Annotated in this window: 54 protein-coding genes and 1 pseudogene (1 of these 55 running past the window's edge); 23 read left to right on the plus strand and 32 right to left on the minus strand. The window is 69.5% G+C overall.

From position 1 onward, the window contains the following. Positions 1 to 227: 227 nt before the first annotated feature. From AVR91_RS34950 to AVR91_RS34970, 5 genes are read right to left on the minus strand one after another with little or no spacing between them, the layout of a single operon-like run. Positions 228 to 920 carry an alpha/beta fold hydrolase gene (locus AVR91_RS34950; RefSeq protein ID WP_228709426.1) on the minus strand — a complete coding sequence of 231 codons (693 nt, stop codon included), beginning with the start codon at positions 918 to 920 and terminating at the stop codon, positions 228 to 230. A gap of 36 nt (positions 921 to 956) precedes the next feature. Further along, entirely contained in the window at positions 957 to 1,877 is a 921-nt protein-coding gene (locus AVR91_RS34955) for an ABC transporter permease (RefSeq protein ID WP_063275299.1), read from the minus strand. Continuing rightward, entirely contained in the window at positions 1,874 to 2,818 is a 945-nt protein-coding gene (locus AVR91_RS34960) for an ABC transporter permease (protein WP_016333927.1), read from the minus strand. The genes AVR91_RS34955 and AVR91_RS34960 overlap by 4 nt, the downstream gene beginning before the upstream one ends. Then, complete coding sequence (locus tag AVR91_RS34965) at positions 2,815 to 4,395, minus strand: ABC transporter substrate-binding protein (protein WP_063275298.1); 1,581 nt, start codon at positions 4,393 to 4,395, stop codon at positions 2,815 to 2,817. The genes AVR91_RS34960 and AVR91_RS34965 overlap by 4 nt, the downstream gene beginning before the upstream one ends. Further along, positions 4,392 to 6,152 carry a dipeptide ABC transporter ATP-binding protein gene (locus AVR91_RS34970; protein WP_063275297.1) on the minus strand — a complete coding sequence of 587 codons (1,761 nt, stop codon included), beginning with the start codon at positions 6,150 to 6,152 and terminating at the stop codon, positions 4,392 to 4,394. Before AVR91_RS34970 ends, AVR91_RS34965 begins: the two co-directional genes overlap by 4 nt. Before the next feature lie 234 nt (positions 6,153 to 6,386). Here AVR91_RS34970 and AVR91_RS34975 point away from each other — a divergent pair, with 234 nt between their 5' ends. Then, positions 6,387 to 7,373, plus strand: coding sequence for a methyltransferase family protein (locus AVR91_RS34975; protein WP_063275296.1), 987 nt, complete (start codon positions 6,387 to 6,389; stop codon positions 7,371 to 7,373). Next, on the plus strand, positions 7,370 to 8,305 hold the full coding sequence (locus AVR91_RS34980; RefSeq protein ID WP_063275295.1) for an alpha/beta hydrolase: 936 nt from the start codon (positions 7,370 to 7,372) through the stop codon (positions 8,303 to 8,305). The genes AVR91_RS34975 and AVR91_RS34980 overlap by 4 nt, the downstream gene beginning before the upstream one ends. Positions 8,306 to 8,528: 223 nt before the next feature. Here the strand turns inward: AVR91_RS34980 and AVR91_RS34985 are convergent, their stop codons facing one another. Genes AVR91_RS34985 through AVR91_RS35000 form a run of 4 tightly spaced genes read right to left on the minus strand, consistent with a single transcriptional unit; the run spans position 8,529 to position 13,463 of the window. After that, on the minus strand, positions 8,529 to 9,116 hold the full coding sequence (locus AVR91_RS34985) for a TetR/AcrR family transcriptional regulator (RefSeq protein ID WP_016333932.1): 588 nt from the start codon (positions 9,114 to 9,116) through the stop codon (positions 8,529 to 8,531). Positions 9,117 to 9,157: 41 nt separating this feature from the next. Beyond that, positions 9,158 to 10,792, minus strand: coding sequence for an amidohydrolase (locus AVR91_RS34990; RefSeq protein WP_063275294.1), 1,635 nt, complete (start codon positions 10,790 to 10,792; stop codon positions 9,158 to 9,160). Between the two features lie 3 nt (positions 10,793 to 10,795). Further along, the gene (locus tag AVR91_RS34995; RefSeq protein WP_063275293.1) at positions 10,796 to 11,587 is read right to left on the minus strand and encodes a molybdenum cofactor biosynthesis F family protein; all 792 of its coding nucleotides are present in this window, start codon (positions 11,585 to 11,587) and stop codon (positions 10,796 to 10,798) included. A gap of 10 nt (positions 11,588 to 11,597) precedes the next feature. Next, entirely contained in the window at positions 11,598 to 13,463 is a 1,866-nt protein-coding gene (locus tag AVR91_RS35000) for a primary-amine oxidase (protein WP_063275292.1), read from the minus strand. Between the two features lie 114 nt (positions 13,464 to 13,577). On the opposite strand from AVR91_RS35000, the gene AVR91_RS35005 reads away from it, so the two are divergent. Next, complete coding sequence (locus AVR91_RS35005) at positions 13,578 to 14,297, plus strand: SDR family NAD(P)-dependent oxidoreductase (RefSeq protein ID WP_063275291.1); 720 nt, start codon at positions 13,578 to 13,580, stop codon at positions 14,295 to 14,297. A gap of 15 nt (positions 14,298 to 14,312) precedes the next feature. After that, a complete protein-coding gene (locus AVR91_RS35010; protein ID WP_063275290.1) occupies positions 14,313 to 15,110 on the plus strand; it encodes an SDR family NAD(P)-dependent oxidoreductase in 798 nt (265 codons plus the stop codon). A 253-nt stretch (positions 15,111 to 15,363) separates the two neighbouring features. On the opposite strand, the gene AVR91_RS35015 is transcribed toward AVR91_RS35010, so the two are convergent. The 10 genes and pseudogenes from AVR91_RS35015 to AVR91_RS35055 all read right to left on the minus strand — a co-directional run bounded on the left by AVR91_RS35015 (position 15,364) and on the right by AVR91_RS35055 (position 23,703). Beyond that, a complete protein-coding gene (locus AVR91_RS35015; RefSeq protein ID WP_063275289.1) occupies positions 15,364 to 16,059 on the minus strand; it encodes an ABC transporter ATP-binding protein in 696 nt (231 codons plus the stop codon). Beyond that, positions 16,056 to 17,759 carry a branched-chain amino acid ABC transporter ATP-binding protein/permease gene (locus AVR91_RS35020; protein WP_063275288.1) on the minus strand — a complete coding sequence of 568 codons (1,704 nt, stop codon included), beginning with the start codon at positions 17,757 to 17,759 and terminating at the stop codon, positions 16,056 to 16,058. Before AVR91_RS35020 ends, AVR91_RS35015 begins: the two co-directional genes overlap by 4 nt. Further along, positions 17,746 to 18,606, minus strand: a complete 861-nt coding sequence (locus tag AVR91_RS35025) for a branched-chain amino acid ABC transporter permease (RefSeq protein WP_063275287.1) — start codon at positions 18,604 to 18,606, stop codon at positions 17,746 to 17,748. Before AVR91_RS35025 ends, AVR91_RS35020 begins: the two co-directional genes overlap by 14 nt. A 12-nt stretch (positions 18,607 to 18,618) precedes the next feature. Next, entirely contained in the window at positions 18,619 to 19,797 is a 1,179-nt protein-coding gene (locus AVR91_RS35030; protein WP_016333941.1) for an ABC transporter substrate-binding protein, read from the minus strand. Then, on the minus strand, positions 19,794 to 20,186 hold the full coding sequence (locus AVR91_RS35035) for a nuclear transport factor 2 family protein (protein WP_016333942.1): 393 nt from the start codon (positions 20,184 to 20,186) through the stop codon (positions 19,794 to 19,796). Before AVR91_RS35035 ends, AVR91_RS35030 begins: the two co-directional genes overlap by 4 nt. A gap of 9 nt (positions 20,187 to 20,195) precedes the next feature. Next, a complete protein-coding gene (locus AVR91_RS44015) occupies positions 20,196 to 20,663 on the minus strand; it encodes a MoaF C-terminal domain-containing protein (RefSeq protein WP_228709427.1) in 468 nt (155 codons plus the stop codon). A gap of 110 nt (positions 20,664 to 20,773) precedes the next feature. After that, positions 20,774 to 20,962 (minus strand): annotated as a pseudogene (locus AVR91_RS44020) (MoaF N-terminal domain-containing protein); the annotation flags it as partial. Between the two features lie 40 nt (positions 20,963 to 21,002). Beyond that, positions 21,003 to 21,983, minus strand: coding sequence for an AraC-like ligand-binding domain-containing protein (locus tag AVR91_RS35045; RefSeq protein WP_037337016.1), 981 nt, complete (start codon positions 21,981 to 21,983; stop codon positions 21,003 to 21,005). An 81-nt stretch (positions 21,984 to 22,064) separates the two neighbouring features. After that, positions 22,065 to 22,547, minus strand: a complete 483-nt coding sequence (locus AVR91_RS35050) for a hypothetical protein (RefSeq protein WP_063275286.1) — start codon at positions 22,545 to 22,547, stop codon at positions 22,065 to 22,067. Between the two features lie 10 nt (positions 22,548 to 22,557). Then, positions 22,558 to 23,703 carry a hypothetical protein gene (locus AVR91_RS35055; RefSeq protein ID WP_063275285.1) on the minus strand — a complete coding sequence of 382 codons (1,146 nt, stop codon included), beginning with the start codon at positions 23,701 to 23,703 and terminating at the stop codon, positions 22,558 to 22,560. A 39-nt stretch (positions 23,704 to 23,742) separates the two neighbouring features. On the opposite strand from AVR91_RS35055, the gene AVR91_RS35060 reads away from it, so the two are divergent. Beyond that, a complete protein-coding gene (locus AVR91_RS35060; RefSeq protein WP_063275284.1) occupies positions 23,743 to 24,387 on the plus strand; it encodes a TetR/AcrR family transcriptional regulator in 645 nt (214 codons plus the stop codon). On the opposite strand, the gene AVR91_RS35065 is transcribed toward AVR91_RS35060, so the two are convergent. Together AVR91_RS35065 and AVR91_RS35070 are read right to left on the minus strand one after the other, a co-directional pair. Further along, positions 24,315 to 25,283, minus strand: a complete 969-nt coding sequence (locus AVR91_RS35065) for an LLM class flavin-dependent oxidoreductase (RefSeq protein WP_063275283.1) — start codon at positions 25,281 to 25,283, stop codon at positions 24,315 to 24,317. The genes AVR91_RS35060 and AVR91_RS35065 overlap by 73 nt on opposite strands. Positions 25,284 to 25,710: 427 nt before the next feature. Further along, positions 25,711 to 27,027, minus strand: a complete 1,317-nt coding sequence (locus AVR91_RS35070) for a cytochrome P450 (RefSeq protein ID WP_063275282.1) — start codon at positions 27,025 to 27,027, stop codon at positions 25,711 to 25,713. A 130-nt stretch (positions 27,028 to 27,157) separates the two neighbouring features. Between AVR91_RS35070 and AVR91_RS35075 the strand changes: the two genes are divergently transcribed. Together AVR91_RS35075 and ilvD are read left to right on the plus strand one after the other, a co-directional pair. Then, complete coding sequence (locus tag AVR91_RS35075) at positions 27,158 to 28,438, plus strand: hemolysin family protein (protein WP_063275281.1); 1,281 nt, start codon at positions 27,158 to 27,160, stop codon at positions 28,436 to 28,438. Positions 28,439 to 28,501: 63 nt separating this feature from the next. Further along, positions 28,502 to 30,181, plus strand: a complete 1,680-nt coding sequence (gene ilvD, locus AVR91_RS35080) for a dihydroxy-acid dehydratase (protein ID WP_063275280.1) — start codon at positions 28,502 to 28,504, stop codon at positions 30,179 to 30,181. 107 nt (positions 30,182 to 30,288) lie between these two features. Here ilvD and AVR91_RS35085 read toward each other — a convergent pair whose 3' ends face one another. Further along, positions 30,289 to 32,097 (minus strand): DUF262 domain-containing protein, encoded by a 1,809-nt coding sequence (locus AVR91_RS35085; RefSeq protein WP_063275279.1) that lies wholly within the window; start codon positions 32,095 to 32,097, stop codon positions 30,289 to 30,291. 269 nt (positions 32,098 to 32,366) lie between these two features. On the opposite strand from AVR91_RS35085, the gene AVR91_RS35090 reads away from it, so the two are divergent. Continuing rightward, entirely contained in the window at positions 32,367 to 33,476 is a 1,110-nt protein-coding gene (locus AVR91_RS35090; protein WP_063275278.1) for a helix-turn-helix domain-containing protein, read from the plus strand. 3 nt (positions 33,477 to 33,479) lie between these two features. On the opposite strand, the gene AVR91_RS35095 is transcribed toward AVR91_RS35090, so the two are convergent. Both AVR91_RS35095 and AVR91_RS35100 read right to left on the minus strand, forming a co-directional pair. Further along, positions 33,480 to 35,792 carry a LuxR C-terminal-related transcriptional regulator gene (locus tag AVR91_RS35095; RefSeq protein ID WP_063275277.1) on the minus strand — a complete coding sequence of 771 codons (2,313 nt, stop codon included), beginning with the start codon at positions 35,790 to 35,792 and terminating at the stop codon, positions 33,480 to 33,482. A gap of 88 nt (positions 35,793 to 35,880) precedes the next feature. Beyond that, a complete protein-coding gene (locus AVR91_RS35100) occupies positions 35,881 to 36,114 on the minus strand; it encodes a hypothetical protein (RefSeq protein WP_063275276.1) in 234 nt (77 codons plus the stop codon). Positions 36,115 to 36,293: 179 nt separating this feature from the next. Between AVR91_RS35100 and AVR91_RS35105 the strand changes: the two genes are divergently transcribed. From AVR91_RS35105 to AVR91_RS35120, 4 genes are all read left to right on the plus strand, one after another. Further along, positions 36,294 to 37,472 carry a sensor histidine kinase gene (locus AVR91_RS35105; protein WP_063275275.1) on the plus strand — a complete coding sequence of 393 codons (1,179 nt, stop codon included), beginning with the start codon at positions 36,294 to 36,296 and terminating at the stop codon, positions 37,470 to 37,472. Then, complete coding sequence (locus AVR91_RS35110) at positions 37,473 to 38,144, plus strand: response regulator (protein WP_063275274.1); 672 nt, start codon at positions 37,473 to 37,475, stop codon at positions 38,142 to 38,144. Between the two features lie 88 nt (positions 38,145 to 38,232). Next, entirely contained in the window at positions 38,233 to 38,808 is a 576-nt protein-coding gene (locus AVR91_RS35115; RefSeq protein ID WP_016333956.1) for a dihydrofolate reductase family protein, read from the plus strand. 39 nt (positions 38,809 to 38,847) lie between these two features. Then, complete coding sequence (locus AVR91_RS35120; protein WP_063275273.1) at positions 38,848 to 39,681, plus strand: ABC transporter ATP-binding protein; 834 nt, start codon at positions 38,848 to 38,850, stop codon at positions 39,679 to 39,681. 7 nt (positions 39,682 to 39,688) lie between these two features. Here the strand turns inward: AVR91_RS35120 and AVR91_RS35125 are convergent, their stop codons facing one another. Continuing rightward, positions 39,689 to 40,102: an ATP-binding protein gene (locus AVR91_RS35125; RefSeq protein ID WP_063275272.1), complete on the minus strand. Its 414-nt coding sequence runs from the start codon at positions 40,100 to 40,102 to the stop codon at positions 39,689 to 39,691. Positions 40,103 to 40,303: 201 nt separating this feature from the next. On the opposite strand from AVR91_RS35125, the gene AVR91_RS35130 reads away from it, so the two are divergent. Then, positions 40,304 to 40,600, plus strand: a complete 297-nt coding sequence (locus AVR91_RS35130) for an STAS domain-containing protein (RefSeq protein ID WP_228709428.1) — start codon at positions 40,304 to 40,306, stop codon at positions 40,598 to 40,600. 3 nt (positions 40,601 to 40,603) lie between these two features. On the opposite strand, the gene AVR91_RS35135 is transcribed toward AVR91_RS35130, so the two are convergent. Together AVR91_RS35135 and AVR91_RS35140 are read right to left on the minus strand one after the other, a co-directional pair. Further along, positions 40,604 to 41,044 (minus strand): STAS domain-containing protein, encoded by a 441-nt coding sequence (locus AVR91_RS35135; RefSeq protein WP_063275270.1) that lies wholly within the window; start codon positions 41,042 to 41,044, stop codon positions 40,604 to 40,606. 219 nt (positions 41,045 to 41,263) lie between these two features. Next, positions 41,264 to 41,602: a winged helix-turn-helix transcriptional regulator gene (locus AVR91_RS35140; RefSeq protein ID WP_063275269.1), complete on the minus strand. Its 339-nt coding sequence runs from the start codon at positions 41,600 to 41,602 to the stop codon at positions 41,264 to 41,266. A gap of 68 nt (positions 41,603 to 41,670) precedes the next feature. Here AVR91_RS35140 and AVR91_RS35145 point away from each other — a divergent pair, with 68 nt between their 5' ends. Beyond that, the gene (locus tag AVR91_RS35145; protein ID WP_063275305.1) at positions 41,671 to 42,228 is read left to right on the plus strand and encodes a carboxymuconolactone decarboxylase family protein; all 558 of its coding nucleotides are present in this window, start codon (positions 41,671 to 41,673) and stop codon (positions 42,226 to 42,228) included. Here the strand turns inward: AVR91_RS35145 and AVR91_RS35150 are convergent. Both AVR91_RS35150 and AVR91_RS35155 read right to left on the minus strand, forming a co-directional pair. Next, positions 42,225 to 42,437: a hypothetical protein gene (locus tag AVR91_RS35150; protein WP_063275268.1), complete on the minus strand. Its 213-nt coding sequence runs from the start codon at positions 42,435 to 42,437 to the stop codon at positions 42,225 to 42,227. The genes AVR91_RS35145 and AVR91_RS35150 overlap by 4 nt on opposite strands. A gap of 55 nt (positions 42,438 to 42,492) precedes the next feature. After that, entirely contained in the window at positions 42,493 to 43,482 is a 990-nt protein-coding gene (locus tag AVR91_RS35155; RefSeq protein WP_063275267.1) for a LysR family transcriptional regulator, read from the minus strand. Between the two features lie 90 nt (positions 43,483 to 43,572). Here AVR91_RS35155 and AVR91_RS35160 point away from each other — a divergent pair, with 90 nt between their 5' ends. Next, complete coding sequence (locus tag AVR91_RS35160; protein WP_063275304.1) at positions 43,573 to 44,988, plus strand: aminopeptidase P family protein; 1,416 nt, start codon at positions 43,573 to 43,575, stop codon at positions 44,986 to 44,988. Positions 44,989 to 45,161: 173 nt separating this feature from the next. Here the strand turns inward: AVR91_RS35160 and AVR91_RS35165 are convergent, their stop codons facing one another. Next, a complete protein-coding gene (locus tag AVR91_RS35165) occupies positions 45,162 to 46,292 on the minus strand; it encodes a hypothetical protein (protein ID WP_063275266.1) in 1,131 nt (376 codons plus the stop codon). 226 nt (positions 46,293 to 46,518) lie between these two features. On the opposite strand from AVR91_RS35165, the gene AVR91_RS35170 reads away from it, so the two are divergent. From AVR91_RS35170 to AVR91_RS35205, 8 genes are all read left to right on the plus strand, one after another. Continuing rightward, the gene (locus AVR91_RS35170) at positions 46,519 to 47,118 is read left to right on the plus strand and encodes a helix-turn-helix domain-containing protein (protein ID WP_016333967.1); all 600 of its coding nucleotides are present in this window, start codon (positions 46,519 to 46,521) and stop codon (positions 47,116 to 47,118) included. A gap of 78 nt (positions 47,119 to 47,196) precedes the next feature. After that, positions 47,197 to 48,360, plus strand: coding sequence for an NAD(P)/FAD-dependent oxidoreductase (locus AVR91_RS35175; RefSeq protein ID WP_063275265.1), 1,164 nt, complete (start codon positions 47,197 to 47,199; stop codon positions 48,358 to 48,360). After that, positions 48,357 to 48,665: a (2Fe-2S)-binding protein gene (locus AVR91_RS35180; protein WP_063275264.1), complete on the plus strand. Its 309-nt coding sequence runs from the start codon at positions 48,357 to 48,359 to the stop codon at positions 48,663 to 48,665. The genes AVR91_RS35175 and AVR91_RS35180 overlap by 4 nt, the downstream gene beginning before the upstream one ends. Beyond that, positions 48,662 to 50,026 carry an FAD/NAD(P)-dependent oxidoreductase gene (locus AVR91_RS35185; protein ID WP_063275263.1) on the plus strand — a complete coding sequence of 455 codons (1,365 nt, stop codon included), beginning with the start codon at positions 48,662 to 48,664 and terminating at the stop codon, positions 50,024 to 50,026. The genes AVR91_RS35180 and AVR91_RS35185 overlap by 4 nt, the downstream gene beginning before the upstream one ends. After that, positions 50,023 to 50,934, plus strand: a complete 912-nt coding sequence (locus AVR91_RS35190; RefSeq protein WP_063275262.1) for a dihydrodipicolinate synthase family protein — start codon at positions 50,023 to 50,025, stop codon at positions 50,932 to 50,934. Before AVR91_RS35185 ends, AVR91_RS35190 begins: the two co-directional genes overlap by 4 nt. Next, positions 50,935 to 51,936 carry a proline racemase family protein gene (locus AVR91_RS35195; RefSeq protein ID WP_063275261.1) on the plus strand — a complete coding sequence of 334 codons (1,002 nt, stop codon included), beginning with the start codon at positions 50,935 to 50,937 and terminating at the stop codon, positions 51,934 to 51,936. A 55-nt stretch (positions 51,937 to 51,991) separates the two neighbouring features. Beyond that, complete coding sequence (locus tag AVR91_RS35200) at positions 51,992 to 53,434, plus strand: amino acid permease (protein ID WP_063275260.1); 1,443 nt, start codon at positions 51,992 to 51,994, stop codon at positions 53,432 to 53,434. After that, complete coding sequence (locus AVR91_RS35205; protein WP_063275259.1) at positions 53,431 to 54,795, plus strand: aldehyde dehydrogenase (NADP(+)); 1,365 nt, start codon at positions 53,431 to 53,433, stop codon at positions 54,793 to 54,795. The genes AVR91_RS35200 and AVR91_RS35205 overlap by 4 nt, the downstream gene beginning before the upstream one ends. Before the next feature lie 291 nt (positions 54,796 to 55,086). Here AVR91_RS35205 and AVR91_RS35210 read toward each other — a convergent pair whose 3' ends face one another. Then, on the minus strand, positions 55,087 to 56,301 hold the full coding sequence (locus AVR91_RS35210; protein WP_063275258.1) for a metal-dependent hydrolase family protein: 1,215 nt from the start codon (positions 56,299 to 56,301) through the stop codon (positions 55,087 to 55,089). Continuing rightward, positions 56,298 to 56,570 carry the 3' portion of a GAF domain-containing protein gene (locus tag AVR91_RS35215; protein WP_063275257.1) on the minus strand. It continues 168 nt past the right edge of the window, so 273 of the gene's 441 nt are visible here — the last part of the coding sequence; its start codon lies off the right edge, out of view; the stop codon is at positions 56,298 to 56,300. The genes AVR91_RS35210 and AVR91_RS35215 overlap by 4 nt, the downstream gene beginning before the upstream one ends.

Genomic DNA, 56,570 nt, shown 5'->3' on the forward strand with positions numbered 1-56,570 from the left:
GAACGGACCGTTCATGGCGTCGGTCGTGTCTCGGGAGGCGTAAAGGGGCGGGGAAGGGAGCGTCGCGAGGGGGAGACGTTGCGAAAGCCACTTTCGCAACCTTCAACGTTGCGAAAGTGGCTTTCGCAACGCGACGGGGCCGCCCGCACCACGCTCCGGATGTCATGAAAGGGTCGTTCAGGACGAATGATGTCCTGAACGACCCTTTCATGACACAAGCGCAATCCTCAGCCGAGGAAGTCGAGCACGGCCGCCTTGAACTCCGGACTCCGCAAAGCCCCACCGTGATCCCCGGGCACCCGCACGAGCGAGGATCCCGGCACCAGCTCCACCAACGTCTCGATGCCCTGGCTCACCGGATCCTCCACCCCCGCCACGAACCGGGTCGGCACCGACACCGCGCCAAGAACCGGCGCGAACGGCTCCGCACGCAGATCCTCGATGCACCGAGCGAGTGCGGCCGGATTCCGTCCCGGCGCGGTGATCATATGCGCGATCATCCCGGTCAGCGGATCCGACGGCGCCTTGCCGCCACCGGCGAAGGCCAGCGCGGCCGCCACGTCGACGGCGCCGAACGGTTCGAACGGGCTCACCCCGGCGAGCACGAGCCGCCGCACCGGGGCCTGGGCGGGCAGCTCCCAAGACAGCCGCGCGCCCAGCGAATACCCGACGACGTCCACTTCGGACAGATCGGCGACGAGCCGCGACAGTTCCGCGGTGATCGCGGCGGCACCGAGCGAACCCGTCGGGGCGGGGCTGGAGCCGTGCGCGGGAAGGTCCGGTATCACCACCTCCCGGCCCGCGGCGGTGAGCGCGGCGGGCCATCCGGTGGTGATCCAGTCGGTGTGCCCGTCGGAGGCGAATCCGTGCACCAGGAGCACCGGCGGCCCCGAGACGGTTTCGGGGGCGAATCGGCGCACGGCCAAGGAAGTAGTGGCAGACAACGGGATCCTTTCTCAGCTGCCGGAGGGACGGCGGGTGCGCAGGCGCTGCATCTCGCTCAGCGTCCGCGCGCGGGCGTCGACGGCGATCCGCAGCGACGATCCGATGAGGTTCAGCAGGAAGACGCACACCATGATCGTCACGCCGGGCGCGATCACCAGCCAGGGCGCCTGCACCAGGTACGACCGGCCTTCGGCGATCATGTTGCCCCAGGTCGGGGTCGGGGGAGCGATACCGAGGCCGAGGAAGCTCATCGCCCCGTCCACCAGCATCGCCGCCGCGGACAGGATCACCACCTGCACCAGCGCGAGCGGCAGCACGTTCGGGAACACGTGCACGACGAGGATCTTCCACCGGCTCATCCCCGAAACCCGCGCCGCGCCGATGTAGGCACGGCCGGCGATGCCGAGCACCCGGCTTCGGATGACGCGGGCGGTGAACGGCGTGAAGATCACCGTCAGCGCGATCAGCTCGGTCCAGATGCTCGCGCCGAGCGAGATCGCCAGCGCCATCGCGAGGATGATCGCCGGGAACGACATCCAGGCGTCCATCACCCGCATCAGCACCGCGTCGGCCGCCCGGAAGAACCCGCTGATCAGCCCGATCACCAGGCCGGTGAAGGCCGCGCACAGGGTGATCAGCGCGGACAGCCCGAGCGACGCCCGCCCGCCGGAGACCAGGCGGGCGAGCACGTCACGGCCGAACGAGTCCGTGCCGAGCGGATGCGCCGCCGACGGTGGCAGCAGCCGGTTCACCGGGTCGGTCGCGCTGACGCTCGGCAGGAAGAACGGCAGCACGATCACGGCCAGGACGATCACCGCAAGGATGGCCGTGGTGATCACCAGCATCCGGTTGCGGCGGAACACTTTGGCCGCGCGGCCGGACGACGGCTTCTCACGCACCGGCGACGTCTTTTCCACGAGAGCGACGCTCACGAGACACGCACCTTCGGGTCGAGCAGCGCGTACGACAGGTCCACCAGCAGGTTGACCAGCACGAACAGCACCGCGACGAACAGCGTCACGCCCTGGATCAGCGGGAAGTCGCGGGTGGACACCGCGCCCATCAGCAGATGGCCGAGCCCCGGCACGACGAAGATGGACTCGATGATCACGATGCCGCCGACCAGCATGGCGAAGTTGCTGCCCAGCTGGGTGATCAGCGGCATCAGCGCGTTCGGCAGGACGTGTTTGGTCATCACCTGCCGTTCCGACAGGCCCTTGACCCGCGCGGTGCGCAGATACGCCAGCGGCAGCTCGCCGAGCAGGCTTTCCCGCAGGGTGAGCACGAACAACGCGGTCTGCCCGATGACCAGCACGGTCAGCGGCAGCACCAGCGCGGGCACCGCCGTCGCCGGATCGGTGAAGAGGTTTTCGTAGCCGCTGGAAGGGAACCAGCGCAGCGTCACCGAGAACACGAGCACGAGCATCAGCGAGATCCAGAAGTCCGGCATCGCCATGCCCAGCGCGGACAGCCGGTCCAGCGCCCGCGCCACCGGGTTGCGCGGCGACACCGCCTGCCACGAGGTGATCGCGACCGAGAGGAAGAAGCTGATCACCGTCGAGAGCACGGCCAGCGTCAACGTCGGCAGGATGTGGTCGGCGACAACGCCGAGCACCGGCGCGTGATAGGTGATCGACGTGCCGAAGTCGCCGTGCAGCACGTTCCCGGCCCACGTCAGGTACTGCTCCCACAGCGGGCCGTTCAGCCCCATGCTCTCCCGCAGCGCGTCCACATCGGATGGTCGCGCGGTCGGGCCGAGGATGGCCTGCGCCGGATCGCCGGGGATCAGCCGGATGACGAAGAACATCATCGTCCCGACGATCACCAGGATGATCAGCAGATCGCGCAGCCTGCGCAGCAGCAGACCGGTCATGACGCCAGCCAGGTGTTCCAGAAGACGCGGTAGAAGTCGCCGTAACCCTTGAGCTTGGGGGAGTAGGCCGCGTACAGCTTCGACTGGCTCAGCGTGATCACCGAAAGCTGCTTCCAGGTGAACGCCTGCAGCTTGTCCACCACCGCCTTCGCCTGCTCAGGAGTGGTCGAGGCGTTGAACTCCGCCATGAGTCCATCCAGCTCGGGCGAGGTCGAACCGTTCAGCGTGCCCAGGGTGAGCGCGGGCATCTGCGCGGGCGAGGTCAGCGCCGAATCGAAGAACAGGGTGGTGATGTCCCAGCCACCCGGCTCCTTGGTCAGCGTGCCGAGCATGGTGGCGAAGTCGAAGGTGTCGATCTTGGTGTTGATGCCGATCTTCGACAGGCTGTCCTGGATCAGCACGGCCCACTTGCCGAACTCCGGGTACGAGTTCGTGGTGACGATGCGGATGGTCGCGCCGGCGGTGATCCCCGCCGCGGCCAGCAGCTGCTTCGCCTTCTCCGGGTCGTGCGCCTTGTAGACCTCTTCGCCCGCGGTGGAATAGAACTGCTTGTTGTCCGGCGAGGCGAAGGCGCCGGTCTCGACGGTGAGATCCTTGCTGCCACCGGTGGCCGCGTTGATCGCGGGCTTGTCCAGCAGCAGGTTCAGCGCTTCGCGGGCACGGGGGTCGGCGAACTTCGAACCGGTGTTGAAGTTCGGGATCACCACGTTGTCGTTGCCGCCGGGCAGGTTGTGCACGACCACGGCCGGGTTGTTGCGCAGCGGCTCGTACTGGTCGTTCGTGGGCATGATGTGGTCCCACTGGCCGGTCTGAAGGCCGTTGATCAGCGCGTCCTGATCGGAGACCACCTTGTAGGTCACGGTGTCGAGGTACGCGTGCTTGGCGCCCGCCTGCCCGCCCCAGTCCTCTTCGGACCGCGACTTGTAGCCGGTGTACCGCTCCAGCACCAGTTCACGGCCGATGTCCCAGCTCTTCAGCTTGTACGGCCCGGTCCCGATCGCCTTGTCCTGGGCGAAGCCGGTCGGTGCGACACCGGTGAGGTTCTTCGCCTCGTAGATCTCCGTGCCCGCGCCGGCGAGTTCGTTGATCAGCGGGTAGCGCGGCTTCTTGAGCTTGATGGTCACCGTCGCCGGATCGGTCGGGGTGATCGCGTCGATGTCCGGCGTGACCAGCTGACCGGTGCGGTGTACCTGCTGCCACCGCTTCAGGCTCGCGACGACGTCCTCGGACGTCAGCGGGTTGCCGTCGTGGAAGGTGACGCCCTGGCGGAGCTTGAAGGTGTAGGTGAGGCGGTCCGGGCTGGTGGTGTAGTCCTCGACCAGCATGGGCCGGGCGGTGAAGCCGCGGTCCACCTCGAACAGCTTCTCGTACATCATGTTGCCGATATGCGCGGTCACCTGGCCGGGGTTCGCGACCATGTCGAGCGACTGCGGATCGGTGGGCACGGCGACGTTCAGGTTTCCGCCGGGCTTCGGGGGCCCGTCCGCCGCGCCACCACCGGCCTGCCCTCCCATACACGAGCTGAGCAGCAGGACGGTCGCCAGGCCGAGGGCGGCCGAGGTCAGGGTTCGTCTCATGGGTTCCGCACTCCAGTGTGGGGGTGGGCGGGCAGTTCTGGATTCGCCGCGAGGAGACGGCGGGTGTACTCGTGCCGGGGGTGGAGCCGGATCTCGTCCGGTTCGCCGATCTCGATCAGTCCGCCCCGGTACATCACGCCGACCCGGTCGGCGACCGACAGCACCAGGCTGAGGTTGTGCGTGATGAACAGGAAGCTGAGCGCGCGGGTGCGCCGCAGGTCCAGCAATAGGTTCATCACCTGGCCCTGCACCGAGACGTCGAGCGCGGAGGTCGGCTCGTCGGCGACGATGAGGTCGGGTTCGGCCGCGATCGCGCGGGCGATCGAGACGCGCTGCCGTTGCCCGCCGGAGAGCTGCGAAGGCAGTTTCTTCGCGGTGTCGGTGGGAAGCCCGACCTCGTCGATGAGTTCGGTGACGCGGCGGTCGAGTTCCGCGCCGCGGAGGCCGGTGAGTTCCCGCAGCGGCTCGGCGATGATCCTTGCGGCGGTGTGCCGGGGATCGAGCGAGCTCTGCGGATCCTGGAAGATGAGCTGCGCGCGGCGGCGGAACGCGCGCTCGTCGCCTTCGAGACCGGACGGCGTACACCGGTGTTCACCGAAGGCGATGCTGCCTTCGGTCGGGCTTTCCAGCGCGCTCACCAGGCGGCCGAGCGTGGTCTTGCCCGAACCGGATTCCCCGACCAGGCCGAAGAACTCACCCGGCGCGATCTCCAGCGAGACGTCCTTGACCGCGTGCACCTCGGGCTCTCGGCTCAGCGAGAACCGGCCGCGCCGTCCGTACACTTTGGACACCGAGTCGATGACGAGCGCGGTGCCGTCGTTCGTCTCCCTGGTCTGCGGAAGGCTCAACGACCTGGTTTCGGTCGCGACCGCCGATTCGCCGTTCATCGCCGCTTCGAGCAGTGCCTCGGAGATGGTGGGGAAGCCGTCGCGCCTGCTCACCCCGAGCTGCGGGACGCAGTCGAGCAACGCCTTGGTGTACGGATGCTTCGGCGAATGAAGAATGTCCTCTGTGGACCCGAGCTCGACCAGTTCGCCCCGGTACATCACCGCGATCCGGTCCGCCACCTGCGCGGCCACGCCCATGTCGTGCGTGATGAAGACGCATGCGGTGCCGTGGTCGCGGCGGACGCGGTCGAACAGGGTGAGGATCTCCGCCTGCGTGGTCACGTCCAGTGCGGTGGTCGGCTCGTCGGCGATCAGCAGGCTCGGGTCGGCCATCAGGGCCAGCGCGATCATCACGCGCTGCTGCATGCCGCCCGACATCTGGTGCGGATACAGGGAAAGCACGCGGTCGGTGTCGGTGAGACCGACCTCCTTCAAGAGGCCTCGGGCTTTCGCCTCGGCCTCGCGGTGCAACGGCGTGCCCTTGCGCGCGGCTTGTCGCGGCAGGGAACCGGGCTTCCGGTAGGCCTCGATCAGCTGCTTGCCGACGCGTTGGCTGGGATTGAGCGAATCCAGCGCCTCCTGGAAGATCATGCCGATCCGCGGGCCGCGGTACGCGCGCATCTCGTCGGCGGAAAGCCGCGTGAGATCCACGCCGTCGACGCTGATCTCGCCGCGGGTGAACACCGGCGCGACGAACTCCAGTAACCGGATGATCGACAAGGCCGTCACCGTTTTACCGCTGCCGGATTCGCCGACCACGCAGAGTGTCCGGCCTTGGTCGAGGTCGAACGAAAGTTCGCGCACCAGTTCGCGTTCGGTTTCGTCGGCGATCACACCGACGGTGAGTTCTCGTAATTCGAGCAGGGTCATGAATCCCCTTTCCCGAGCCCGCCCGGAGCGGACCGCACTGCCGGGGAACGGACCTCCGGCGGGGGTAGTTCTACGCATGTTGACACCGGGGGAGTGCGCTGTCAATGGGTATATTCTACGAATGTAGGAAGTTGATATCCGGCGGGTTTTTCCTGGTGGTGGGCGAAAACTTGCACTGGATTCTTTTGTCTACGTCTGTAGACTCTCGGCGGAAACGAGCTAAGGAGGGCACCCGTGAGCGGGTCGACCAAGACTGCCGGTCCCGAGCGGATCGTGGACATCGCCGTGGGGTACATGGCGGCCAAGCAACTCTTCGCGGCGAGCCGGACCGGCCTGTTCACCGCGCTCGCCGGCGGGCCCTTGACCGCCGCGGAACTGGCGGAGAAGACCGGCAAACCGGAGAAGATCACCCGCATCCTCGGTGACGCCATGTCATCACTCAAGCTGCTGTCCCGTGTGGACGGACGCTACGCACTGGCCGAGGACGCCGCGGAGTACCTCGGCGGCGGAGAGCTCGATCTGGCGCCGTTCCTCACCTTCCTGGACTCGATCAGCTACCCGCATTGGCTGCAGTTCGGTCACACGGCCGACAGCGGCGAGCCGGGCAAGCTGGAGATGGACGACGCGCGCTGGGGCACGTTCATGGCAGGAGTCATGACGTATAACGCCCTGCACGCCAAGATGCTGGGCGGCGCCTACGATTTCGGCTCCCATCGCAAAGCGCTGGATCTCGGCGGCCTGTCGAGCGCGTTCGCCGTCGAAGCCATGAAGGCCAACGACGGGCTGCACACCACGTTCGTCTTCGATCCGGGTTTCACCGAGTCGGTCACCACCGCGGCGGCCGAAGCCGGGCTCGCGGACCGCGCGACCGTCATCGGGGCGGAGACGCCCACCGCGCGTCCCGAGGGCGAGTTCGACCTGGTGATGGTCAACCACGTCGTCCACCGTTTCGACGCCGAGCAGAACGCCGGGATCCTGCGCAACGCCCGCGCCGCCGCCGCGCCGGGGGCGACGTTGCTGCTGCTCGACTTCTTCCTCGACGACGACGCCGTCCAGCGGCCGATCGACGCATTGCACGCGGGGGAGTACCTCGTCATCGACGGGACGGTCGTCTACCCGGAGGCCGAAGTCCGTGACTGGCTGGACGAGGCGGGCTGGCGGGTCACCGGCCGGCTCGCGCTGCCGGGCAGCCCGCGGGTGCTCGTCGCGGAAGCGGTGTGACCGTGACCCTCGATCCCGCGGTCAAGGAACTGCTGGCCCGCAGCACTCCCTCGGAGGCTCCAGCTGGGCCGCTGACGGCTCCCGAGTTGCGCGCCGCGTTCGCCGCTTCGTGGCGGCGTCCCGATTCGGTCGAAGAGGTCGCTTCGGTGACCGACCACGTGCTGCCTTCCGGAGTGCGGGTGCGGATCTATCTGCCGGAGGCCACGGCGCCGGTGCCCGCGTTCGTCTGGATCCACGGTGGTGGCTGGACGATCGGGTCGATCGACGAGAACGAGGTAGCGTCGCGGGCGGTGTGCAACGCGGCCGGGGTTGCGGTCGTCGCGGTCGACTACCGGCTCGCGCCCGAGCACCCGTTCCCGGCGGCTCCGGACGACTGCTACGCCGTCGTCGAATGGCTGGCCTCGGGCGGTGCCGGTCCGTCGGTGGACGGGGCGCGGATCGCGATCGGCGGCGAAAGCGCGGGCGGCAACCTGTCGACGGTGGTCTCGATGATGTCCCGCGACCGGGGCGGCCCGCCGGTGGCCGCGCAGGTGCTGATCTGCCCGGTCTTCGGTCACCCGGACGACGGGTTCCGGTCCTATGTGGACTTCGCCGAGGGCTTCGGCATGACCGCCGGGGCGATGCGGTTCTTCTTCGAGCAGTACGCGTCGGATCCGGCTCACCTGAACGATCCGTACCTGCTGCCGTTGCGCTCCGACGATCTGACCCGGCTCCCGCCGGCGCTGGTGCTCACGGCCGAGTACGACGTCCTGCGGGACGAAGGCGAGGAGTTCGCGCGGCGCCTGACCGACGCGGGGACCCAGGTGGAGATGACGCGGTATTCGGGCCAGATCCACGGTTTCTACGGTCTGTACACGGATCTTCCCGCTTCACCGCGCTCGCATCGGCACGTGGCGAGTTTCCTGACCCGGACCTTCGACCGCCGCGTTTAGTTCTCTGAATGCGGTCTATCAGCGGCCAAGACGGTGGCCGGAAGCCGATCTCGCGTGCTTGAACACCGCGCACCCGTGCTTGGAGACCGAACACGCGTGATCAGAGGCGGATCTCGCGTGTTCGGTCTTCAAGCACGCGAGATCCGCCTCCAAGCACGCGAGTCACGTCTGGGAGTTCGGCGAACAGGCCAGGTCACTGCGTGAGATGTGGGGAAAGTGTCCGTCAGGGGCGGGTCAGGCGCGCGAAGAAGGACTCCAGGTGTTGCCGCTGCAGGGCGATCGTCGAGAACTCCCCGGCGACCAGGCTCATCACGTTCGCCCCGGCGTTGATCAGCACGACCTCGTCGACCAGCTGCTCGTCGGGCGTCTCGGTGACGATGTCGCCGTCCTCGCGGCCCTCGGTGAGATACCGGTGCAGCAGGCCCCGCCACGAGCGGATGTGCTCGAGGTATTTGTCCTGCAGCTTCGGGTTGGTCAGCGACAGCTGCCAGAAGGTGAGCAGGACGCGCCCCGCGGCGATGCGGTCCTCGTCGATGGGCATCGACGAGACGCACAGCTCGCGGAGCGCGGTCAGCCCGCGCAGCTCGTCCAGCTCCACGTACTCGCGCATCATGCCGAGCGCGCGTTCGTAGGTGGCCTGGATGATGTCTTCCTTGCTCGGGAAGTACAGCTTGAGCGCGCCGTTGGCGAAGCCGGCGGCCGCCGCGATCTCGCGCATGGTGGCGGCCTCGATCCCGCCCTGGGTGATCAAATCCCAGGTGACGTCGACGATATGGCTGCGCCGCTCGTCGTGGTCGATGATCTTCGGCATCGGCAGACCTCCCGCACTGGTTCTTCTACCAGTGTAGGAGATCAGGCCTGGTGATACACGCGGTGCCCGGCGAACCACGTTTGCGTCACCTTTGTCTTGACGAGCGCGGAGGGATCGGTCTCGAACGGATCGCGGTCCAGTACGACGAAATCCGCCGACTTCCCGGGGGTCAGCGAGCCGGCGACGTCGCCCAGCCCCATCGCGCGGGCGGCGGCCAGGGTGAAGACCTCGATCGCCTCGGCCAGGGTGATCGCCTGCTCCGGCCACAGCGCGCCGGGGAACGTGCCGGTCGGATCCTGGCGCGTGACCAGGCCGTGGATGCCTTCCCAGGCGTTCGGCGACTCGCTGACCGGCCAGTCCGAACCGCCGGCCACCAGCGCTCCCTCGTCCAGCAGCGACCGGTTCGGCTGCATCCGCCCGGCCCGCTCGCCGGGCAGCACCTCGGCGATGGCCGCCGGGATGACCCCGGGGACCCACAGGAACGGCGAGATGTCCGCGGCGACACCGAGCGCGGCGAAGCGCGGGAGATCGTCGGGATGCACGAACTGGCCGTGCGCGACCTGGAAACGCGCGTCGGCGAAGCCCTCGGCGCGCACCTTCTCGACGGCGTCGAGCGTCGCGCGCACCGACGCGTCCCCGGTGCAGTGCACCTTCGCCGACAGCCCAGCCGCGGCCGCCGTGCGCAGCCAGCCCACGAGTTCGTCACCCGGCATGGTGGTGGCGCCGTGGTGGCAGGCGCCGTGCGCGGCGTCCGGCAGGTACGGCTCCAGGAAGGCCGCTGTCCGCGTCGGGGGCACACCGTCGAGGAAGATCTTCACGAAGTCCGGCCGGTGGTGCTCGCTCCGGTACTGCCCGGCGACCTCCAGCAACGGTGCCCCGATCGGGTCGAAACCGAAGATCGGGTCGTTGATCAGCAGCGACGAGACGACCCAGGCGTGCAGCTCGCCGGCGTCGTCGAGCGCTTTGAGCGCGCCCAGGATGTCCGCGGAGACCCCCGCGTCCTGGAACGCGGTGACCCCGTACGAATGCAGCGTGCCGATCCCGTGCCGCGACGCCGCCACGTGCTGCTCCGCGGTGAGCGTCCGTGTCTCGCTGAGTGCCCGCTCGACCGCGACACCCGCCGCTTCGAGCAGAACCCCGACGGGTTCCCCGGTGCCGGGATCCCGGACGATCTCCCCGCCCACCGGATCGGGTGTCGTGGCCGTGACACCCGCGAGCTCCAAAGCCCGGCTGCTCACCCAGCGGTTGTGCCTGCTGTCGTCCGAAAGCATGACCGGACGCCCGCCGGCGGCCTCGTCGAGCGCGTGCCGGGCCGAAACCCGCGAAAGGGTGCCGACCAGGGTGGACGCCCAGGCGCCGCCGACCACCCACTCGTCCGGTCCGAGCCCCGCGGCCCGCGCGCGGACCGCGGCGAGGATGTCGTCCAGGCCCGCGTCGAGGCCGAAGTTCAGCTCGAACAGCGCCGCGCGCCCGGCCAGGGCGTGATGGTTGTGCACGTCGACCAGACCGGGCATCACGAACGCGCCGCCGAGGTCGACGACCTCGGTGCTCGGCCCGCGCTCGATGTCCTCCAGCGACAGCACCTTGCCGTCCTTGATCGCCAGTGACGACGCCCAAGGGCGGTGACCGTCCACTGTGTACACCGTGGCGTTGGTGAGGACGATGTCGGCGGTCAAGGCTCAGCTCCCGGCCGGGTCGTACGCCTCGGGGTGCACGGTGGTGCTGAGCAGCTTGCCGTGCGCGCCGAAGGTGAAGTGGGTGGGCGTGCTCCCGCCGGCGTCCAGTCCGAAAAGGACACCGTGCGACCGCAGCCGTTTCGCGTCCCGGTGGTCGGCGACGGTCACCGAGGCGCACGGGATCACCTTCTCCCGCCAGGCGAAGACGTAGATGCCCGGCCGCAGCTCGTAGACCGAGTTCTCGTCGGTGTCCGCGAGCCCCCGCTCCGGCCCGGCCAGGCACTGCCACGTGTACCAGTGCGGGCTGAGGTACACGTGCTCGTAGGCGTGCTCCGTGCTGTACACCCACAGCACCCGGCGCCCGACCAGCGACGTGGTCGGGGCGAGCGATTCGCCGGTCGGCTCGATACCGCCGATCGTGGCGGCCACGAAGGACTGCGTGACCCGGGGCGAGGTGTCGCCGATCTTGCTCAGCACCAGCAGCGCCCGGCCACGGCGCAGGTCCAGCAGCAGGGTGAACGCCTCGTCCTGCCTGGCCAGCGGGTGGAACTGGACGTAGTACAGGTCGTCGTCGACCAGGAACGTCTCGCAGCGGTCGGTGCCCTCGCCGTGGTAGGTCCACTCGATCCGGGTGCCGGAGAAGGCGGCGGTGAACGTGGTGCCGTCTTCGCAGGCGAGTTCGAACGAGCGGCCGTGCAGGTCGCCGACCGTGGGCGCCTTGTTCGCGTCGAAGCCGGGGGCGAGTCCGTCCAGCGGCAGCCAGGTGGAGGTGTCGGACAGGGTCAGTTCGGGCATGGAAAGCGTCCTAGTGCTCGTGGGCGGAACAGTGATCAGCGGAGGCGCCGGAAGGCAGGTCCAATGCCGGGTTTCGGTCGAAGAACCCGTAGGGGCGCAGGGAGAAACCGGAGTAGTCGACCGGCATGACCGGCCAGTCCTCCGGACGCGGGATATGGGTCGGACCGAACACGTGCCACAGCACGAGATCGGTGTCGGTGAGGTCGCGGTCGGCGGCGGTCCAGTCGGGCAACCCCGCGCCACCCGGATGCGCGTTCGGGCGGTCGCCGGCCGGGAAGCGTTCGTCCGCGCGGTACGGCGTCGCCCACAGGTGACGGGTGGCGAACGTCGCCCGCTGGTGGACGGTCGATTCCGGCTGCGCCATCAGGGTCGCGGACGGCTGCGGCACGAGCTGGTACGCGGTGGGGGAGCCGAGGCGGTTGGTGCGCTCCGCGCTGCGGATCTCCCAGACGCGTGCCTTGGCCGGATCCGCGAACCGCTGGGCCTCCTGTTCGGTCCGCAGCGGGGTTTCCTTCCAGGTGAACGCGTTGCCGTACGGGTTCTGCTCGCCCATGGGCACGCGTTCGACGTCGACCTCGACGAGCGAGTTGCGTTCGCCGTCGATCGCCACGTCGAGCCGCGCGCAGAACAGGTGCTGGTGCACCGGCGCGAACAGGCCGGGCGCGATTTCGTTGGCGTGCGGGTGATCCGTGCCGGGATGCGCGGCGCCGGCGAACACGATGCCGGTGGCCTTCGCCTCCAGTTCCACGGTGCCGTCGAGGTAGAGGTACCAGAAGAAGCCGTAGTCGTAGTTGCCGATGGTGGAGATCGACGAGATCACCAGCCGCCGCGACCGGCGGACCTCGGCGCGGCCGTCGAGATCCGTGTGCTTCCAGAGGATCCCGTAGTCCTCCTCGTGCATGCAGATCGCGCGCGGGATCTCGACCGGGTGGCCGTGGTCGTCGGCGACGAACGCGGGGAAGTAGTGGATGACGCCGAGACAGTCGCAGCCCAGCCGCAGGTCGTTCGCGTTCTTGCCGAGCAGGTACTCGCCCGCGTCGAAGTAGCTGATCCAGAACCGGCCGGGCGCGGTGTCGCCGTAGGGCACCACCATCTCCGGTACCGACGCGCGATGCAGCACCGACCGGTCCTGGAAGCCGACCTGGTGCAACGTCAGACCTTCGCGGGCGTTGAAGCCGACGCGGAGTTTCCAACCCTCCCAGGTGACTTCATTGCCGTCGACGGTGAAGCTCGGACCCTCCGGCTGGGTGATCTCGATCGGCTTGAGCGTGGTGCGGGCCTGGACACCGTCGTAGCGGCCGTGCTCCGGCGGCACGGGGACGTCGCCCTCGTCCTCGACGCGGATGACGCGCTGCTCGGTCAGGTTGATGTGGACGATCAGGCCCTCGACGGGATGCGCCCACGGGCTGTCGGACTCGTCGTCACGCAGGAACGTCAGCGAGCGGATGACCCGGCCGGTCTCGTCCGGCCTGCCGAAGAACCCGGGCGCCAGGGGAGCGCAGAAGGCGTGCCCGATCCGGTCGCCGAGGCCGCGCCGCTCCATCGCGGCCTGCCATTCGGGCGACGCCTTGGTGATCGACGCGGCGAGGTCGTACTCCTCGAACAGGTACGCGGGCTGGCCCGGGCCGCAGTCCTCGGTGGAGACCACTTCGCGTTTCGCCAGCGAAACGACCACGTCGCGGGCCTCACCGGTCGCGGTGTCCAGCAGCGTGTACCGGACGCGGCGGTCGGGGGCGGCGTCGCTCTTCTCCGGCTCCACCGGCAGCACGGCGGGGAACCGGGTGGTGGCGGTGAGCAGGCCTTCGGCGGTCAGGATCGCTCGGCCTGCGGTGAGTTCGTCGGCGGTCAGCGGGTCGAGTGGATGCGGCCTGGTCATACTTCGCAGTCTTGCCGGTCCGGCTCCGGCTGAAAAGGCCGTCGTGCGGCTGCGGACAAGAAGGATGCACTGACGGCCAAGCTCCGTGAAAGGTCCGGACCGGAGGATGACTTCATGGGACTGGAGCTCGCGGGCAAGGCCGTGCTGGTGACCGGCGCGGCATCCGGTATCGGCCTTGCCTGCGTCCAGGCCTTCCTCGCCGAGGGCGCGCGGGTCGGCGCCCTCGACCAGGCGCCCGTTCCCACCCTGGCCGACGGGCTCCTGGCGCTCGAGGCCGACGTGACCGACGAGCCGTCGGTGGCCGCCGCGATCGACACCGTCGTGAGCCGCTTCGGCGGGCTCGACGTCGTGGTCGGCTGCGCCGGGATCTCCGGTCCGGTGGGAACGCCGGTCACCGAAACGTCCGCGGCGGAGTTCGCCGCGCTCATGGCGGTCAATGTGACCGGCCAGTTCCTGCTGGTCAAACACGCCGCGCCCTGGCTCACCGCGTCGGGTGGCTCGGTGGTGCTGCTGGCCAGCGACTCGGCGTTCACCAGTGCGCCCGGCATGGTCCCGTACTGCGCTTCGAAAGGCGCTGTGGTCGCGATGACCAGGGCACTCGCGGTCGATCTCCCCGGCGTCCGGGTGAACTGCGTCTGCCCGTCGGTGGTCGACACCCCGATGGCGCGCGGCGATCTCGGCGAGGTGCTCGACGATCCCGCGTTTCCGGTGCAGGCTCCGGAAGAGGTCGCCTGGCAGGTGCTCCATCTCGCGTCCGCGCGTTCGCGGGCGGTCAACGGCCAGGCCGTGCTCGCCGACTTCGGTGTCTCGGCCCGCTCCGGTTTTCCCGCTTAAGAAAGGACTCCGCAAGTGAAGAAGGTTGTCGCGATCACGGGTGGCGGTACCGGAATCGGTGCCGCGGTCGCCCGCCGGTACGCCGACGAAGGTGCCCAGGTGGTGGTGCTCGGACGGCGGCTCGAGCCGCTGGAGAAGGTGGCCGCCGAAACCGGTGCGCACGTCATCTCGTGCGACGCCAGCGATCGCGAAGCCGCCGAGAACGCCGTGGCGGAAATCGTCGGCAAGTTCGGCAGGCTGGACGTCGTGGTGGCCAACGCCGGTGGGCACGGGCTGTCCTCCGTGGTCGACACCGGTGACGAGGAATGGGAGCTGGCGCTGCGCTCGAACCTGTCGAGCGCGTTCGTGTTCTGCCGGGCCACGCTGCCGTCGCTGATCGAAACCGGTGGCCAGGTCGTCGTCGTGTCGTCGCTGGCCGGGCTGTTCGCCGGGCCGAACGTCGCCGGCTACACCGTCGCGAAGCACGCGCTGATCGGGCTGACGCGTTCGATCGCCCGCGACTACGGACCGAAGGGCGTCCGCGCGAACGCGGTCTGTCCCGGCTGGGTTCGCACACCGATGGCGGACGGCGAGATGGACCAGTTCGCCGAAGCCGCGGGCTTCGACGGCGGCCACGACGAGGGCTACCGGCGCGTGACCGCCGAGGTCCCGCTGCGGCGTCCCGCCGAACCGGAGGAGATCGCTTCGATCGTGCGGTTCCTGGGGTCTTCGGAGTCGTCGTACATCACCGGTGCGGTGATCGTGGCGGACGGCGGCGCGCATGCGGTGGATCTGCCGACGCTCGCTTTCGAACGGGCGGGGATGGGTTCTTAGCGACGGTGTTGCGTGTGTGAAGTCCGTGAAGGCCTCCTTCACTACCTTGAGGGTAGGGAAGGAGGCCTTCACGGACCTAGGGAGCGTGATCGCCCGGTACGGGATGTCATGAAAGGGGCGTTCAGGACGAAATGTGTCCTGAACGCCCCTTTCATGACATCCGGACAGCGCGAAGGGCGAGTTCGGCTGTCCGTGAAGGTCTCCTTGAGGGACCCAGAGTCCCTCAAGGAGACCTTCACGGACTTACGAGCGGTTAGGATTCCCCGAGGTAGGCCGCGTGCAGGGTGCCGGGGGAGTCCAGCAGTGCCTGCGCCGAGCCCGCATACGTGACCCGCGCCGAAGAAACCACCACAGCGTCGCTCGCCACGCCGAGGGCCAGATGCGTGAACTGCTCGACCAGCAGGATCGCCGCGCCCTCCTCGGCGAACCGGGTCACCATCGGCAGCAGCCGGGTGAACACCACGGGCGCGAGACCCAGCGACATCTCGTCGATCAGCAGGAACGACGGCCGCGCGGCGAACGCCCGCGCCAGCACCACCATCTGCTGTTCGCCGCCGCTGAGCAGCGCGGCCGGCGAATCGCGGCGTTTCTCCAGTTCGGGGAACGCCTCGAACAGTTCGTCGGCCCGCGCGCGGGTGCGCGCGGTCAGCATCAGGTTCTCCAGCACCGTCAGGCCGCCGAACACCGCGCGCCCCTGTTCGATATGCGCCAGACCCCGCCGCGCTCGGGTGACCCTCGATTGCTTCGTGATCTCGTCGGCTCCGATGTGGACGGTCCCCGAAGCGGCGGGCACCACGCCGGAGACGGCCTCCAGCAGGCTGGTCTTCCCGGCACCGTTGGGGCCGACCAGCGCCGTGATCCGGCCCGGCTCGAGGGTCAGGTCGACGTCGCGGATCACCGGCCCCGCCCCGCGGGTGACCGTCAGCCCCGCTATCCGCAAAGCGTTCACAGCATCTCCGTTTCACCCATGTACGCCTTGAGCACGGCGGGATCGGCGAGCACTTCGGCCTGCGGGCCGGAGGCCAGCACCCGGCCGAAGTCGAGGACGGTGATCGTGTCGCAGACCGAGCGCACCAGGTCCAGGTCGTGCTCGATGAGCAGTACCGAAACCTCGAACCGCGCGGGAACCTGCCGCAGCCGTTCCCCGAACGCGACGTGCTCCTCGTGCGGAAGGCCCGCGGCGGGTTCGTCGAGGAGCAGGACCCGCGGCCGGGCCAGCAGATGCCCGACGACCTCGACCAGCCTGCGCGCGCCGACGTCCACTTGCGACAGTGGGGTGCGGGCGGCGGGGCAGCCGAAGAAGTCCAGGGCATCGCCGATCTCGTCGGCGGTGAGGCGCCGCCTGGCGAGGAACTTCACGTACGCCCCGACCGTCAGCCCCGGCGGGACGCGGTCCTGCTGGAACGTCCGGCGCAATCCTGCGCGGGCCCGGTTCGACGGCGATCCGGTCAGCGGGCGGCCACCGAGTTCGACGGCGCCCTCGGCGTTGGGCAGGAATCCGCTGATCGCGTCGACCAGCGTCGACTTGCCCGCGCCGTTCGGCCCGATGACGCCGAGCACGCCGTGCTCCGGCACCAAAATGTCCACTGAGGACAGTGCGGCCACGTGTCCGAAGTTCACGCTCAGGCCGCGGACGGTGAGTACCGGTGGGCCAGGGGAGACCGGTTCGACGTCGCCCGCGCCGGTGGCGAGATCGAGTTTCGCCGGTTCCTTCTTGGCTCTCCGATACCAGACCTGCCGCACGGTGGTGCCCAGGTTCCCGCCGCCTGCCAGCGCCTGGACCCCGAGCACGCCGAACACCACGAAACCCCAGTCCTGCGGGATCCCCCAGCGTTTGAGCAGTTCCGGCACGCCGACCCACAGGATCGCGCCGAACACGGCCATGTCGATCAGATGCGCGCCCGACATGATCGCCAGCACGTACAGCGCCAGCGACTGGATCGCGGTGAAACTGGCCGGGAACGCGACCCCGACCTGCCCGGTGAGCAGACCGCCGCTGATCCCGCCGAGGGTGGCGCTCACGGCGAACGCGGTCAGCTTCGACGTCCGCACGCTCGTGCCGGCGGCCGCCGTACCGCGTTCGGAGAAAGCCACCGCCTGCCAGGCGCTGCCCCAGCGCCCGCGGCGCAGGAAGTACACGGCGAGGCAGCACAGCACCAGCACCACCACGGCGAGCTGGAAATACGACCGGTCGTCGGAGAAGGCTTCCGGCCGTTCGACCGAGATTCCGGCGGAGACACCAGGGAACTGCAACTGGACGAGCGCGAGGTCCACCGCCGCGGCGAGGCCCAGCGTGACGACGGCGAGGTTGATCCCGCGCAGCCGCAACGCCGGGAGCCCGACGAGCACCCCGACCAGCCCGGCGGCGAGACCGCCCAGCACCAGCCAGGTGAGGAACCCGCCGGGCGCCTGCGCCTCGTTCAGCGCCGACACCGTCCAGGCGCCGACGGCGCCGAAGGTCAGCTGGCACAGGGAGATCATGCCCGCGCTGCCGGTGACCACGCCCAGCCCGAGCAACGAGATCCCGGCGACGACGGCGCTCATGCCGAGGTAGACGAAGTACCCGTCGAGCCCGACGCTCAGGCCGTACCCGGCCGCGATCGCCACGATGGCCACCGCGAACGGGATCCCGCGTTCAGCGAGCCGCATCCCACACCTCCTTGCGCTGCGACCACAGCAGCAGCGCGACGATCACTGCGAACGGCAGGAAGTACCGCACCACCGAAAGGCCGTCGACCTGCGCGGCCGCGCCCTGGATCAGGCCGAGGCCGAGGCCGCCCCCGACCGCGAGGTCGAGCCGGCGGAACCCGCCGAGCAGGGCCGCCGCGGCCGCGGGGACCACCAGCATCGCCAGCGACGTCGCGTCGTTGGACTGCGACGGCGCCACGATCGAGATGACCAGCGTGCTGACCACCCCGGTGACCGCCCAGACCGCGACGCTGAGCCGTTTCGCCGGGATGCCCAGCAGCTCCGCGGTCGTCGGGCGTTCCGACAGCGCCCTGAGCTGGACACCCGCCGGGGTCCGGCTCAGCACGATCCGGCTCGCCACCGCCACCAGGATCGCCAGCGCGACGGTGACCACGGTGACCTGGCTGATCACCACCCCGCCGACGGTGACCGCCGGACCGTCCAGGATCGGGTGGAACGGCTGCGGTTTGTTGCCGAACAGGATGAACGACAACGAGATCAGCAGGAGCAGCACCGCGACGGTGACCGCCGAGCGGGTGCCGGTGTCCGCCTCGGCGAGCCAGGTGGACACGATCCAGCCGAGCAGCGCGCTGAGCAGCCCGCCGAGCACGATCCCCGCGACGGTGGCGAGCCACATCGGCAGGCCCAGATCGACGGACAGGAACACCGCCACGTAGCAACCGAACATCCCGGTGGCCGACTGGGCGAAGTTCACCACCCGCACCAGGCGCGACATCAGCGTCAGGCATACCGCCAGCACCGCGTACAGTCCGCCGGCGGCCAGGCCTGCCAGCGCTCCCTGCAGCATCGAATCCTCCCGTTACTTCTTCGGAATCCGCAGCCAGTCGTTCGCGACGAGCTCCCATTTGTTGGTGCCGGAGGCGAGCTTGATCGGCCAGCCCGCGGTGTTGTCGTGGTGCGTCTGGCCGGGCCCGAAGACGTACGGCGTGCCGACCATCGGATCGGTGATCGGCTTCATTTCGCGCAGGGCCTTGGTCACCGATTCACGCGTGATGTCGCCCTGGATTCCGCGAACGACGTCGAGGAAGTACTTCGCCGCCAGGTAGCCGCCCTGGCTGAACGAGGTCAGCGGGATGTTGTTCTTGGTCATCAGCTCGCGCCAGTCCTTGTTCTGCGGGCTGGTCGCGTCGGTGAACGGGTAGAACTCGGCGGGCACGTACACCCCGGCGCCGGCGTTGGTGATGGCTTTGGCGTAGTTCTCGCTGTAGACGCTGGTGAGCAGCAACCACGTGACGTCGTTCCAGCCCTGTGCCGCGGCGGCCTTCAGCTGGCCGATGGAATCGGGCTCGACCGGGTTCACCGTGATCGCCTTGCAGCCCGCGTTGCGCGCCTTGACGATGTAGGAGGTGTAGTCGGAACCGCCGTAGGGCACGGTCGCGTCGAGGTACTTGAGCTTCTTGCCCGTGATGGCCGACCACTCGTCGATCGCGGCCTGGTACGAGGGCAGCGTGTTGCCCGCGATCTCCAGCAACGCGCAGATGTCGTTCAGCTTCAACGTTTCCGAGCCGTAGAGCAGGGTCAGCGTCATGTCGTGGTACGGGCCGACGTTGACCGGGGCGATGTTCGGGCTGGAGAAACAGGCCGGGTCGACGCCGATGCCCTGCATGGACAGGATCTTCTGCTGCTCGTAGTACTTGTTGTTGATCTCGCACTCGATGAGGCTGGACGAGCCGACGAGCGCCACCGCCTCGTCCCGTCCGACGACCTCGCGGGCCGCGGCGGCCGCGGCCGCCGGGTCACCCTTGTCGTCGAGGGCCTTGTACTGGATCTGTCTTCCGTTCACGCCGCCGCTCGCGTTGGCCGCGTCGAAGACCGCCTTGGCCGCCTGTGAGGCCTCGGGGAAGGTCGCCGCGCCGCTCAGCGCGTTGACCGAACCGACCACGATCGGCCCGCTCGCACCGCTGTCGGATCCGGCGCAGCCCGCCGTCGCGAGCAGGACGGCCGAGGCGAGGGCGACGAGGCGCCGCGCGGGTTTCACCGGTTCTCCATGGCTTCGACCACGGGCACCGAGTCGACGATCTGCTCGAACGAGGTCACCTTGCCGCCGTCGAACCGCCACACGTGCGCGACGCGGGCGGTGAACGAGCGGCCGGTCTCGCGGTGCTTGGCCTGGTAGGTGCCGAGGCCGATCACCGTGTCGCCGGCGTCGAGAAGGTCGCCGAGGGTGAAGGTGTAGCCGTCCCAGTCCTTCGCGATGGCGCCGAAGACGTTGTCCCGCACCTCTTCCGGCCCGGTGTACGTGCCGGCGTAAGGGAAACCGGCCGCCTCCGTCCAGGTGGTGTCGGGACCGAGCGGGGCCAGCATGCCCGCCAGATCGCCCCGGTCGCTCGCGGCGTAGTGCGCGGCGATGATGTCTAGATTGGACACTGAGACTCCTTAGACCGGTTGGGCGTCGGGGTAGGCGACGGCACCGAGTGGGTAGATGTGCCCGCCCGCGCGGGAGTGCTCCGACCGGCCGTCGCCGGTCAGGCCGAGGAATACGCCGGTGGTCTTCAGCGCGTAGCCGAGGTCGTGCAGCCACACACTGGCCACGGCGATGCGGAATTCGCGGAAACAGAACAGGTAGAGCCCGTCCTGGAACTTCCACACCGTCGACAGGTCCATGTCCCCGTGGCCGCGCTGCACGCCTTCGAGGCATTGCCAGGCATAGCGTTGTGAAGACACGTACACGTGCTCGTAGAGGTGTTCCGGGCTGTAGCGGTAGACGTTGCGTTTGCCGATCAGGTCGCGCGACGGGCCGGGAACCTCGCCGGTCGGCGTTCCCGCGTCGGTCGTGCCGGACCAGAACGTCTGGGAGACCCGGGGAACGCCTTCGACATCCTCGGCGCCGATGACCGAGCGCACGGCGAGCGCGCGATGTGTCGTCGTGGAGAAGACGACGGTGAGCGCTTCCCCTTCGACGCTGGTGTGTGGGAATTGACGAAGAAGACGTCTTCCCGGACGGCGACCGCGTCGTACGGATCCTTGATGCCGTTGCAGGTGACGGTTTCAGCGTCTTCGAACCGCAGCGCGAGCGTCTTCCCGTCGTCGAGGGTGACGGTGAGCTCGCGTCCCGACAGGTCCGCGTTCGGCAGGCGGTAGGTGGCTATTCCGGCGGCGAACTCGTCATAGGTACGCCACTGTTCCTCGGGTGCTTCGGGCATGCGGTCATCGTCGAGGCGACCGCCCTGGCAGGGGAAGCCGTCACGCGCTGGGCGGCAACAACCGGTCGCTCACGGTCAAGCCGCGCCGCAGTTCGCTCGGCGAGCAGCCGAATTCCGTCTTGAACACGCGGCTGAAATGCGGCGCGTCGACGAAACCCCACTTCGCCGCGATGGCCGCGACGGGCCGCGAAGTGTGCACGGGGTCGAGCAATTCGCGGCGGCAGTGTTCGAGGCGCCGGGTGCGGATCCAGCCCGAGACGGTCGTGCCCTGCTCGTGGAAGAGGCCGTGCAGATGCCGGGTGGAGATGTAGTGCTCGGCGGCGATCTGTGCCGGTCCGAGGTCGGTGGAGGAGAGGTTGGCGTCGATGTAGGCGAGGACGCGGCGCATCAGTTCGTGATGCGGCCCGGCGCTCGTGCGCGCGAGGTCGAGCTCGCTGGCGAACAGGGTGGCGAGCAGATCGACCGCGGTATGCGCGAGCCGGACGCCCGCCGGCCCGCCGAGCTGGTCGAGGTTGCTGCCGAGCTGTGCGAGGAAGGGCACCACCACGTTGCCCATGCCCCGTTTGCCCGACATCGGCACCGCGGTCAGCTGGCCGACCAGGTCGCGGGGGAGATCGATGAGCCGCTGCGGGAACATCACCACGAGCGTGCGGAAATCCTCTTCGAACGCCAGGGTGTACGGCCGGTGCGTGTCGTACAACGCCACGTCGCCGGGACGCAGCATCGCCTCGCGGTTGTCCTGAACGAGCAGGCCGGTGCCGGACAGGATCAGGCTCAGCTTGTAGTAATGCCTGTCCGCCCTGGCGATGAGTTCGGGGGTCCGCTCGACCACATGCGCCGACGCGGTCACCTCGGTCAACTGCACGTCGTCGGCTCCGCACGAGCGGATGCGGCCGCGGAAGTGGTCGCGGTGCTCGCTCGTCACGTGCAGTGGCACGAAGGATTGTGACACCACCGTGCGGAAATCGGTGAAATCTCGCGCGACCGTGGTGGTGGTCGGGTCGGCGGTGGCGGTGGTCACGGGGGTCACCTCGCAGCATCGGGGGGTGAATTTCATATACGATAAGCGATACGATGCTGTCGGGCAATGATCGCGGCGAGGTCAGTCGGCGAGGCGGAACAGGAGGGTTCCCGGGTCCACGTCGACGGGTACCACCGTGCCCGTTTCGTAGCGGCCGACGTCCTCGGTGAGCACGCGCGCACTGAACGGAGCGACGCCCGGGCCGGTGACGACGAGGTCGACGTCGTCGGCGGGCGTACTCACCTCGCCGACCCAGATCCGCTTGCTGGACACGACTTCGGCGTTCGCGCGGACCCCTTTCCGGTCGAGCCCGCGATGGAGCTCCCTGGCCTTGGCGTTCTGCCAGAGGTGCGAGCCGACGGTGCCGGCGCCGCCGAGGGTGAACACGGCGCCCATGGCGACGACGACCAGGCGGTCGTCGTCGCCGGGATCGAAATGGGTGCTGATCCAGAGCAGGGCCGGGCCGATCAGGACCAGTACCGTCATGAAGAAACCCAAGAGGCAGCCGATGACGGTGAAGGCGGGCAGTTCCGGGGCCTCCGTGCCTTCGCGGTCCGTCTTCACCGGCGTGAGGTTACTGGCCGGTTTCCTGTGCCGGTTCGGTAAAAATGCCCGCTTGCCCGCGATTGTGCCGGGCGAGTGCGGCGAAGGACTGCTTGCGCTCGAACCGGTACGGCGAGTTCTCGTCCTCGTGTCGTTCGCGCAAGGTTTTCACCAAACCGTACGAGGCCATGTCGTAGTCGTACTCCGGCCGGGCCGGATGATGCGGCAGGTTCGGCGCGATGAAGGTGTACACGTGCGCGCCCCGGATCCCCGCCGTGCCGAACACGCGCAGCAGGCGCGCGAGGTGATCGGCCTGTTCGCGTTCGTTCCTCACGTAGCCGGGTTTGATCCTCGGCGGGATCTGCTCGTAGTCGACGATGTCCCAGCCCATCCCGCCGGCCCGCGCCGCGCCGGTGAAGGTGCACGAGCCGAATTCCAGCACCACCACCGGTTTGTTCCACTTCCGGTAGTGGGCGAGGTCCTTTGTGTACTCCGCGTCGGTGGCGAAGTACGGGTAATAGTCGATTCCGACGATGTCGAAGAGGTTCCAGTCGACCGGCTCCGCGCCGCCGATCGAGGCGTAGGTGATCCGGCCGGAGAAGTTCCGGCGCGCGACTTCGGCCGCCCGCGCGAGGAAACCGGCCAGCCGGTCCATGATCTTCGGCCATTCCTCCGGCGGGATCGTGCCCATGTTCGCGATCCGCTCCAGATAGGTCTCACCGGGGACGATGCCGGGCGTGAAGAGGAGATGCTCGCAGCCGGCGACGAACTTGACGTCGTCACCGTGGCGGAGGCGCTCGGCTTGCCGCGCGGACTCGGCCAGATGCTCGAGGACCTGATCCTGCGGGTGGTCGTAGAGCCTGGGCTGCACGTACACCTCCATGCCGCGGCGCAGCGCGGTGGACGTCGTCTCGGCCAGCCTGCCGATTTCGGTGCCGAAGGCGGTGATCGACGGGCAGCGCAGCTCACCGGCGATCACGTTGATCTCGCGCTCCAGCTGTCCTTTGCTCCAGCGCACCCGGCTCAGCGGGTCGCCCACGGCGTGCAGGACACCGGTGTCGTAGGCGACCCCGCCGCGTAACCGCCGGGGTGGCGCCGCCGCGGCCATGCCCCCGCCGAGACCCGTGACCGCCACCGCTCCCGCGACGGATTTCAAGAACGTCTTGCGGCTGATCATGACTTTCCCCTCGCTAGTTGCTCAACTAGGCTACTGTTCATGCAACCAGAAAACGGGCCGGGCGACCAGGAACGGCGTTCGTTCATCGAGGAGGCCCGGCGCGCGCAGATCGTCTCGGCGACCATCGAGACCATCGCCGAGATCGGTTACGCGAAGGCGTCGTTCGTGCAGATCGCGCGGCGAGCGGGGATCAGCCCAGGACTGATCACATACCACTTCGTCAAGCGTGAAGAGCTGATGAAGCAGGTCATGCTGACCGTGTACACCTCGATGGAGCAGGCGTTGAGCACGCGGGCGGAGGGTGCCGAGAGCTACGCGGCCGCACTGCGCGCGCTGATCGAGGGTTTCGTCTTCTATTACGCCGAGCGGCCGAAGGAGATCATCGCGATCGGCCAGATCGCCGCGGCGTCAAGGGACGCCGAGGCCGCGCGGAGCTGGTTCGAACGGCAGAGCGCGGAGACGCTGGCGGAACTGGAGGACATGTTCCGCGAAGGGCAAGAGACGGGGGAGTTGCGGGAGTTCTCGCCGCGGGTGATGGCCGTGTCGGTGATCGCCGCCATGGAGGCCACCCCCGCCGAGCTGATCGCCCGCCCGGACACCGATGTGGCGACCTACGCGCGCGAGCTGGCCGACCTGTTCGAGCACGCCGTGAGGCGTCCGGCCAGCGAGGCGACCAGTTCGTAGGAGCGACGGCGGTCGGCGTGGTGGTACAGCGGCGTGGTCACCATGAGCTCGCCGGAACCCGTCTCGTCGAGGATCCGCTGCAGTTTCGGGACGAGCGTGTCCGGACTACCGGTGAGCACGGCATCGGAGCGTTTCGCTATTTCGGCGCGATCGTCGGCGGTGTAAGGGAAAGCCGCCGCTTCTTCGGGACTGGGCAACCGGATGCGGGTGCCGCGGATCCGGCTGAGTACCTTCAGCCTGGTCGAGCCCGCGAGCCACTCGGCGCGCTCGTCGTCCTCGGCCGCGATGACCGAGACACTGACCAGATCGGCCTTGATCGGCGCGTCCGGAGCTAGGTGATGCGCGAAGGCGTACTTGAGTCCGCGTTCGGCGGCGAGGGCCGCGCTTTCGGGGGAGCGGCCGAGCAGCCAGAGCGCCGGGACATTGCCGCCGAGCACAGGGACCGCCTTCACCTCGGCGTCTTCGGGCGGGTCGAGATAACGCTGGAGTTCCGAGAGCAGTTCACCGAAGTCTTTCGTCCTTTGTGGACGAACGGCGGCGGAGGCCGCCTTCGAACCACCCGGGGCGCGGCCGAGACCGAGGTCGATGCGGCCCGGATGCAGGGCGGCCAGCGTCCCGAACTGTTCCGCGACGACGAGCGGTGGGTGATTCGGCAGCAGGACCCCGCCCGCGCCGATCCTCAAGCGCGTCGTGGCGTTCGCGAGGTGGGCGATGAGGACCGCGGGCGCGGAGCTGGCGACGCCGCGCATGCCGTGATGCTCGGGGACCCAGTAACGGTGGTAGCCGAGGTCTTCGGTGAGCCGCGCGAGGTCGACGGTGTTGAGCAGGGCTTCGCGCGGTGTCGAGCCTTCGACGATGGGGGAGGTGTCCAGGACCGAAAGGGCTACGGAAGACATTCGGTCGCCTCTCGTGAGTGGTAAGGCCTGTTCTAACCTCTTACCACTCACGAGGACGTGGCACCGCACTCACGTGATCGAAGGCGGATCTCGCGTGATTGAAGGCGGATCTCGCGTGCTCAGGGGAGGAACACGCGAGCGCGGCGTCCAGTCACGCGAGTTCCGTGCCTGATCACGCGAGTCACGGCCCTGATCACGCGAGTCACGCCTTGGCTCACGGACTTGCGATCAAGGTGTGAAGGTCGAGTTTCCTCGGCTGAGCCGAGGGAAGGGGGCCTTCACGCGCCGCCGCTGCGACTGCTGTGGCTGGTGTGTTGCGGTGGTCGCGGACGGCGATTGCGTAGTCCGTGAAGGCCTCCTTCCCTACCTTCAGGGTAGGAAAGGAGGCCTTCACGGACCTGCGATCAACTGGCCGTCTACATCCGAGTTAGATGAGCGCGGCCGGAAGCGTTTCGAAACCGCGCAGGATCCGGGTCTCCCTCCGTCGGCCGCCACTCAGCAGCCGCAGGTCGGGGAAGCGCTCGAAGATCGACCGCAGGCCGATCTCGCCTTCCATCCGCGCCAGCGAAGCGCCGAGGCAGTAATGCCGTCCGGCGCCGAACGACACGTGGTCCCGCGCGTTCGACCGGCCGACGTCGAAGGCGGCCGGGTCCTCGAAGATCTCCGGGTCCCGGTTCGCGCCCGCGAGCACGGTGCTGACGATCGCCCCGCGGGCGATGGGGGTCCCGCCGATCTCGGTGTCCCGGGCGGCCAGCCTGCCGGTGAGCAGGACCGGCGGGTCGTAGCGGAGGACCTCGTCGACGGCGTTGCTCCACAGGTCCGGATCCGCCCGCAGTTTCGCGAGTTCGTCCGGATGCCGCGTCAGCAGGGCGATTCCGTTGCCGAGGAGGTTGACGGTGGTTTCGAAACCGGCCGCCAGCACCAGCCCCGCGGTGGCCTTCAGCTCCCGCTCGGTCAGGCCAACGCCGTCCTCGCGCGCGGCGATCAGCTTGCTGAGCAGGTTGTCGCCGGGGTTCGCCCGCAGCTTCTCCAGATGCACGGTGAGCCACGAGTCGAACTCGGCCAGCGTCGCCTCCACCGTCCGGAACGTTCGCCACGGCAGGCCGAGATCGAGACTCGGGGCCGCTGCCCCGCCCAGCGCGAGCACCTTGTCGCGCTCCTCCGGCGGGACGCCGAGGATCTGGCTGATCACGGTCACCGGTAGGAGCCCGCAGTACTGCTCGATGAGATCGACCGGGCTCGTCGGGTCGAGGCCGTCGAGAAGTTCGTCGGTGATCGCCTGCGTGCGCTCCCGCAGCTGCTCCACCGCGCGGGCGGTGAAGACGCGGGTGACCAGTTTCCGGTAGCGCGTGTGGTCGGGCGGTTCGCTGGCGAGCAGCGACGGCGGCTCGATCGGATGGATCAGACCGGACGACGACCAGGCGACGAGCCGGTTGAGCAGCGGGTTGTCCGGGACGAACCGCACGGTCTTGAACGCGTCGCTGCCCAGGACCTCCTTGCACGCCGAATGCCGGGTGGTGACATGCCCGACCCGGGTGGTGGCGATGGCGCCGTGCGAGCGGATCTCGTCGAACAGGCCGGACAGGTCCGCTCCACCGCTCGCCTCGACGGACAGCCTGCCCTGGAGGTCGCCCCGGCGCGCCGCGGCCCGCAGGGCGACCCGGGGGATGGCGTGGCCGATGCTCCAGCGGGTGACCGGTTTGGCGATCGCCTCCGCCTTGTGCCGGAAGGTCAGTGCGAACATCAAGGACTCCGTCCGTGCGGCTTCTTCCGAAGGTAGCGGAACGACGTGTCAGTAGCGAGCGGCTCCGATATCTGCGATCCCGCTCCGCGCTCGGTAATGTTCTGCACTTCGAGCGGGCCGGGGAGTGCTTGTGGGCGGCTACGGGTTCGACATCGCGCTGGTCGCGGTGCTGGTGGTGCTCAACGCGGTGTTCGCGGGCAGCGAGATGGCGCTGATCTCGTTGCGCGAAGGGCAGTTGCGGGCGTTGGAACGGGACGGCCGCGCCGCCGCCCGCACACTGGTGCGGCTGGCGCGCGACCCGAACCGGTTCCTGGCGACGATCCAGATCGGCATCACGCTCGCCGGGTTCCTCGCCTCGGCGACGGCGGCGGTGTCCCTCGCGCAACCCCTGGTGCCGCTGCTGGGTTTCCTCGGCAACGCGGCCGGGGCGGTGGCCGTAGCGCTGGTGACGATGGTCCTCACGTTCCTGACCCTGGTGCTCGGCGAACTGGCGCCGAAGCGGCTGGCGATGCAGAACGCGCTGCGGTGGGCGTTGCTGGTGGCGCGTCCGCTGAACCTGTTGTCGGCGATCTCGCGGCCCGTGGTGTGGGCACTGAGCGTGTCGACGAACTTCGTCGTGCGGGCGCTGGGCGGGCGGCCGGAAGCCGATCCGGACCAGATGTCGCCCGAGGAGCTCCGGGAACTGGTATCGGCGCAGCGCGGCCTGAACGCCGAGCAGCGCATGATCATCAACGGTGCCTTGGAGATCCACGAACGACGGCTGCGGGAAGTGCTCGTGCCCCGCCGGGCGGTGCTGACCTTGGCGGCCGAGCAGGATCTGCTCTCGGCACGCAGGCAGCTGGCCGAATCCGGCCATTCCCGGGCGCCGGTCGCACGCGGCGGCCATCTGGACGACGTCGTCGGTGTCGTGCGGTTGCGTGACCTGCTCGACGACCACGAAGACCTCGCCGAAGTGGTCCGGCCGGCGGTGGTGTTCCCCGATTCGCTGCGGGTATCGGACGCGCTCCGGAGTTTCAAGGCCGAACGGGAGCAGATGGCGCTGGTGGTCGACGAGCACGGCGCCGTCGCGGGTATGGTCACGCTGGAGGATCTGCTGGAGGAGATCGTCGGCGAGATCTACGACGAGACCGACCGTGACGTGCTGGCCGTGCGCGACGGCAACGACGGTTCCCTGGTCCTCCCCGGCACCTTCCCGGTGCACGACCTCGTCGACGTCGGGGTCGAACTGCGCGACGCGCCGCCGGGGGAGTACGCGACCATCGCGGGGCTGATCCTCGTGATCCTCGGGCGGATCCCTGAGAAACCGGGCGACCGCGTGGTGGTCTCCGGTTGGACGGCCGAGGTGCTCGGCGTCGAGCACCACGCGATCACGCGGGTGGCGCTGCACCGTGGGACGAACCCGGAGCGATGAGTTGCGCCGGACGCGCGGGGTTGGCAGCGTGCCCGGTGTCCCGCCACGAAGGAAGGTGCCCCGATGCCGCAAGACCAGCCGGATTTGAAACCTCGTTCACGAGACGTGACCGACGGCCTGGAGCGCGCGGCGGCCCGCGGGATGCTCCGCGCGGTCGGGATGGGCGACGACGACTTCGCCAAACCGCAGATCGGCGTGGCGTCCTCGTGGAACGAGATCACCCCGTGCAACCTGTCGCTCGACCGGCTGGCCAAGGCGGTCAAGAACGGCGTGCACGCGGCAGGCGGCTACCCGCTGGAGTTCGGCACGATCTCGGTGTCCGACGGTATTTCCATGGGCCACGAGGGAATGCATTTCTCGCTGGTGTCCCGCGAGGTGATCGCCGATTCGGTCGAGACGGTGATGATGGCCGAGCGGCTGGACGGCTCCGTGCTGCTGGCGGGCTGTGACAAATCCCTGCCGGGCATGCTCATGGCCGCGGCCCGGCTCGATCTCGCGTCGGTCTTCCTTTACGCCGGCTCGATCATGCCCGGTCAGGTCGACGGCCAGGACGTCACGATCATCGACGCGTTCGAAGCCGTGGGCGCGTGCCTGGCGGGCAAGATCAGCCGTGCCGAAGTGGACAAGATCGAGCGTGCGATCTGCCCCGGCGAAGGGGCCTGCGGCGGTATGTACACCGCCAACACGATGGCGTCGGTCGCCGAAGCGCTCGGCATGTCTCTGCCCGGATCGGCCGCCCCGCCCGCGGTCGACCGGCGCCGTGACGGCTTCGCGCACCGATCGGGGGAGGCCGTCGTCGGCATGCTCCGCCAGGGCATCACCGCGCGGCAGATCATGACCATGGAAGCGTTCGAGAACGCCATCGCCGTCGTGATGGCGCTGGGCGGTTCGACCAACGCCGTCCTCCACCTGCTCGCGATCGCGCGCGAGGCGGAGGTCGATCTGCGCATCGACGATTTCAACCGGATCGGCGACAAGGTCCCGCACCTCGGCGACCTCAAACCGTTCGGGAAGTACGTGATGAACGACGTCGACAAGGTCGGCGGCATCCCCGTGGTGATGAAGGCGCTGCTCGACGCCGGGCTCATGCACGGCGACGTGCTCACCGTGACCGGGAAGACGATGGCCGAGAACCTCGAAGGCATCGCTCCGGCCGGGGTCGACGGCGAGATCATCCGACCGCTCGACCGTCCGATCCACAAGACCGGCGGGCTGACCATCCTCAAGGGCTCGCTGGCGCCCGAAGGCGCGGTCGTGAAGTCGGCGGGCTTCGACGAATCGACGTTCACCGGTACCGCGCGGGTCTTCGACGGCGAGCGGGCCGCTCTCGACGCGCTCGCCGAGGGCCGGATCGTCGCCGGGGACGTCGTCGTCATCCGCTACGAAGGTCCCAAGGGCGGGCCGGGGATGCGGGAGATGCTCGCCATCACCGGTGCGATCAAGGGCGCCGGACTCGGCAAGGACGTCCTGCTCATCACCGACGGCCGGTTCAGCGGCGGCACCACCGGGCTCTGCGTCGGCCACATCGCCCCGGAAGCCGTCGACGCCGGGCCGATCGCGTTCGTGCGTGACGGGGATCCGATCACGCTCGACGTCGCGAACCGGACGCTCGAAGTCGGGATCGACGACATCGAGGCACGCAAGGAGGGCTGGACGCCCAAGGCGCCCGCGTACACGCGCGGGGTGCTCGGCAAGTACGCCAAGGTCGTGCGGAGCGCCGCGCACGGAGCCGTTTGCGAGTAGGAGGCCAGCCGGGGGCCGCGCGGGGATGGTATGTGTCCATGAAGGAATTGGGACATTGGACGTCCCAATTCCTTCATGGACGGCCAGGTCCGGCCTGCAGAACACCACTACGCCGGGCGTGTCCAGATTTTTTCCGCGATTTGGGAAGCGAGGAGATGGGAGCGTTCCTCGATGTCTTCCTCGGTCCAACGAGCCTGATCGGCGAGGAGATGCTTGTTGAGCATCAACACGCTGTGCTCGGCGATGCCCTCCCGCTTGCCTTGGTGGTGCTCGTTGCCGGACCAGCCGCTGTTCGAGAGGACAGGGTTCAGCCGGCTCGTGAGCAGAGTGAGATTTCCCAGCCGTTGTACGCGATGGTCACGCCGCAGTCGGCTATCGGCGTCATCCGCCAGCCCGGTGCTCCAATTCTTCTCCCAGCTGACAGGCATGATGTGTTCGATGGTGAGGCTACCTCGCGGACAGTGCGCATCCTCGCTCTTGGGAGACCGGTAGCTGTCTTCCAAGGCTTCCAGGACCATGCGTCCACGTCGCCGTGGGATCATCACGGAGTAGAAGCGAATCTTCCGCAGGCTGTCGATCACCTCGACATCGAGCGGCCATCGCCGCGAGTCGCCGGTCTGCTCGGCCAGGAACCTTTCGGTCGCTGTTCCGATTTCGTGCGGTTCTTGGAGACCCAGATGTTTGATGAGCTCGACGACGACACTGTTGGTGTCGGCGAGAGTCGTGCGGCACAGCATGCGCCTGACCAGCCAACTTTCGACGGCCTTCAGTGCCTGGTCGCGAGCAGCCGGAGGAACTGACGAGGCTGGTCGCAGGAGCCAGAGAAGTAAGGGCATCGTGGCGGCGATGTCCATCACTTCGATTACTCGGTAATGAAAAGTGCCCGGTGTCGAGTACGGTGCAAGGCTGTCGAGTTGCCGGTAACACTGAGCATCGCTCTTCAGTTCCGCGAGGACTGTCCGCACGTCCTCCGCTGGTGTGAGGACGTGGTCCCGGAAGTCCGTGAAGATCCGATCCGAGGGAACCAGGTGTGCTCGCCGCATGGTGAGCCAGTAGTTGAGGAAGACATCGATCCGGGGCCTGTTCAGGCGACCTTGACGGAGCTCTTTACGCCAAAAGTCTCCGGATACGGCTTCCCAGTAGTCCCGGTCGAGTTGCTCGGTGTCCAGGTGCTGCCGCTCGGCGGCCTGGAAAACGGCATTCTTCACCAAGTCCGCAGCCAGCAGCGGACTACCACGGTCGTTGAGTGCTTCGAAGATCGCTTGGGCATTGTCGCCAGGCTCGAGATCAATCACGACGAGCTTGAGATGGCGCGCCAGTGTGGTGGTCAGAGACCGCAGTCGATCGCTGGCTTCGTCCTCGCCACTTTCGAGGGCCCAGCTCCGAATGCGCTCGCGCAGGAAGACGATCGCTTGGCTTACCCGGTGTTCGCCGGAGTCGTTTGCTGGATCGTCATCCATGGCATCCTGGAACGGTGCCCGGTCAGCCAAGATCGGCCACACCTTCAGTAACTCGTCGTCCTCCTCGATGATGTGCTCGGGATTGCGGACGAGAGCTTTGAGCAAAGCTGCGTCGCGTGAACGGCCATACTTCTCGGCGACCTGCCGTACTGCGTTGAGCAGCAGTTGCAGGGTGATCAAGCGCTGCTGGCCATCGATGACATGCCGTACCTGGATGTATCCTGCGGGATTCGGCTGCTGGTCGAGGACCACCGCTCCCAAGAAGTGTGCGGGCACTTCGGGGTGATGAGCGAGGTCCTGTGCCTCCAGAAGTTCTTCGGCGACTGCCCGGACGTCTGCCCATAGCGGCTCCCACTGCTTTTCGATTTCCCACACATAGGGCCGCTGGAACACCGGGATCACGTAGCGAACCTGCGGTTCGAACAGTTTCTGCGGCGTCAGTGTGTTGGCCTGCACTGGATCTCCCCTGAAGCATCGACTCGAGCTAGTTGCCAGTCGCTCGATCGCCAGGAGGCGTTACGTTCAGATCAGTAGCTGATTGCTTCATTGCGATCACGGTCTGTGCTCGGCGGTGTCGGCCATCGATGCTCCGGCGTCTGAGGCCTTCACGAACGGGTGATGCGTAGGCCGGACAGGCCCGAGTACGTAATTCACCCGATGTGCCCCGCTACTCCGCAGTAGCAGACTCGGCGGCCCGACGATTCCCGCTGCTCCGGAGGTCGACGATGACCGCGTCCCACGCCCCAGCCCGCTCCGCCGCCCTCGTGATCGCCCGCGTGGTCGTCGACGGGATCCGGCATTCGCTGCCCGAGCACGCGCCGCTGTTCGACGCGCGCGCCACGGAGTTCGTCGCCTCGGTACTCGAGCGCGACGGGATGAACCTGGGCATCGCGGCGGGTGCGGACGCCTTCCGCCAGGTCGGCGTCGCCGAATACGCGGCAGGCAAGGAACTGGACCGGCTCTCCCGGGCCTACCACGCGGCGGGTCGTGGCGCCCTTCCCGCGCTGGCGTCGCTGTCGCGGCAGCCCGGGGCCGGGTCCGCCCTGATGGACACCGGGGTGGAGGCCCTGCTCCGCTGCTCCGACGTCCTGATCCGGCTGTCCACCGCGGCTTACCGCGCCGCGCACACGCCCTCGGTCGCCGAGCTGCGCCGTGACTTGCTGAAGGAGATCTTGAGCGGACGTCCTCCCGCGAAATGGGCGGGCCTCGCGGCCGAGGCGGGCTGGGTGCCGCCCGCGCGGGTGGTGGCCGTCGCCGCCGAACCCGGCGCCGTCCGCGCCTCGTTCGGCCCGGAGGTGCTGGCCGACCTCGCCGGCGAGTACCCGCTCATGCTCGTGCCCGACGACGTCGAGATCGGCGGTGTCCTGGCGGGGACGCGGGCGGCGGTCGGGCCCGCGGTCGCACCCGCCGACGCCGCGGTGTCCCTGCGCTGGGCGCGCCGGACGCTGGAGCTGGTCCGCCGCGAGGTGATCGAGGACGGCCCGCTCGTGCGCTGGTCGGATCACCTGACCACGCACTGGCTGTTCGCCGACGAGGTGCTCACCACCGCGCTGGTGAACCGCAGTCTGGCGCCGATCGCCGACCTGCCCGCCAACGAACGCACCAAACTCGCCGAAACCCTCGACGCCATGCTCTCCGCCCGCGGCGGGGCACCCGAGATCGCGAACAACCTCGGCGTGCACCCGCAGACGGTCCGGAACCGCATGCGACGGCTGCGGGTCCTGTTCGGTGCTCGGCTCGACGACCCGCAGACCCGCCTGGACCTGCGGATCGCCCTGCGCGCGGAGCTGCTCACGGTCGAGCCGGCCCGGTCCGCCCCGATGAAGGTGGCGTGAGCGTCAGACGGGATCCGCGGACCGGGTGACCCAGGTGGCGACCTGGACGCGGTTCGAGTAGCCGAGCTTGGTGAGGATGTGGTCGATATGGGTGTCCACCGTGCGACGGGCGATGCCGAGCCGGTCGGCGATCTCCTGGTTCGTCAGGCCCTCGGCGATCACGTGCGCGATCTCGGTCTCGCGTTTGGTGAGCACCTGCGCGGTCTGCTTCCGCGGGCCGGGGGTGCGTTCTTCGAGGGCGTACGCGATGGCGTCGCGGGTGGGCATCGCGGCGCCGTCGGCGAATTCCTTGACCGCGACCTCCCAGCCCAGCGCCGTCGTCACGGTGTCGGTGTCGGCGAGCAGCGGTTCGGTGAACGCCTCGTACCGGGTCGGCCACGCGCCGACCGTGCGCCAGACGTTCATCGCGGCACCCTGCAGGATCGCCGCCCGGTTGGGGCGTTTGGTCCTGGCCGCGCAGCCCGCCATCACGGTGAGCGTGAACCCGACGACGACGCGGTCGTCCACCCGCTCGTGCAGGCGAAGGACCTGCTCGCAGCAGCGCTCGGCGACGGCGAGATCCCCTTGCAGGTACTCGGCGGCGGCGCGCGACCACAGTGCCCAGCCGCGCCAGAACACCTCGCCGCGCCGCTCGCAGCGTTCGACGGCTTCCGCGAGCACCTTCCGGCCACTGTCCATGTCGCCGTTCAGCCAGACGGCGAGCCCGTGGTTGTAACTCGCCCAGAGGTCGCCGCCCTCGTCGCCGTGCGCGCGGAACAGGTCGATGGCCGTGCCGAACAGGCGTGACGCTTCGGCCATGTCGTCGCCGATCAGCGCGGCGTAGGCGCGGACGTGGAGCACGTACGCGGCGGCGAGTTCGTCGCCGCTCGCCTCGGCTTCGGCGGCCGCCCTCTCCACCATGCACCGGTGGGCGGACATGTCTCCCTGCACCACCGCCAGGAACCCGGAGAGCCACAGCCCGTGCGCCCGCTCCGGGACACCCGGCGCCGCGGCCTCGTCGAGGCGGCGGACCCACATCCGGCCTTCGGTGTTGAGCCCGCGGACGATCCAGAACTCCTTGACGTCGCGCAACATCCGCAGCCCGACGACCGCGTCCTCGGGGGTGCCGGTGCAGTAGTCGAGGGCGACGCGCAGGTTCGCGTGCTCGCGCCGCAGCCGTCCGATCCAGCCGAGCTGATCGGTCTCCAGCCATTCCGTGGCGTACCGGCCGGCGAGTTCGGCGAACCAGTCCCGGTGCCGTTTCCGGAACTCCGCCGTCCCGCCCGTCTCGCTGAGCCTGTCGACGCCGTACTCGCGCACCGATTCCAGCATGCGGTACCGCACCCCGCCGGGGTATTCCTCGCGCAGCAGGATGGACTTGTCGAGCAGCCCGTCGACGACTTCGAGGACGTTTTCGCGTGGCAGTTCGCCACCGCAGCAGACCTGCTCGGCGGCATCGAGGTCGAAGCTGCCGGAGAACACCGACGCGCGTGCCCACAGCAGCCGTTCTGGCGCGGTGCACAGGTCGTGGCTCCAGTCGATCAGGGCGCGCATGGTCTCGTGCCGCTCCGGCCGCCCACGCCGGTCCTTCGTGAGCACCGAGAACTGCCGGTCGAGGCGGTCGGCCAGCTGGCGCACGGACAACGCCCGCGCGCGGACGGCGGCCAGTTCGATGGCCAGCGGCAGCCCGTCGAGCCTGCGGCAGAGCCGGATCAGCGGCTCGACGTCGGACTCGGTGAGCTGGAACGACGGCGCGACCGCGGTCGCGCGATCGACGAACAGGCGCACGGAATCGTCGTTCAGCACGCGTTCGAAGGAGTCGCCCTGTTCCGGGATCGCCAGCGGCGGCACCGGCAGGACACGCTCGCCCGCCACGCCGAGCGACTGCCTGCTCGTGGCCAGCACGGTCACCTGGGGACAGGCCCTGACCACGGTGTCGGCGAACCAGGCGCAGCTGTCGACCAGATGCTCGCAGTTGTCGAGGACGAGCAGCAGACGGCTCGCCTGCAGGGCTTCGACGACGACGTCGATGGCCGGTTTCGCCGAGCGGTCACCGAAGCCGAGCACGTTCGCCACCGTCGGCACCAGCAACGCGGGTTCCCGCAGTTCGGCCAGCGACACGAACGCGACCTCGTCGGCCGTGGCCTCCCGGTGGGCCGCCGCGATCCGCCAAGCCAGCCTGGTCTTGCCCACCCCGCCCGGCCCCGTGAGCGTGACCAGCGACGAGGCCTCCAGCAGCCGCCTCGCCTCGCCGGTCTCGGCGTCCCGGCCGACGTAGCTGGTCACTTCGGTGGGATCGGCCGACCACCCCGCAAGCGAGCCAACTCCGTCCGCCATGCACTCTCCCGCGATCGACCAGCCCCGCGTTTCCGTCCGATGTAGACGGAAAACGCCCGGCTGCGGATACTAGCGGAACGGCGTCGCGCTAGCGGGACACTCGCTTGGCGCGATCATGCGCCCAACCCGCCAGCACCGTCCCGGTGGCCGCGAGCAGCAGGAACACGATCAACCTGCCGCCCCACTCACCGGGTACCCAGTCGAACGCGCCCCACAACTGGGTCGCCGAATGATCGAAGAGGCTGCGGATCGTGGCCTGCGCGAAGACGGCGACCGCCACCATCCCGAAGATCTGCAGCCCCAGATAGCCGCCCTTGGTCATGCTTCCTACCTCCCTGCTCCACGGTCGGGCCCAGCATCGCCCGCGGGGACCCGGCGCACATCGGCAGCGCGTCGCGCCTCGTGTTCGACCAAAGTCGATCCCCGCCGCGACCGAGGTCGGGGCCGAAATCGTCCCGTGTCCGGCTGCGGCGACGCGGGCCGGTCGACCATGATGGGCCGGTGATCGCCGACGCCCAGCCACCCGTCCGTCCATGGGGACAGGCCTGGCGCCTTCTCGCCGCGGCCGCGCTGGGCGTGCTCCTCTGGATCATCACGGCGGCGCAACTGCCGGTCGGCGCGTCGGGACCGAGGGTCGAGTGGATGATCACCGGCGATCCGCTGATCGCGCTCGCCTGCCTGATCGCCCTGCTGTGGCGCCGCCGCTTCCCGGTCGTGATCGCCATCGCGGTCATCCTCGCCTCGACGGCGTCGGTGCTGGCCGGTGGCGCGTCGCTGCTGGCGCTCTGTTCGCTGGCCACCCGGCGTCGACCGGTCGAAACGGCGGTCGCGGCGGTGCTGTCCGTGGTCACGGCGATCCTGATCGTCGACCTGTACCCGATGCGTGAGCCGCCGGGGCCGCTGTGGCTGATGATCAGCCTCCCCGCCTTGCTGGTGGGCATCGTGGTGGCCGTGGGCGCCGCGATCGGGGCGCGCCGGGAGGAGGTGCGCTCCCTGCGGGAACGGGTCGAGAGCGCCGAACGGGAGCAGGCCGCGCGGGCGGCCGAGGCGCGGATCGTGGAGCGCCACCGGATCGCGCGCGAGATGCACGACGTCCTCGCGCACCGGGTCTCGCTGGTCGCGATGCAGGCCGGGGTGCTGGGGCACCGCCCGGATCTGCCCGCCGAGCAGGTCGCGGAGCTGGCGCGCGGCATCGCCGACGGCTCCCACCAGGCGCTGGAGGAACTGCGGGACGTCCTCGGCGTGCTGCGGGCGGATCCGGACGAGCTGGAACCGCCGCAACCCTCGTTCGCGGACCTGCCCGCGCTCGTCGCGGACGCGCGGGCGCTGGGACTGGACGCCACGATGAAGATCACGACCGAGGGCGAGCCGCCGGACGCGATCGCGAGGACCGTCTACCGGATCGTGCAGGAAGGGCTGACCAACGCGGGCAAGCACGCGCCCGGGGCGGACGTGGTCGTCACCGTCGAAGGGAAGCCGGGCGAGGGGCTGCGCGCGACGGTCCGGGATTCCGGTGCGGCGCGGGCGATCGCGGGCCCGCCGGCGTCGGGATTCGGTTTGCTGGGCCTGTCCGAGCGGGTCGGGCTGGCAGGCGGCGAACTGGACCACCACGCGGAACCGGGCGGCGGATTCGTGCTCTCCGCGCGTCTGCCGTGGCCGGTCCGCGAAGGGAGCGAGTGAATGGACGGCGAGCGGGTGCGGGTCGTGCTGGTCGACGACGAGCATCTGGTGCGGATGGCGCTGCGGCTCATCGTCGACGGCGAGCCCGACCTCGTCGTGGTCGGTGAAGCCGCCGACGGCGACGCCGCGGTCGGCGTGGTGGGGGAGCAGCGGCCCGACGTCGTCCTGATGGACGTCCGGATGCCCGGACGCGACGGGCTGAGCGCGACCGAGGAGATCCTCCGCCTCCCGCAACCGCCCCGGGTGCTGGTGCTCACCACGTTCGACTCGGACGAGATGGTGCTGGGCGCGCTGCGCGTCGGCGCGCTCGGATTCCTGCTCAAGGACACCCCGCCGCCACGGATCCTCGCGGCGATCCGCACGGTCGCGACCGGCGAACCCGCGCTCTCGCCCGCCGCCACGGCCCGGCTGATCACCGCGGCCACCGGACCGCATTCGTCCGACGCGCGCCGGGCGTCGCGGGAAACCGCCCGCGGGCTGCTGGCCGCGCTGACCGACCGCGAACGCGAGACGGCGGGCGCCATCGCCGAGGGGCTTTCCAACACCGACGTCGCGCGCAAGCTGGACATCACCGTCGCGACGGTGAAGGCGCACACGAGCAGCATGCTCGCCAAGCTCGGCGTCGAGAACCGGGTCCAGATCGCCTTGCTGGTCCGCGACGCCCAAGATTGAAGAACTTTTTTCCGTCGCGGTGTCGAATCCGTCGTTCCCCGGTCGACGCAGTGTCGAAAGCAGTTCCGAACCATCAAGGAGAACCCACATGCGCACCCTGATCGCCACCGCGTTCGTCTCGCTCGACGGCGTCGTCGAAGGACCCGGCGGGGAGCCGGGCTACCGCAACTCCGGCTGGACCTTCAACGGCATCGAGTTCGACGAAGCGGCCTACGAGCTCAAGGGGCGTGAGCAGGGCGAGGCCACGGCGATGATGATGGGCCGGGTCAGCTACCAGGCGTTTTCGCCGGTATGGCCCGGTATGACCGAGGAGTTCGCCGAGTACAACGCGATGCCGAAGTACGTCGTGTCGACCACGTTGCGGGACGAGGACCTCGTCGACAACTGGGGCGAGACCACGATCCTGCGTTCGCTCGACGACGTCGCGAAGCTCAAGGAGACCGAGGGCGGTCCGATCATCCTCCACGGCAGCGCGGAACTGGACCGGAACCTCGCCGACGCCGGCCTGATCGACCGCTACCACCTGCTGGTGTTCCCGGTCCTGCTCGGCGCGGGCAAGAGGCTGTTCAGCGACACCGACAAGGACAAGCAGAGCCTCAAGCTCGTCGAGAGCGAGGCCTACGGCAACGGGATCCAGAAGCTGGTCTACGACGTCATCCGATGATCGGACCCCGACCGGACGGCGGCCGCGTGCCCTGCGATCATGAACCGCGTGAACAAGCCCGTCTTCGTACAACCGAACCTCGACGGACCGGCGGTGGAGCTGTCCGGGGTCGAGGTGCACGTCGGCCGGGTACCGCTGGTGTCGGACGTCGACTGGCGCGTGGACTACGGCCAGCGGTGGGTCGTCCTCGGCCGCAACGGCGCCGGGAAATCGACGATCCTTTCGGTGGCCTCGACCCAGCGGTTCCCCAGCGCGGGCACGGCCGTCGTCCTCGGCCACCGGATGGGCGCGGTCGACCTGCGTGACGTGCGGACGCACATCGGTTTCGTCGGCGCGAACCAGCGGCTGCCCGACGCGGAGAACCACGACGCGCACACCGTGGTGCTCACCGGGTACAGCGGAAGCGTGCTCCCGCTCTGGGACCGCTACGACGACGCGATCCGGGACAGGGCGTCGAAGCTGCTCGAACTCGTCGGCTGTACCGAACTGCGCGACCGGCCGGTGCGCGTCTGCTCGCAGGGCGAGCGCGCCCGGGTCCGGCTCGCCAGGGCGCTCATGGCCGATCCGCTGCTGCTCCTGCTGGACGAGCCGTTCTCCGGTCTCGACCTGCCCGGCCGCGAGGATCTCCTGATCGCATTGGAGAACCTGACGCTGGCGCAGCCGGAACTGGCCACGGTGACCGTGACCCACCACCTGGAGGAGATCCCGGCGACGGCCACGCATGCCCTGATGGTGCGCCGCGGCAGGATCACCGACGCGGGGCCGATCGACGAGGTCCTCACCGACGAAGGGCTTTCCGCCTGTTACGAGCGGGACGTCGAGATCCACCGCATCAACGGACGGTGGGCCGCGCACGCGGTCCGCCGCTCCTGAAAGCCGGTCAGCGGGAAGGGCAGGGCCAGGCGAGCCGGACGATGGTCCCGGTCGGGGTGCTCGTCACCGAGGCCTCCGGCGCGAAGGCGCGGATGATCGGCAAGCCGCGTCCGCCGTCCGGGCGGGGGCCGTCGCGCCAGCGGCCCTCGTCGGCCACACTGATCTTGAGGTGGCCGTCGTCGTGGGCGGCGGTCACCGTCATGACGTTGCCTTCGGTGCCGTCCGGGTAGGCGTGTTTGACGACGTTCGTCATCGCTTCGTAGGCGGTGAGTTTGAGGTCCTCGGCCAGCTCCCGGGGAAGCCCCCGGTCGAGGGCCCATTTCGCCAGCAGGTCCCGCAACGCGGCGGCCTGGGCAGGGACGGCGGCGACCTCGAGGACCAGCTCGTCGGTGTTCTCGCGCACCGGCTCGTCGATCGGCATCACGAAGCTTCTCCTCGTCGTCCGCCGCGGTCCACGACCACCGGATCCATCGACAAGGCTAAGGCACCGCGAGGATCGGGACACACGAGCCGCGCGAGCGGGCGCCGTCATCCGATATGTTCGGGACTGTCGGGTACCGATCGTGAGGGGTGGATGACGGTGACGAGCGGAGACGGCCAACACCGGGAGGTTCCGTTCTCGGTGTCCGTCGCGAGGACCGATGACGCCGAGGTCGTCATCGCGGTGGCGGGGGAGATCGATCTGACGACCTCCGAAGATCTCAAGGAGACGTTCGAGGAGGCACTGGAGCCCCTGCCGGGCAGGCTGGTCGTCGACCTCGAGGGTGTGGAATTCTGCGATTCCACCGGTTTGGCGACCCTGGTCGGGATCAACGACCGGTGCGGCACCCAGGGGGTCGCACTGCGTTTCCTGCCGTCGCCCACGATCCGGCGGCTGGCTTCGAAGACGGGATTGACCACGCTTCTGCCCCTCGCCTGATCCTCAGCGGTTCGCCACCTCCAGGATCGCGTGGTCGAGGTGCCGGTACACGGGGACCTGGGTCTCGGTGCCGAAGAGTTGCAGCAGACGCAGCACCGGCCGCGTGTCGGCGACGACGCCGGTGGTGCGGCGTTCGGCGCGGGCGCGGGCCGCGGCGGATTCGATGACCCGTAATCCGGCGACACCGAGGAAGCCGACCTCGCTGAGATCGAGCACCGTGGCGGCCGGGAGACGGCCGCGCATGGCATGGTCCAGCCGTCCCGCGGTGGCGAGGTCGATTTCCCCGGCCGCGGCGATGACCAGCAGGTCTTCGTTCCACAGGATGCGCCGAATCCGCAACAGGTTCTCGGCCGACGGGCGCGGTCGCGGAACGGCGGGGTGGAGCGCGGCGCGGAAGGCGGGGCCGTCGCGGCTGCTCCGCGTGAAAGGAATGCGTTCGGTCATGATGATGTCTCCCGGATAGCCGGGGACGAGACGGGCAACGGGCAAGCCTGCACAACTGCTGCGCAAGTCAACTCGCCGCCGCGTCGCCCTGGAAAGGTGCTGGGCCGCGGACATGCGGGTCGTTCGCGCGGGCTGGTGGACTCAACCTCACGTACTCCTCACCGTACGCCGCTCACCTCTCCTGGCAAGGCCTTGTGCGGTGAACGGTGGGTTACGCGGTCACTCGCGCAGTGCCTTTTCCCAGGCGAGGCCCCATTTTTCCAGCGGATGCAACGCGTCGAGGAGCCGTCCCCCGAGTGGGGTCAGGCGGTAACCCTCCTCGCCGGTCTCGACGATGCGGGCGTCGGTGAGCTCACCCAGCCTGGTGGCGAGCACGCTCGACGACATGTGCTCGCAGCGCCGCCGGAGTTCCCGGAAGCCGACTTCTCCCTCGCGCAGTTCCCAGATCACCCGCAGGGTCCATCGGCGTCCCAGCAGATCGAGCGCGGCCATGAGGGGGCGGCCGGTTTCGGAGCCGCGGACCGGCCGTCCGGGCCGCGGGATCGGATGGTCGGGCATGGCACCCCCTTGTGCTTCGACTTTCGAAGCAGCATAGTGGTTCTGAAATCGAAGCGCCGGAGGTGGTCGTGGCCCGTATCGCCCCACTCGCCCCGCCCTACGAGGCGGATGTCGAACAAGCCCTGCGCAAGTGGATGCCGCCCGGTGTGACGGAGGAGCCGTTGGCGTTGTTCAGGTTGCTGCAGCACCACCGGGAGCTGGCGTCGCGGATGCGCGTCCTGGGCGCCGGTCTGCTCGCGCACGGCGAATTACCCGCGCTGGACCGGGAAATCGTCATCGCGCGGGTGACCGCCCGCTGCGGATGCCGCTACGAATGGGGCGTCCATGCCGCGGTTTTCGCACCGGCGGTCGGCTTGACGCCGGAACAGCTCGACGCGACCGTGTCCGGCGACTCCGGACATCCCGCCTGGCCGGAGCGGCACCGCGCCCTGATCGCCGCCGTCGACGAACTCCACGACACGGCAACGGTTTCCGACGCCGTGTGGGCCGCGCTCGCCGAGCACTATCCGGCTTCGCAGCTCCTGGAGTTCCTCGTGCTGGCGGGCTGGTACCGGACGATCGCGTACGTCGCCGGCGGGGTCGGCCTCGACGAGGAGCCGTGGGCCGCCCCCTATCCCGGTGGTTAGGGCCGGTGCGAGTCGATTTCCCTTGTGTCGTCCCGTTCTTGTTTCGCGGCCTTCCAGGCGGCGAGGACGCACAAGAGAGCCGCCACGAAGCCGACCGCGGTGAGCGTCCCGGCCCAGACGGCGCCGGTGCTGGCGAGCAGGTAGAGCTGGACCACGGCGGTGCACGTGTAGACGACCGCCAGTCCCAGCCACAGCCGTTGCGTCATCATCTCCCGTCTCCGTTCGCCCGGTACGGGAGGTCAATCGCGGCGAGGCGGGATCGGGTTACAGGCTGTTCGAAACCCGGAAGAAGTCCACCAGCCCGTCCCACGACTGGGAATCCCGCCGCCGCTCCCACCACGTCCGGAACGGCGTCGACGCCATCGCGTGCCGTGTGTACGACGTCATCACCGCGCGGTAGACGTTCTCCGCCTGGTCCCACGTCAGCCGTTCCTTGCGCCACGCCAGCACGAGCCGCATCCGCATGGGGTCGCCCTTCAACGGCCGGACGACCATGCCGGGCAATTCGGGCGCGGTGGGCTCCACGAGCTGCACCGCCTGCCCGGCGGCGATCAGGTGGCGTCCGCCGCCGTTCGGGCATTCGAAGCGGATCCGCGGCGTGAACCCGGCGCGATGCGTCGCCGCGCGCAGCGACGTCAGCGAGCCGTCCTCGGGTCCGGGCGGTCCGATCCACGCCTCGTCCGCGAGGTCGGCGAGGTCGACCTCGAAACCGCCGGCGAGCCGGTGCCTGGCCGGAAGACCGATGAAGACGGGCACCCACGAGAACAGCACCCGATGCCCGAGATGCTTCGCCAGCGGCACTTCCTGGTCGTCGGACATGGCGATCACGGCGATGTCCAGTGTCGCGCGGGCGAGCGCCTGCGCCAGCACCGAGCTGGAGGGTTCCACATGGACGGTCACGTCCAGCCCCGGCAGCGCGTCGTCCAGCCGCTCGACGAAGGTGGGCAGACAGTCCATTTGGGACGATCCGAGCCGCACCGGGCCGTCGCCGAGCACGCCGAGGAGGTCGCTCTCGAACCGGTCGAACTCCACGAGCAGGGTCAGCGCGCGGCGCAACGTCTGCTCGCCGACCGGGGTCGGGGTCACGCCGGTGTGGCTGCGGACGAACAACGGCGCGCCGATCTGCCGTTCGAGCCGCTGGAGCAGCGAGGTCAGCGACGGCTGGGACATGCCCAGCGCGGCGGCCGCCTGCGAGAGGCTGCCCGCTTCGGCGATGGCGCAGATCGCCCGCAGGTGCCGGATCTCCAGGGCCATAGGCGGAGTCTATCGCCGCCGGTCATTACGGCCGTGGCCGTCGCGGTGCGAAGGTGCGGCCAGGACCACGACTACCTGAAAGGGGTGCCGATGACCGGCGACCGAACCCGGCCGGATCTGCGCGCGCTGCTGGCCGCCAAAGGGTTCCGGACCTGGATCAGCGACGGCTGGGAGCCCGCGGACGACGTGGTGGAGGTGCTGCCGGGCACCGCCGAGGCGGCCGCCGCCCATCGCGGCAGGCTGTCGGCGGAACTGCCCGGTCAGCGGATCGCGCTCGCGGCGGGCCGGGCCGTGGTGCGGTCCAACGACACCTTCCACGGCTTCCGTGCCGACAGCGACTTCGTCTGGCTCACCGGTTGCCAGCGCGAGGGCGCGATCCTGGTGATGACCCCGGCGGGGGACAGCCACCACGCCACGCTGTACGTCCCGCGCCCGGCCGAGGCGCACGAGCCCGACTTCGTGGGCGACGCCGACACCAGTCCGCTGTGGGTCGGCTCCGCCGCCGGACCGGCCGCGTACGGCGACGCGCTCGGCATCGAATGCCGCCCGCTGGAGGACCTGCCGCACGGCCTGCGCGGACGGAATCCGAGCTTCCTGGTCGGTGCCGGGGTCGATCCAGCGCTCGACGCGTACCGCTTCGGCCACAGTGAGCGGCTGCGGACTGTCCTCGCCCAGCTGCGCCGGATCAAGGACGACTGGGAGATCGGCCAGCTGCGCGACGCCGTCGACGCGACCGCCCTGGGCTTCGCGGACGTGCTGGCCGCGCTCCCGGAGGCGGTCCGCGGCGGCGGGGAACGCTGGCTGCAGGGCACTTTCGATCGTCGTGCACGGACCGAGGGCACCGGGCCCGGCTACACCTCCATTGTGGCGGCCGGGCCGCACGCCCCGATCCTGCACTGGACGCGCTGCGACGGGAAGGTGACCGAGGACAGCCTTCTGCTGCTCGACGCCGGCGTCGAGGTGGATTCCTTGTACACGGCCGATATCACCAGGACCTTCCCGGTCGGCGGGGAGTTCACGAAGGCCCAGCGCGACGTCTACGACCTGGTGCACAAGGCGCACGTCGCGGCGCTGGGCGAGGTCCGGCCCGGTCAGGACTACGGCGCGTTCCAGGCGACGGCGCTGCGCGTGCTCGCGGAGGGACTGCACGATTGGGGCCTCCTCCCGGTGTCGGTGGACGAAGCGCTGTCGCCGGACGGGCAGCAGCACCGCAGGTACATCGTCTGCGGTACCGGCCATTTCCTCGGGCTGGATGTCCACGACTGCGCCGCCGCCCATCCCTCCACGTACCGGGAGGGCACCCTCGCCGAGGGGATGGCGCTGGCGGTCGAGCCGGGTCTGTACTTCCACGCCGGTGACCGCACCGTGCCGCCCGAGCTGCGCGGCCTCGGCGTCCGCATCGAGGACGACGTCGTGGTCACCGGATCGGGATACGACCTGCTCTCCGGCGATTTCCCTTCGACCGCCGACGAGATCACCGCCTGGGTCCAGGCGGCCAGGGACTGAAGGACGCTTTCCCCGCATCCGACGCGGTGAAGGGGGCTTTCGGTGCGAGGCCGGTGTGCCGACCGGGGCTTGAGTACCTAGGGTCGTGCGATTTCGTGTCGTCCGTTACGACCCGCTGTGATGACGCCATCGACCACCGCACTCACCAGCCGATGGCGTCATCACACGCCACGTCAGTACCGGATGGTGTGCCCGGCGAGGATCCGTTCGGCGGCACCGGTCGTGGACAGGCCCGCGGCGGGCCGGTCCTCGGTGAAGTACTCGCGGAAGTCCTGGCTGAAGTCGCGGGTCATCAACGCGATCGTCCGGTTCCAGTTCCCGCCGTCCGGTCCGTCGGCCGCCCACAGGTCCAGCAGCGACGAGCCGACGCGTCCCTGCACGGTGTCGCCGTCGTCCCAGCCGGGGGTCGAAGCGTCGTTCTCGAAGCTGTACGAGCTGCCGTCGTCGTAGACGTAGCGGTAGTCGCCGAGGGCGTAGGCGGCGACGGCGTCGGCGAAGCCTTCGGTCCACGCGCAGGATTCCGAGCTGTGCTTCTCGATGTAGTGCGGGTTGCAGCCGGTGACGACGGGGAAGTCGCGGCCGTAGAGCTGCCACTGCAGCCAGTGCCCGGCCTCGTGGAGGATGAGGTGCTTCGAGTCGGGCATCGTGTTGCCGAGGAAGACGTAGTTCGTGTTCGGGTAGTCCCAGTAACCGCCGTCGGCGACCTTCGGATCCCAGACGAAGGTGATCTGGTCGCAGCGTCCGTCGGACTGACGGGCCGTCCAGCACGAGGACGACGGGTTGGCGCGCTTCCAGTACAAGACGTTCATCGTGTCCACGACCTTCCAGGCGCGCTGGAGCGTGGATGGCACCTTCACCGTGCCGAGGTCCTGGGTTCCGGAGACGTTCGTGCGACGCGCCGAGTCGAACGTGTAGTCGGTGGTGTTGTTCGCGGCCTTCACGACCCGCCACATCGACGTGCTGCTCGACCGGAAGCGCACGTACGCCTCGGCCAGGGACGCCGTGTGGCAGGCGGTGAACCGGCCTTCGGAGGCGCCGGTGATACCGGCGGCGAGCCTGGTCGCCGTGCCGGAACCGGTGCGGCCCCACAGTTCCCAGTTCGCGTTCCGGGCCACCTGGGTGCGCAGTGGCTTGCTGGTCCCGGCCTCGGCGTCGAGATGGTCGAAGACGAGCGTGCCGGTCAGGCAGGCGTTCGCGGCCGCCGTCGCCGGTGCGGCGACGGCCGCGGTCAGCCCGAGGGTGGTGATGAGCACCGCGCCGAACGCCCGAAGTCGTCGGCCTGCGGATCTGCGGATCAGCTGCACGGGAATCTCCTCGCTGAAAGGAAACGACGGTGCGCCCGTGACCCTGTGTCGACGGTGACACACCGGTTGGTGAAGGAGTTTCATCCCGGCCGGCGCCGACCACCATCGCGTCGCCCCATCGGCCGCGGCTATGCCCTGCCTGCCGGACGGCGTGTCATGATGTCCGCGAACTCGATCGGCAAAGCGAACGAGGTCGTACGGTTTGACGAACGACAGGGGAGAAGCGGTGGAGGACGAGACGCCCTCGATCCGGGACATGCTGGCGGTCAACCTGCGCGCGGCCAGGGCGGCGAGGGGGATTTCGCTGTCGGAGCTCTCGCGGCGGTCGGGGATCGGCAAGGCGACGCTGTCCCAGCTGGAGTCCGGCGGCGGAAATCCGACCATCGAGACCGTGTTCAGCCTGTCCAGGGTGCTGGAGGTGGCGATCTCCGACCTGCTCGACCATCGGGCGGGCGGCGCGCTCACCGTGGTGCGCGGCGCCGACGTCGAAGTGCTCAGCGGCGAGGGAGTGGATCTCCGGCCGCTGCGGCGGATCGAGGCCGGCGACGGCGTCTTCGAGGTGTACGACCAGGTGGTGCGCGGGGACGCGCCGCAACGTTCGCAGGGGCACGTCGGCGTCGAGCACACCATCGTGCAGACCGGATCGCTGCTGGTCGAGGTGGCGGGCCGGACCGTGGAGGTCGGGCCGGGGGATTACGTCGCCTTCGACGCCCGTGAGCCGCATTGCTACACCGCTTCGGATGGGCCGGTGCATTCGGTCCTGCTGCTGCAGTACCGCGCCGACGAACGGCTCGACGGCAGGCCGCATCCGGTGCTGAAGGGCTGACCGCGCCCGAGGTATTGACACCCGTCCGGGGTGGAACCTACTCTCCGATCGTTCGCTTTACCGAACGCTGGAGGGTCGATGAACCGAACGCGTGTGGTCGTCCTCGGCGCGGGGATCGTCGGCGCCGCGTGCGCCCGTGAGCTCACCCGGGCGGGGTTCGACGTCGTGGTCGTGGATCGCGACCGTCCCGCCGGAGGGACCACGTCGCACGGCGAGGGCAACATCCTGGTCTCCGACAAGGGGCCTGGCGCGGAACTCGAACTCGCGAAGCTCTCGATCGCGTTGTGGCCCCAGGTGGTCGCCGAGATCGCCGACGAGGACGCGCGTGCCGCTTCGTCGATCGAGTACGACCCCAAGGGCGGCATCGTCGTCGCCACCACGGACGACGGCGCCGTCGCGCTTGCCGCGTTCGCCGCCTCGCAACCCGGGGTCCGTGCGGAACCGTTGTCGCACAAGGAACTCGCCGACGCGGAGCCCGCGCTGACCCGCGAGGTGACCGCCGCGTTCCACTATCCGGAGGACGCGCAGGTCCAGCCCGCGGGTGCGGCGCTGGCGCTACTGGGCTCGGCGCTGCGCCATGGCGCCCGGCTGCGCTTCGACACCGAGGTCGTCGGCGCGACCGTCCACAACGGACGGATCACCGGCGTCCGCGTGCCCGGCGAGGTGATCGAAGCCGACGTCGTCGTGAACGCCGCGGGCCCGTGGGCCGGTCAGGTGTCGGCGTGCTTGGGTGCCCCGATCGCCGTCCGCCCCCGCCGCGGTGAGGTGCTGGTGACCACGCCGATGCCGGGTGTCGTCCGGCACAAGGTCTACGACGCCGATTACGTCGGCGCGGTCGGCGCCGATTCGGGCGAGCTGCAGACGTCCGCCGTCGTCGAGTCGACCTGGGGCGGCACCGTGCTGATCGGCTCTTCGCGTCGCCGGGTGGGGTTCGACGACACGATCCGCCCGGAGGTACTGAGCGCCATCGCGGTCAAGGCGCTGCGGCTGTTCCCGTCGCTCGCCGACGCCGCGATCATGCGCGCGTACGGCGGCTTCCGGCCGTATGTCGACGATCACCTCCCGGTGCTCGGCGAGGATCCGCGGCTCGGAAACCTCTGGCACGCCACCGGGCACGAGGGCGCCGGGATCGGGCTGAGCGTCGGCACCGCGCGGTTGCTGCGCGAACTGCTCACCGGAACCGAGCCCGCGATGCCGGTCACGGAGTTCACGGTGGACCGTCCCGCGGTGGTGGCGGCATGAGCGGATGGCTGCTGCCGCGCGATCGCGATCCGGTGGGCCGGACCGACCGGCCGATCCGGATCACCGTCGACGGCGAACCCGTGACCGGGATCGAGGGGCAGAGCGTGGCGGGGATGCTGCTCGCCGCGGGACGGACCTCCTGGCGGACCACGCGTTCCGGTGCTCCGCGCGGGGTTTTCTGTGGTATCGGCGCGTGTTTCGACTGCCTGCTCACGGTGAACGGCGTGCCCGACGTCCGCGCGTGCCGCCGTCCGGCCACCGACGGCGACGAAGTCCGCACCCAGTCACGGGAGGAGACCGCGTGAACGTGGTGATCGTCGGCGCCGGGCCCGCCGGGCTCGCGGCGGCCGAGCACGCGCTGCGGGCCGGTGCCCAGGTCACGGTGCTGGACCAGGCGGAGACCCCCGGCGGCCAGTACCACCGGATGCTTCCCGAGGCCTATGCGGCGAAGCGTCCGGACCGGATTCAGCACGGCCGGGCGGACTTCGACCGGCGCCGCCGGATACTCGCGCATCCGCGATGCCGGTGGTGGCCCGGCTCCACCGTCTGGGCGTTCGACCGGGCGGAGAAGCGGGTGCACATCCTGCGGGGACCGTCCGACGGTTCCGGACGGCGGCGGCCGACCCTCACCCCGGACGCGCTGATCCTGGCGACCGGCGCGCACGACCGCACTCTGCCGTTCCCCGGCTGGGAGCTGCCCGGCGTCTACACCGCGGGAGCGGCCCAGGCGCTGGCGAAGGGTGAGCGGGTCGCGATCGGCGGGCGGGTCCTCGTCGCCGGTGCCGGGCCGTTCCTGTTGCCGGTCGCGGAATCCTTGCTGGGCGTCGGGGCCGAGGTGGTCGCGGTGCTGGAGGCGAACCCGGCCTCGACCGTCCGAAAAGGATGGTCGGCCCGGCCGTGGCGCCTGGCCGCGCACGCCGGGAAGGCAGGTGAACTCGTGCGTTACGCCGCGACACTGGCCAGGCACCGGGTCCCGTACCGGATGGGCCGGGCGGTGATCGAGGCCCGCGGCGCGGACCGCGTCCGCGAGGTCGTGACCGCGAAGGTGCGCGCGGACTGGTCCGTCGTCGCCGGCACCGAGCGCGCCTACGAGGTCGACGCGGTCTGCGTCGGGCACGGTTTCAGCCCGCAGCCGGAACTGGCCGTCGCCGCGGGCTGCGTCCTCGACGACGGTTTCGTCCGGGTCGATGCCGCCCAGCAGACCACAGTGGACGGTGTCTTCGCCGCCGGCGAGATCACCGGGATCGGCGGTGCGGTCACCGCAGCGGCCGAAGGCGCGGTCGCCGGCCGCGCCGCCGCGGGAGGAACGCCGGACGGGGCACTGCTCCGTGCCCGCGATCGGGCCCGCGCCTTCGCCGATCGGCTCGCCGCGGCCCATCCGATCGGTCCGGCCTGGCGAAGCTGGCTGCGCGAGGACACGATCGTCTGCCGCTGCGAGGAAACCACGTACGGCGAATTGACGCGTGCGGCCGGGGACGAATCGTGTCCCGGTCCGCACGCGCTGAAACTCGGCACCCGGGCCGGTCTCGGCCCGTGCCAGGGCCGGATCTGCGGCCCGGCCGTGTCCGAACTCTGCGGCGGCGGGGCCGAACGGCACCACCGCCCGATCGTCCAGCCGATCCGGCTGGGCGAACTCGCCACCCGAACCGAAGGAGAACCTGAATGAGCACCCCCGACCTCGGTGGCGTCGTCGTCGCGACCGCCCTCCCGTACCGGGAAGACGCGTCGGCGCCCGCCGGGCTGGCCGTGGACTACGACGCCTACGCCGCGCATTGCCGGTGGCTGGTCGACAACGGCTGCCGGGGCGTCGGCCCGAACGGCTCGCTCGGCGAGTACTCCTCGCTGACCGACGAGGAGCGTCGCCGCGTCGCCCGCACCGCGATCGAAACCGTTGGTGACGACGGGATCGTCGTCGTCGGTGTGCACGGCCCCGGATCGCACCAGGCCAAGTACTGGGCCGAGGTGGCAGCCGAGGACGGCGCCGACGGCCTGCTGTGCCTGCCGCCCACGATGTACCGAGCGAACCGTGGCGAGGTGCTCGCGCATTTCGAGGCGGTGGCATCGGTCGGCCTGCCGGTGATGGTCTACAACAACCCCATCGACACCAAGGTCGACCTCACCCCCGCGCTGCTCGCGGAGATCGCGGAGATCGACAACGTGGTCGCGGTCAAGGAGTTCTCCGGCGACGTCCGCCGGGTGCTGGAGATCCGCGAGCAGGCACCGGGCCTGGATGTGATCAGCGGCGCCGACGACGTCGTGCTGGAGAGCCTGCTGATGGGCGCGACCGGCTGGTTCGCCGGGTTCCCCAACGTGTTCCCGGCCGAGTCGGTGCGTCTGTTCGACCTGGCGCGGTCCGGCAAACTCGACGAGGCCAGGGCGCTCTACGAACCGCTGGTGGCCGCGTTCCGCTGGGACTCGCGCACCGAGTTCGTCCAGGCGATCAAACTCGGGATGGATCTGGTCGACCGGTACGGCGGGCCGTGCCGCCCGCCGCGGGGCGCGCTGACCGAGGAGCACCGCGAGCAGGTCACCGCCGACATGCGGCGCGCGCTCGCCTCGCTGGGGGTGGAGTAGGTGCGGTCGATCCGCTCGATCACCGCCGTCGACTCGCATACCGAGGGCATGCCGACCCGGGTGGTGACCGGCGGGGTCGGCGTCATCCCCGGCGACACGATGGCCGAACGCCGCCGGTACTTCATGGAACACATGGACCATCTGCGGCAGTTCCTGATGAACGAGCCACGCGGTCATTCGGCGATGAGCGGCGCGATCCTGCAGCCGCCGACCAGGCCGGACGCCGACTGGGGTGTGGTGTACATCGAGGTGTCCGGCTGCCTGCCGATGTGCGGGCACGGCACCATCGGCGTCGCGACCGTGCTGGTGGAGACCGGCATGGTCGAGGTGACCGAACCGAAGACCGTGGTCCGGCTGGACACTCCGGCCGGGCTCGTGCACGCCGAGGTCGAGGTCCGGGACGGCCGCGCGGTCCGCGTCAAGCTGCGGAACGTCGCGTCGTTCCTCGCCGAGCGGGACGCCGTCGTCGAGGTGCCGGGGCTCGGCGAGGTGCGTTACGACCTGGCCTACGGCGGCAACTTCTACGCCATCCTCGAACTGTCCCAAGTGGACATCCCGTTCGACCGGGCGGAGAAGGACCGGATCCTCGCCGCGGGGCTGGACATCATGGCGGCCATCAACGACCGGCGCCCGCCGAGACATCCGGCCGATCCGCTGATCGGCGGCTGCAAACACGTCCAGTTCCTCGCCCCTGGTTCGGACGCACGGGCGTCACAGAACGCGATGGCGATCCACCCCGGCTGGTTCGACCGATCGCCTTGCGGCACCGGCACGTCCGCCAGGATGGCGCAGTTGCATGCCCGCGGCGAACTCCCGCTGCACACGCCGTTCGAGAACAGTTCGTTCATCGGCACCACGTTCACCGGCGAGCTGGTCGCCGAGACCACCGTCGGCGGCGTCCCCGCCGTGGTGCCGGAGTTCTCCGGGCGGGCCTGGATCACCGGCAACGCCACGTATCTGCTGGACCCGGACGACCCGTTTCCCGCGGGCTTCGTCCTCTAGCCCCTCTCCCCACCGCCGACCCGGGCCGCCCCGCGCGGTCCGGAAGGGATTTGTCATGCCCGAATCAACGACGATCCGGCCTCGGTCCAAGCTTTTCTCGCGCTCCGGGCTCTTCCGGCGCAAGTCCTTCGAGGGGCCTGACGAGGCCGGCCCCGGTGGGCTTCCGCGCACGATGGGCCTCTGGCAGCTGGTCTCGCTCAGTCTCGGCGGCCTGGTCGGCGCCGGCGTCTTCTCGCTGGCAGGGGTGGTCGCGAACCAGCAGGCCGGGCCCGGCGTGATGATCTCGTTCCTGATCGCGATCATCGCCAGCTCGGCGGCGGCCCTGTGCTACGCCGAATTCGCCGGGCTCATCCCGCGTGCCGGATCCGCGTACACCTACTCCTATGCGGCGCTGGGGGAGGTCGCGGGCTGGCTGATCGGCTGGGATCTGTTGCTGGAGTACACCGCGATCGTCGCCGTGGTCGCCATCGCGGTGTCCGGCTACCTTTCCTACGTCGTGGAGCAGGTCGGCCTGGACCTGCCGTCGTGGATGCTCGGGGCGCCGGGAACCGGGCCAGGACACCGCGTCGACCTGTTCGCCGCGCTGCTGTGCCTGCTGCTGGCGTTCGTCCTTTCCCGTGGCAGCAAGCAATCCGCGCGGTTCGAGACGGCGCTGGTGGTGATCAAGCTGGCGATCGTGGCACTGGTCGTGGTGGCCGGTGCGTTCCACATCTCGGCGGGGAACTTCAGCCCGTTCCTGCCCTATGGCATCGGCGGCGCGGTCGCGGGCGCGGCGACGACGTTCTTCGCGGTGTACGGCTACGACGCGATGACGGCCGCCGCGGAGGAGAGCGTCGAGGCGAAACGGTTGCTGCCCAAGGCGATCATCGTGTCGCTCGCCATCGCGGCGGTGATCTACCTGCTGGTGTCCATCGTGCTGGTGGGCATGCAACGCTACGACCAGATCGACGTGCACAGCCCGTTTTCGAGCGCGCTGGCCGCGGTCGGGCTGGCCGGGCTGGGCACGGTCGTCGCGGTCGGCGGCATTCTCGGGATCACCACGTCGGCGTTCGCGAACATGCTGGCGGTGTCACGGATCTGGTTCGCGATGAGCCGGGACGGCCTGCTGCCGCGGTACTTCGCCCGCACCCACCCCCGGCGCAGGGTGCCGACGCGGGTGATCTGGCCGGTCGGGATCGGCTCGGCGGTGATCGCGGGCTTCCTGCCGATCAAGGAGGCCGCGGATCTGACGAACATCGGGATCCTGGCCGCGTTCATCGTCGTCTCGATCGCGGTGGTGGTGCTGCGGCGCACCCGGCCGGATCTGCCGCGCTCGTTCCGCACGCCGTGGGTCCCGTTCGTGCCGCTGGTCGGGGTGGCGTTCGCGGTGTGGCTGATCGCGAACCTGGACGCGCTGACCTGGCTGCGGTTCGCGGCCTGGATGGTGCTCGGGCTGGTGGTGTACGCCGTGTTCGGATTCCGGAACTCGGTGGAGAACCCGGAGAGGAAGGAAGTATGAAGGAGATCGAGCGGGCGGCGGAGATCGCGGGCGCGTGGGCCGCGGTGCCGCCGACGACGCGAGCGGAGGTGATCACCGGGGTCGCCGACGCGCTGGACGCGGCGGGACCGTCCCTGATCGAGATCGCCGACGCCGAAACCAGGCTGGGGACCGCACGGCTGTCCGGTGAACTGGCCAGGACGACGTTCCAGCTGCGGCTGCTCGCGGCCCGGAGCGGTACGTACTACGACGTCCGGATCGACCGCGCCGACCCGTCGTGGCCACCCGGGCCGCGCCCGGAGCTGCGTCGTTATCGGACCGCGGTGGGGCCGGTGCTGGTGTTCGCCGCGAGCAACTTCCCGTTCGCGTTCAGTGTGGCGGGCGGGGACACGGCGTCGGCGTGGGTGGCCGGGTGCCCGGTGGTGGTCAAGGCGCATCCAGGACATCCGGAGTTGTCCCGCCGGACGGCGGCGATCATCGGCGAAGCCCTCGGCCCATGGGGCGACATTTTCGGCCTCGTCGAAGGAGAATCCGTCGGTGTGGAGGCATTGCGTCACCCGGCGATCGCGGCTGCGGCCTTCACCGGATCGGTGGCGGGCGGGCTCGCCCTGGCGCGGATCGCCGCCGAACGTCCGGTCCCGATCCCGTTCCACGGCGAGCTCGGCAGCGTCAACCCGGTGATCGTCCTGCCGGGTGCCGCGCGCTCCGAAGACCTGGCGGCGGGCTACGCCGGCTCGCTGACCTTGGGCAACGGTCAGTTCTGCACGAACCCGGGCCTGGTGTTCGTGCCGTCGGAGAGCCCGTTCGTCGAGCTCGTCGCCGAACGGCTGCGCGGGATCCCGGCCGCGCCGTTCCTGAACGACCGGATCGCGTCGGGCTTCGACGCGGGTGCGGAGCGGCTGACCGGCATCCCGGGGATGCGCGAGGTCGTCGCCGGTCCTGGACCTCGGCTGCTGGAGATCGACCTGGCCGACTTCGGGCCTGAAGCGGCCGAAGAGTGCTTCGGCCCGCTGGGCGTCGTCGTCCGGTACTCGCGGCTTTCCGATGTCCTGCCGGTGCTGTCGGCGTTGCCCGGCCAGCTCACGACGACGGTGCACGCGCTGCCCGAAGAGTCCTCCGAGGTCGAGGCGCTGCGGCCGGTGCTGGCCGACCGCAGCGGGCGGATCCTGTGGGGCGGCTGGCCGACCGGGGTCGCGGTGACCGCCGCGATGCAGCACGGCGGACCGTTCCCGGCGACGACCTCTCCGGCGTCGACGTCGGTCGGGACGGCGGCGGTGGAGCGCTTCCTGCGTCCGGTGTCCTATCAGGACTGGCCTTCGCACCTGCTGCCGGAGCCGTTGCGGGACGACAACCCTTGGGACGTGCCGCAACACTTCTCGTGAGTGGTGAGGGCGGTTAGGGCCAACCTTGTCGTATGTGTCTGCAGGCGTGATTCGCGTGATCAGGGGCGTAACTCGCGTGACTGGATGCCGAACTCGCGTGTTACGCCCCTGATCACGCGAATCACGGCTTCGATCACGTGAGTGCGGTGCCAGATTCTCGTGAGCGGCTGGTGGATCGCTCGCACTCGGCGCACACCAAAGCCACGTCGGCGGCGGTAGTGAAGGCCTCCTTCCCTACCTTCAGAGTAGGAAAGGAGGCCTTCACGGACAGCGCAGGGTGACCGCCATAAGTCAGGCCGAGACGACGGTTCCGCCCTGCACCACGTACCGGAACTTCTCCGGCTCCGCCAGCACGCCGATGTCCTCCAGCGGATCCCGGTCGACGACCACCAGATCCGCGTGCGCGCCCGGCGCGAGCGTGCCGATCTCGCCGGTCAGGTTCAGCAGGTCCGCCGCCGTCGACGTCGCGGAGCGGATCACCTCCAGCGCGGACTGGACCTCGCCGCGCAACCGGAACTCGTGGTTCTGGTGCCGGTGCATCCCGCCGAGGAGATCGCTGCCGTACACCAGTTTCACCCCGCCTCGCGCGGCCCGCTCCAAAGCCGCCATACCCGCGCCGAGCACCTCGTCGACCTTGCGCCAGCTGGATTCCGGCAGTCCGTGCTCGCGCCCCTCCTCCTTCAGCGCCCAGTACGTCACCAGGGTCGGCACGAGGTACGCGTCGTGCCGGAGGAACAGCTCGACACTCAGGTCGTCGATCAGGTTGCCGTGTTCGATCGACCGGACGCCGAGCTCCAGCGCGCGGTTCACCGCGCGGGCGGTGTACGCGTGGGCGGCGACGTAACGGTTGGCCGACTCCGCCTCCTCGACGATGGCGCGCAACTCCTCGGCGGAGTACTGCGTCGAGTCGATCCGGTCGGTGGGGGAGGCGACGCCGCCGGAGGCCATCACCTTGATGTGGTGCGCTCCCTTGCGCAGTTCGTCGCGCGCCGCCGCGCGGACCGCGTCGACCCCGTCGGCGACCCGGCCGAGACCGGCGCAGCACGGGTGGTCTTCGCTGGTGTTGGCGCCGCGCGTCCGGCTGTCGCCGTGCCCGCCGGTCTGGCTCAGCGCGCGGCCGCAGAACAGCAGACGCGGCCCGCGGAACAAACCTTCGGCCTGCGCGTCGGCGAGACCGTAGTCGGCGCCGGAAGCGTCACGGACGGTCGTGAAGCCACGGTCCAGCATCCGGCTCATGGTGCGGGCACTGTGCGCGGCCACGTAGGACGGTGACGACGCGGGCAGCGACCCCAGATCCGCGGTCGACGCGGTGACGTGCACATGGGCGTCGACGAGCCCGGGCAGCACGAACGCCCCGCGCAGGTCCTCGGTCCGCGCGTCGCCCGCGGTGAGGCCGGCGCCGACTTCGACGATCCGGCCGTCGGCGCACCGCAGGTCGCCCTCGGTGTACTCGCCGGTGACCGGGTCGAGCAGGCGGGCGTCGCGCAGCAGCAGCGATCCGTTCATCGGGTCTCCTCCAGGAGTTCGCGCAGGGCCGGGACCGCCAACGGTGCCAGAGATCGCGCCACCGCGACGGAATCGTCGTCGTAGTGACCTTCCGCGTCGAGGAGGTTGAGGACGCCGAGGGTGCGGCCGTCGTCCACCACCGGCACGTTGATCACCGCGCCGCAACCGAGACTGTCGATGAGTTCGTGGTCGGCGAAGATCTCCCGCACCGCCGCGCTGTCCGGCCCGAAGTACGGCTCCTGGCCGGTGATGCACCGGTCCAGCCAGCC

Source organism: Amycolatopsis keratiniphila subsp. keratiniphila, from assembly GCF_001620365.2.
GTDB lineage: Bacteria > Actinomycetota > Actinomycetes > Mycobacteriales > Pseudonocardiaceae > Amycolatopsis > Amycolatopsis keratiniphila.

Coding starts and splice junctions, on each gene's coding strand:
- AVR91_RS34965 (WP_063275298.1), bottom strand. CDS start 4,395: ATGAGACGAACCCTGACCTCGGCCGCCCTCGGCCTGGCGACCGTCCTG.
- AVR91_RS35115 (WP_016333956.1), top strand. CDS start 38,233: ATGCGCACCCTGATCGCCACCGCGTTCGTCTCGCTCGACGGCGTCGTC.
- AVR91_RS35205 (WP_063275259.1), top strand. CDS start 53,431: ATGAAGGAGATCGAGCGGGCGGCGGAGATCGCGGGCGCGTGGGCCGCG.
- AVR91_RS35155 (WP_063275267.1), bottom strand. CDS start 43,482: ATGGCCCTGGAGATCCGGCACCTGCGGGCGATCTGCGCCATCGCCGAA.
- AVR91_RS35070 (WP_063275282.1), bottom strand. CDS start 27,027: ATGTTCGCACTGACCTTCCGGCACAAGGCGGAGGCGATCGCCAAACCG.
- AVR91_RS35100 (WP_063275276.1), bottom strand. CDS start 36,114: ATGACCAAGGGCGGCTATCTGGGGCTGCAGATCTTCGGGATGGTGGCG.
- AVR91_RS35190 (WP_063275262.1), top strand. CDS start 50,023: ATGAGCACCCCCGACCTCGGTGGCGTCGTCGTCGCGACCGCCCTCCCG.
- AVR91_RS35175 (WP_063275265.1), top strand. CDS start 47,197: ATGAACCGAACGCGTGTGGTCGTCCTCGGCGCGGGGATCGTCGGCGCC.
- AVR91_RS34970 (WP_063275297.1), bottom strand. CDS start 6,152: ATGACCCTGCTCGAATTACGAGAACTCACCGTCGGTGTGATCGCCGAC.
- AVR91_RS35180 (WP_063275264.1), top strand. CDS start 48,357: ATGAGCGGATGGCTGCTGCCGCGCGATCGCGATCCGGTGGGCCGGACC.
- AVR91_RS35025 (WP_063275287.1), bottom strand. CDS start 18,606: ATGCTGCAGGGAGCGCTGGCAGGCCTGGCCGCCGGCGGACTGTACGCG.
- AVR91_RS34995 (WP_063275293.1), bottom strand. CDS start 11,587: ATGCCCGAACTGACCCTGTCCGACACCTCCACCTGGCTGCCGCTGGAC.
- AVR91_RS35110 (WP_063275274.1), top strand. CDS start 37,473: ATGGACGGCGAGCGGGTGCGGGTCGTGCTGGTCGACGACGAGCATCTG.
- AVR91_RS35090 (WP_063275278.1), top strand. CDS start 32,367: ATGACCGCGTCCCACGCCCCAGCCCGCTCCGCCGCCCTCGTGATCGCC.
- AVR91_RS35150 (WP_063275268.1), bottom strand. CDS start 42,437: ATGATGACGCAACGGCTGTGGCTGGGACTGGCGGTCGTCTACACGTGC.
- AVR91_RS35005 (WP_063275291.1), top strand. CDS start 13,578: ATGGGACTGGAGCTCGCGGGCAAGGCCGTGCTGGTGACCGGCGCGGCA.
- AVR91_RS35055 (WP_063275285.1), bottom strand. CDS start 23,703: ATGATCAGCCGCAAGACGTTCTTGAAATCCGTCGCGGGAGCGGTGGCG.
- AVR91_RS34960 (WP_016333927.1), bottom strand. CDS start 2,818: ATGACCGGTCTGCTGCTGCGCAGGCTGCGCGATCTGCTGATCATCCTG.
- AVR91_RS35140 (WP_063275269.1), bottom strand. CDS start 41,602: ATGCCCGACCATCCGATCCCGCGGCCCGGACGGCCGGTCCGCGGCTCC.
- AVR91_RS35000 (WP_063275292.1), bottom strand. CDS start 13,463: ATGACCAGGCCGCATCCACTCGACCCGCTGACCGCCGACGAACTCACC.
- AVR91_RS35135 (WP_063275270.1), bottom strand. CDS start 41,044: ATGACCGAACGCATTCCTTTCACGCGGAGCAGCCGCGACGGCCCCGCC.
- AVR91_RS35020 (WP_063275288.1), bottom strand. CDS start 17,759: ATGCGGCTCGCTGAACGCGGGATCCCGTTCGCGGTGGCCATCGTGGCG.
- ilvD (WP_063275280.1), top strand. CDS start 28,502: ATGCCGCAAGACCAGCCGGATTTGAAACCTCGTTCACGAGACGTGACC.
- AVR91_RS35065 (WP_063275283.1), bottom strand. CDS start 25,283: ATGTCTTCCGTAGCCCTTTCGGTCCTGGACACCTCCCCCATCGTCGAA.
- AVR91_RS34985 (WP_016333932.1), bottom strand. CDS start 9,116: ATGCCGAAGATCATCGACCACGACGAGCGGCGCAGCCATATCGTCGAC.
- AVR91_RS35125 (WP_063275272.1), bottom strand. CDS start 40,102: ATGCCGATCGACGAGCCGGTGCGCGAGAACACCGACGAGCTGGTCCTC.
- AVR91_RS35200 (WP_063275260.1), top strand. CDS start 51,992: ATGCCCGAATCAACGACGATCCGGCCTCGGTCCAAGCTTTTCTCGCGC.
- AVR91_RS35120 (WP_063275273.1), top strand. CDS start 38,848: ATGAACCGCGTGAACAAGCCCGTCTTCGTACAACCGAACCTCGACGGA.
- AVR91_RS35095 (WP_063275277.1), bottom strand. CDS start 35,792: ATGGCGGACGGAGTTGGCTCGCTTGCGGGGTGGTCGGCCGATCCCACC.
- AVR91_RS35210 (WP_063275258.1), bottom strand. CDS start 56,301: ATGAACGGATCGCTGCTGCTGCGCGACGCCCGCCTGCTCGACCCGGTC.
- AVR91_RS35060 (WP_063275284.1), top strand. CDS start 23,743: ATGCAACCAGAAAACGGGCCGGGCGACCAGGAACGGCGTTCGTTCATC.
- AVR91_RS35160 (WP_063275304.1), top strand. CDS start 43,573: ATGACCGGCGACCGAACCCGGCCGGATCTGCGCGCGCTGCTGGCCGCC.